The sequence below is a fragment of the Mucilaginibacter sediminis genome (assembly GCF_051903035.1).
GTDB lineage: Bacteria > Bacteroidota > Bacteroidia > Sphingobacteriales > Sphingobacteriaceae > Mucilaginibacter.
Map to the genome: position 1 here is coordinate 6,456,281 of NZ_CP170602.1, position 57,671 is coordinate 6,513,951.

The 57,671-nt window shown below is 43.4% G+C and carries 55 protein-coding genes (1 of these 55 cut by a window edge); 34 read left to right on the top strand and 21 right to left on the bottom strand.

The genetic code is table 11. The features are described from left to right. Nucleotides 1-270 precede the first annotated feature (270 nt). From ACFGVS_RS26770 to ACFGVS_RS26810, 9 genes are all read left to right on the top strand, one after another. Nucleotides 271-717: a Fur family transcriptional regulator gene (locus ACFGVS_RS26770; RefSeq protein ID WP_090653183.1), complete on the top strand. Its 447-nt coding sequence runs from the start codon at nucleotides 271-273 to the stop codon at nucleotides 715-717. Continuing rightward, complete coding sequence (locus ACFGVS_RS26775) at nucleotides 714-1,544, top strand: N-acetylmuramoyl-L-alanine amidase family protein (RefSeq protein WP_439696301.1); 831 nt, start codon at nucleotides 714-716, stop codon at nucleotides 1,542-1,544. The genes ACFGVS_RS26770 and ACFGVS_RS26775 overlap by 4 nt, the downstream gene beginning before the upstream one ends. Nucleotides 1,545-1,606: 62 nt before the next feature. After that, nucleotides 1,607-3,892 (top strand): glycoside hydrolase family 20 protein, encoded by a 2,286-nt coding sequence (locus ACFGVS_RS26780; protein ID WP_439696302.1) that lies wholly within the window; start codon nucleotides 1,607-1,609, stop codon nucleotides 3,890-3,892. Between the two features lie 284 nt (nucleotides 3,893-4,176). Continuing rightward, nucleotides 4,177-5,610 (top strand): serine/threonine protein kinase, encoded by a 1,434-nt coding sequence (locus ACFGVS_RS26785; RefSeq protein ID WP_439696303.1) that lies wholly within the window; start codon nucleotides 4,177-4,179, stop codon nucleotides 5,608-5,610. Between the two features lie 36 nt (nucleotides 5,611-5,646). Continuing rightward, nucleotides 5,647-6,609: a hypothetical protein gene (locus tag ACFGVS_RS26790; RefSeq protein WP_439696304.1), complete on the top strand. Its 963-nt coding sequence runs from the start codon at nucleotides 5,647-5,649 to the stop codon at nucleotides 6,607-6,609. 84 nt (nucleotides 6,610-6,693) lie between these two features. Continuing rightward, a complete protein-coding gene (locus ACFGVS_RS26795; protein ID WP_439696305.1) occupies nucleotides 6,694-8,127 on the top strand; it encodes a PP2C family protein-serine/threonine phosphatase in 1,434 nt (477 codons plus the stop codon). Beyond that, complete coding sequence (locus ACFGVS_RS26800) at nucleotides 8,127-12,203, top strand: FtsW/RodA/SpoVE family cell cycle protein (RefSeq protein ID WP_439696306.1); 4,077 nt, start codon at nucleotides 8,127-8,129, stop codon at nucleotides 12,201-12,203. Before ACFGVS_RS26795 ends, ACFGVS_RS26800 begins: the two co-directional genes overlap by 1 nt. Nucleotides 12,204-12,283: 80 nt before the next feature. Further along, entirely contained in the window at nucleotides 12,284-13,081 is a 798-nt protein-coding gene (locus tag ACFGVS_RS26805) for an FHA domain-containing protein (protein ID WP_439696307.1), read from the top strand. 25 nt (nucleotides 13,082-13,106) lie between these two features. After that, nucleotides 13,107-13,667 carry a hypothetical protein gene (locus tag ACFGVS_RS26810; protein ID WP_439696308.1) on the top strand — a complete coding sequence of 187 codons (561 nt, stop codon included), beginning with the start codon at nucleotides 13,107-13,109 and terminating at the stop codon, nucleotides 13,665-13,667. A gap of 173 nt (nucleotides 13,668-13,840) precedes the next feature. Here the strand turns inward: ACFGVS_RS26810 and ACFGVS_RS26815 are convergent, their stop codons facing one another. The 6 genes from ACFGVS_RS26815 to ACFGVS_RS26840 form a co-directional block, all read right to left on the bottom strand. Further along, the gene (locus tag ACFGVS_RS26815) at nucleotides 13,841-14,725 is read right to left on the bottom strand and encodes an alpha/beta hydrolase (protein ID WP_439696309.1); all 885 of its coding nucleotides are present in this window, start codon (nucleotides 14,723-14,725) and stop codon (nucleotides 13,841-13,843) included. Nucleotides 14,726-14,843: 118 nt separating this feature from the next. Next, the gene (locus ACFGVS_RS26820) at nucleotides 14,844-15,224 is read right to left on the bottom strand and encodes a hypothetical protein (RefSeq protein ID WP_439696310.1); all 381 of its coding nucleotides are present in this window, start codon (nucleotides 15,222-15,224) and stop codon (nucleotides 14,844-14,846) included. Between the two features lie 80 nt (nucleotides 15,225-15,304). Further along, entirely contained in the window at nucleotides 15,305-16,192 is an 888-nt protein-coding gene (locus tag ACFGVS_RS26825; RefSeq protein WP_439696311.1) for an alpha/beta hydrolase, read from the bottom strand. Nucleotides 16,193-16,218: 26 nt separating this feature from the next. Further along, on the bottom strand, nucleotides 16,219-17,181 hold the full coding sequence (locus ACFGVS_RS26830) for an MBL fold metallo-hydrolase (protein WP_439696312.1): 963 nt from the start codon (nucleotides 17,179-17,181) through the stop codon (nucleotides 16,219-16,221). Between the two features lie 158 nt (nucleotides 17,182-17,339). Beyond that, complete coding sequence (locus tag ACFGVS_RS26835) at nucleotides 17,340-18,434, bottom strand: AI-2E family transporter (RefSeq protein ID WP_274209462.1); 1,095 nt, start codon at nucleotides 18,432-18,434, stop codon at nucleotides 17,340-17,342. Nucleotides 18,435-18,617: 183 nt separating this feature from the next. Next, complete coding sequence (locus ACFGVS_RS26840; protein WP_147052818.1) at nucleotides 18,618-18,995, bottom strand: VOC family protein; 378 nt, start codon at nucleotides 18,993-18,995, stop codon at nucleotides 18,618-18,620. Nucleotides 18,996-19,132: 137 nt separating this feature from the next. Here ACFGVS_RS26840 and ACFGVS_RS26845 point away from each other — a divergent pair, with 137 nt between their 5' ends. The 8 genes from ACFGVS_RS26845 to ACFGVS_RS26880 all read left to right on the top strand — a co-directional run bounded on the left by ACFGVS_RS26845 (nucleotide 19,133) and on the right by ACFGVS_RS26880 (nucleotide 27,583). Beyond that, entirely contained in the window at nucleotides 19,133-19,477 is a 345-nt protein-coding gene (locus tag ACFGVS_RS26845) for a carboxymuconolactone decarboxylase family protein (RefSeq protein WP_439696313.1), read from the top strand. Nucleotides 19,478-19,582: 105 nt separating this feature from the next. Further along, nucleotides 19,583-19,945: a four helix bundle protein gene (locus tag ACFGVS_RS26850; protein WP_090653202.1), complete on the top strand. Its 363-nt coding sequence runs from the start codon at nucleotides 19,583-19,585 to the stop codon at nucleotides 19,943-19,945. Between the two features lie 38 nt (nucleotides 19,946-19,983). Further along, complete coding sequence (locus ACFGVS_RS26855; protein WP_439696314.1) at nucleotides 19,984-20,571, top strand: DNA-3-methyladenine glycosylase I; 588 nt, start codon at nucleotides 19,984-19,986, stop codon at nucleotides 20,569-20,571. 178 nt (nucleotides 20,572-20,749) lie between these two features. Further along, nucleotides 20,750-23,557, top strand: a complete 2,808-nt coding sequence (polA, locus tag ACFGVS_RS26860) for a DNA polymerase I (RefSeq protein ID WP_439696315.1) — start codon at nucleotides 20,750-20,752, stop codon at nucleotides 23,555-23,557. 212 nt (nucleotides 23,558-23,769) lie between these two features. Further along, nucleotides 23,770-24,321 (top strand): Uma2 family endonuclease, encoded by a 552-nt coding sequence (locus ACFGVS_RS26865; RefSeq protein WP_439696316.1) that lies wholly within the window; start codon nucleotides 23,770-23,772, stop codon nucleotides 24,319-24,321. Nucleotides 24,322-24,636: 315 nt separating this feature from the next. After that, a complete protein-coding gene (locus ACFGVS_RS26870; protein ID WP_439696317.1) occupies nucleotides 24,637-26,061 on the top strand; it encodes a glycogen synthase in 1,425 nt (474 codons plus the stop codon). After that, complete coding sequence (locus tag ACFGVS_RS26875) at nucleotides 26,058-27,320, top strand: glucose-1-phosphate adenylyltransferase (protein WP_090653207.1); 1,263 nt, start codon at nucleotides 26,058-26,060, stop codon at nucleotides 27,318-27,320. The genes ACFGVS_RS26870 and ACFGVS_RS26875 overlap by 4 nt, the downstream gene beginning before the upstream one ends. A 71-nt stretch (nucleotides 27,321-27,391) precedes the next feature. Further along, complete coding sequence (locus tag ACFGVS_RS26880; RefSeq protein ID WP_090653208.1) at nucleotides 27,392-27,583, top strand: hypothetical protein; 192 nt, start codon at nucleotides 27,392-27,394, stop codon at nucleotides 27,581-27,583. A 190-nt stretch (nucleotides 27,584-27,773) separates the two neighbouring features. On the opposite strand, the gene ACFGVS_RS26885 is transcribed toward ACFGVS_RS26880, so the two are convergent. The 3 genes from ACFGVS_RS26885 to ACFGVS_RS26895 form a co-directional block, all read right to left on the bottom strand. Continuing rightward, complete coding sequence (locus ACFGVS_RS26885; protein ID WP_439696318.1) at nucleotides 27,774-28,454, bottom strand: metal-dependent hydrolase; 681 nt, start codon at nucleotides 28,452-28,454, stop codon at nucleotides 27,774-27,776. A gap of 65 nt (nucleotides 28,455-28,519) precedes the next feature. Continuing rightward, on the bottom strand, nucleotides 28,520-28,834 hold the full coding sequence (locus tag ACFGVS_RS26890) for a YbaB/EbfC family nucleoid-associated protein (RefSeq protein ID WP_439696319.1): 315 nt from the start codon (nucleotides 28,832-28,834) through the stop codon (nucleotides 28,520-28,522). 223 nt (nucleotides 28,835-29,057) lie between these two features. Continuing rightward, a complete protein-coding gene (locus tag ACFGVS_RS26895; RefSeq protein WP_439696320.1) occupies nucleotides 29,058-30,275 on the bottom strand; it encodes a serine hydrolase domain-containing protein in 1,218 nt (405 codons plus the stop codon). Nucleotides 30,276-30,386: 111 nt separating this feature from the next. Between ACFGVS_RS26895 and ACFGVS_RS26900 the strand changes: the two genes are divergently transcribed. Continuing rightward, complete coding sequence (locus ACFGVS_RS26900; protein WP_439696321.1) at nucleotides 30,387-31,388, top strand: tetratricopeptide repeat protein; 1,002 nt, start codon at nucleotides 30,387-30,389, stop codon at nucleotides 31,386-31,388. Between the two features lie 37 nt (nucleotides 31,389-31,425). Here the strand turns inward: ACFGVS_RS26900 and ACFGVS_RS26905 are convergent, their stop codons facing one another. Then, the gene (locus ACFGVS_RS26905; RefSeq protein WP_439696322.1) at nucleotides 31,426-31,818 is read right to left on the bottom strand and encodes a type II toxin-antitoxin system VapC family toxin; all 393 of its coding nucleotides are present in this window, start codon (nucleotides 31,816-31,818) and stop codon (nucleotides 31,426-31,428) included. Beyond that, entirely contained in the window at nucleotides 31,805-32,035 is a 231-nt protein-coding gene (locus ACFGVS_RS26910) for a hypothetical protein (protein ID WP_439696323.1), read from the bottom strand. Before ACFGVS_RS26910 ends, ACFGVS_RS26905 begins: the two co-directional genes overlap by 14 nt. Nucleotides 32,036-32,182: 147 nt before the next feature. Here ACFGVS_RS26910 and ACFGVS_RS26915 point away from each other — a divergent pair, with 147 nt between their 5' ends. Next, the gene (locus ACFGVS_RS26915; protein WP_439696324.1) at nucleotides 32,183-33,220 is read left to right on the top strand and encodes a tetratricopeptide repeat protein; all 1,038 of its coding nucleotides are present in this window, start codon (nucleotides 32,183-32,185) and stop codon (nucleotides 33,218-33,220) included. 36 nt (nucleotides 33,221-33,256) lie between these two features. After that, nucleotides 33,257-33,667, top strand: coding sequence for a hypothetical protein (locus tag ACFGVS_RS26920; protein WP_439696325.1), 411 nt, complete (start codon nucleotides 33,257-33,259; stop codon nucleotides 33,665-33,667). 44 nt (nucleotides 33,668-33,711) lie between these two features. On the opposite strand, the gene ACFGVS_RS26925 is transcribed toward ACFGVS_RS26920, so the two are convergent. Next, a complete protein-coding gene (locus tag ACFGVS_RS26925) occupies nucleotides 33,712-34,929 on the bottom strand; it encodes a CehA/McbA family metallohydrolase (RefSeq protein ID WP_439696326.1) in 1,218 nt (405 codons plus the stop codon). 491 nt (nucleotides 34,930-35,420) lie between these two features. Here ACFGVS_RS26925 and ACFGVS_RS26930 point away from each other — a divergent pair, with 491 nt between their 5' ends. Beyond that, nucleotides 35,421-35,801 carry a YciI family protein gene (locus tag ACFGVS_RS26930; protein ID WP_439696327.1) on the top strand — a complete coding sequence of 127 codons (381 nt, stop codon included), beginning with the start codon at nucleotides 35,421-35,423 and terminating at the stop codon, nucleotides 35,799-35,801. Nucleotides 35,802-36,154: 353 nt separating this feature from the next. Here the strand turns inward: ACFGVS_RS26930 and ACFGVS_RS26935 are convergent, their stop codons facing one another. Beyond that, nucleotides 36,155-36,856, bottom strand: coding sequence for a DUF4304 domain-containing protein (locus tag ACFGVS_RS26935; RefSeq protein ID WP_439696328.1), 702 nt, complete (start codon nucleotides 36,854-36,856; stop codon nucleotides 36,155-36,157). 299 nt (nucleotides 36,857-37,155) lie between these two features. Between ACFGVS_RS26935 and fumC the strand changes: the two genes are divergently transcribed. From fumC to ACFGVS_RS26955, 4 genes are all read left to right on the top strand, one after another. Further along, the gene (gene fumC / locus ACFGVS_RS26940) at nucleotides 37,156-38,550 is read left to right on the top strand and encodes a class II fumarate hydratase (RefSeq protein ID WP_274209448.1); all 1,395 of its coding nucleotides are present in this window, start codon (nucleotides 37,156-37,158) and stop codon (nucleotides 38,548-38,550) included. 271 nt (nucleotides 38,551-38,821) lie between these two features. Then, nucleotides 38,822-39,250: a fumarate hydratase gene (locus ACFGVS_RS26945; RefSeq protein WP_439696329.1), complete on the top strand. Its 429-nt coding sequence runs from the start codon at nucleotides 38,822-38,824 to the stop codon at nucleotides 39,248-39,250. Continuing rightward, the gene (locus ACFGVS_RS26950) at nucleotides 39,250-40,044 is read left to right on the top strand and encodes a S1/P1 nuclease (protein ID WP_439696330.1); all 795 of its coding nucleotides are present in this window, start codon (nucleotides 39,250-39,252) and stop codon (nucleotides 40,042-40,044) included. Before ACFGVS_RS26945 ends, ACFGVS_RS26950 begins: the two co-directional genes overlap by 1 nt. A gap of 139 nt (nucleotides 40,045-40,183) precedes the next feature. Further along, a complete protein-coding gene (locus ACFGVS_RS26955; RefSeq protein WP_439696331.1) occupies nucleotides 40,184-40,621 on the top strand; it encodes a low molecular weight protein-tyrosine-phosphatase in 438 nt (145 codons plus the stop codon). A gap of 205 nt (nucleotides 40,622-40,826) precedes the next feature. Here the strand turns inward: ACFGVS_RS26955 and ACFGVS_RS26960 are convergent, their stop codons facing one another. Further along, nucleotides 40,827-41,354, bottom strand: coding sequence for a GNAT family N-acetyltransferase (locus tag ACFGVS_RS26960; protein WP_439696332.1), 528 nt, complete (start codon nucleotides 41,352-41,354; stop codon nucleotides 40,827-40,829). 328 nt (nucleotides 41,355-41,682) lie between these two features. Between ACFGVS_RS26960 and hisS the strand changes: the two genes are divergently transcribed. Next, a complete protein-coding gene (gene hisS, locus ACFGVS_RS26965; protein ID WP_439696333.1) occupies nucleotides 41,683-43,056 on the top strand; it encodes a histidine--tRNA ligase in 1,374 nt (457 codons plus the stop codon). Between the two features lie 268 nt (nucleotides 43,057-43,324). Here hisS and ACFGVS_RS26970 read toward each other — a convergent pair whose 3' ends face one another. Further along, entirely contained in the window at nucleotides 43,325-43,930 is a 606-nt protein-coding gene (locus ACFGVS_RS26970; RefSeq protein WP_439696334.1) for a hypothetical protein, read from the bottom strand. A gap of 218 nt (nucleotides 43,931-44,148) precedes the next feature. Beyond that, complete coding sequence (lon, locus tag ACFGVS_RS26975; RefSeq protein ID WP_439696335.1) at nucleotides 44,149-46,623, bottom strand: endopeptidase La; 2,475 nt, start codon at nucleotides 46,621-46,623, stop codon at nucleotides 44,149-44,151. 365 nt (nucleotides 46,624-46,988) lie between these two features. On the opposite strand from lon, the gene ACFGVS_RS26980 reads away from it, so the two are divergent. From ACFGVS_RS26980 to ACFGVS_RS26990, 3 genes are all read left to right on the top strand, one after another. Further along, complete coding sequence (locus tag ACFGVS_RS26980) at nucleotides 46,989-47,630, top strand: tetratricopeptide repeat protein (RefSeq protein ID WP_177183933.1); 642 nt, start codon at nucleotides 46,989-46,991, stop codon at nucleotides 47,628-47,630. Nucleotides 47,631-47,699: 69 nt separating this feature from the next. Beyond that, on the top strand, nucleotides 47,700-48,077 hold the full coding sequence (locus tag ACFGVS_RS26985; RefSeq protein WP_090652782.1) for a hypothetical protein: 378 nt from the start codon (nucleotides 47,700-47,702) through the stop codon (nucleotides 48,075-48,077). A 3-nt stretch (nucleotides 48,078-48,080) separates the two neighbouring features. Next, nucleotides 48,081-48,380, top strand: a complete 300-nt coding sequence (locus ACFGVS_RS26990; protein ID WP_177183934.1) for a type II toxin-antitoxin system HicA family toxin — start codon at nucleotides 48,081-48,083, stop codon at nucleotides 48,378-48,380. Nucleotides 48,381-48,438: 58 nt separating this feature from the next. On the opposite strand, the gene ACFGVS_RS26995 is transcribed toward ACFGVS_RS26990, so the two are convergent. Next, nucleotides 48,439-48,999, bottom strand: a complete 561-nt coding sequence (locus ACFGVS_RS26995) for a hypothetical protein (protein WP_439696336.1) — start codon at nucleotides 48,997-48,999, stop codon at nucleotides 48,439-48,441. Beyond that, the gene (gpmI, locus tag ACFGVS_RS27000; protein WP_274209438.1) at nucleotides 48,986-50,509 is read right to left on the bottom strand and encodes a 2,3-bisphosphoglycerate-independent phosphoglycerate mutase; all 1,524 of its coding nucleotides are present in this window, start codon (nucleotides 50,507-50,509) and stop codon (nucleotides 48,986-48,988) included. Before gpmI ends, ACFGVS_RS26995 begins: the two co-directional genes overlap by 14 nt. Before the next feature lie 187 nt (nucleotides 50,510-50,696). On the opposite strand from gpmI, the gene ACFGVS_RS27005 reads away from it, so the two are divergent. The 5 genes from ACFGVS_RS27005 to ACFGVS_RS27025 all read left to right on the top strand — a co-directional run bounded on the left by ACFGVS_RS27005 (nucleotide 50,697) and on the right by ACFGVS_RS27025 (nucleotide 54,635). Beyond that, complete coding sequence (locus ACFGVS_RS27005) at nucleotides 50,697-51,095, top strand: DUF4783 domain-containing protein (RefSeq protein ID WP_439696337.1); 399 nt, start codon at nucleotides 50,697-50,699, stop codon at nucleotides 51,093-51,095. Between the two features lie 259 nt (nucleotides 51,096-51,354). Then, on the top strand, nucleotides 51,355-52,200 hold the full coding sequence (nadC, locus tag ACFGVS_RS27010; protein WP_274209436.1) for a carboxylating nicotinate-nucleotide diphosphorylase: 846 nt from the start codon (nucleotides 51,355-51,357) through the stop codon (nucleotides 52,198-52,200). 129 nt (nucleotides 52,201-52,329) lie between these two features. After that, complete coding sequence (plsY, locus tag ACFGVS_RS27015; protein ID WP_274209435.1) at nucleotides 52,330-52,977, top strand: glycerol-3-phosphate 1-O-acyltransferase PlsY; 648 nt, start codon at nucleotides 52,330-52,332, stop codon at nucleotides 52,975-52,977. A 5-nt stretch (nucleotides 52,978-52,982) separates the two neighbouring features. Continuing rightward, nucleotides 52,983-53,786 carry a M48 family metallopeptidase gene (locus ACFGVS_RS27020; protein WP_090652787.1) on the top strand — a complete coding sequence of 268 codons (804 nt, stop codon included), beginning with the start codon at nucleotides 52,983-52,985 and terminating at the stop codon, nucleotides 53,784-53,786. A 123-nt stretch (nucleotides 53,787-53,909) separates the two neighbouring features. After that, the gene (locus tag ACFGVS_RS27025) at nucleotides 53,910-54,635 is read left to right on the top strand and encodes a YqjF family protein (RefSeq protein WP_439696338.1); all 726 of its coding nucleotides are present in this window, start codon (nucleotides 53,910-53,912) and stop codon (nucleotides 54,633-54,635) included. 13 nt (nucleotides 54,636-54,648) lie between these two features. Here the strand turns inward: ACFGVS_RS27025 and ACFGVS_RS27030 are convergent, their stop codons facing one another. The 3 genes from ACFGVS_RS27030 to ACFGVS_RS27040 all read right to left on the bottom strand — a co-directional run. Then, nucleotides 54,649-55,911 carry an anthranilate synthase component I family protein gene (locus ACFGVS_RS27030; RefSeq protein WP_439696339.1) on the bottom strand — a complete coding sequence of 421 codons (1,263 nt, stop codon included), beginning with the start codon at nucleotides 55,909-55,911 and terminating at the stop codon, nucleotides 54,649-54,651. Between the two features lie 98 nt (nucleotides 55,912-56,009). Beyond that, the gene (locus tag ACFGVS_RS27035; RefSeq protein ID WP_090652789.1) at nucleotides 56,010-57,287 is read right to left on the bottom strand and encodes an adenylosuccinate synthase; all 1,278 of its coding nucleotides are present in this window, start codon (nucleotides 57,285-57,287) and stop codon (nucleotides 56,010-56,012) included. Next, nucleotides 57,287-57,671 carry the 3' portion of a nucleotidyl transferase AbiEii/AbiGii toxin family protein gene (locus ACFGVS_RS27040; protein WP_274209434.1) on the bottom strand. Its footprint extends 248 nt past the window's final position, so the window shows 385 of its 633 coding nt (coding positions 249-633); the start codon falls outside the window, past its right edge — the gene reads right to left on this strand; its stop codon occupies nucleotides 57,287-57,289. The genes ACFGVS_RS27035 and ACFGVS_RS27040 overlap by 1 nt, the downstream gene beginning before the upstream one ends.

Sequence of the window (57,671 nt, forward strand, 5' to 3'; positions counted from 1 at the left end):
TATAAAAAGCGGTTTTGTTATGCGGCCTTCTTCTCCAAAAAAACTTTCCTAAGCCATTAGCGAACGGGCTCATCATTTAGTATAAGGCAGGCGTCGGCCAGCGCGGCGTGGACGGGGTAAGTCCTCGCCGCTGTTCAAACCGCTGCCTACCTGAACCCGAAAACTTTTGTATCCCGGAAAGTCTCCACACCTGCGCAACAGCATCACTATAATTTCTCCGGTAATGCAACGTTGTATATATTTGCACGTATACACCCCTGTAAAACTTAAATGGAACCAGCCCGCAACAACTTTCACTTCGAGGACCTGCTGAACAGGCACCATTTAAAAAAAACGGCCCCCCGGCTTCGGGTGCTGTCTATGATGTCGGCCCGCAACGCTGCCACCTCGCAGCCCGATCTGGAGAGTGTTATGAACGATATTGATCGCGTTACCCTATACCGCATCCTGAATGCCTTTGAAGAAAAAGGTATTATTCATAAAGTATTTGATTTAAACGGCACAGCCAACTACGCCCTCTGTTCATCCAGCTGCGATGAAGGTCATCACCACGACGAGCACCTGCACTTCAACTGTACCCAATGCAAAAACGTATACTGCCTTGACGATTTGCACCTGCCGGCCATAACCCTGCCCGCTGGTTTTGAGCCACAGGGCTTTACCTTATATGCAACCGGCCTGTGCCCCAAATGCAGTAAAAAGGCGGTAAAAAAATGAGGGTTTGCATAAAACTTTTTTCGGCATCAATCATCAGCTTAGGGCTTTGCCTGTGCTGTTGTTTTAGTTCATGGGCCCAGCAAACGGATTCCATCCCGGCGACCTCGGGCTTCCGTTTTAAAACGGTAATTATTGATGCCGGGCACGGCGGTAAAGACCCCGGCGCCCGCGGATCGTACTCGGTTGAAAAAAATGTTACCCTGGCCATTGCCAAAAAACTGAAACTTTACATTGATACCGGCATGAAGGGCATTACCGCCCTGATGACCCGTACCGACGATACGTTTATCCCCCTTAATCAACGGTCAAACATAGCCAACCAGGCGCATGGCAACCTGTTTGTTTCCATCCACTGTAACTCATCTCCAGAGGGAAATGCGGCTTCGGCCCATAAGCGTAAAGGAGTGTTGTTGCTGGTTTACGGTTTCCACAGGCTTAAAGAGCAGGAGGAGGCCGTGCGTGAAAACGCATCTATCTTCCAGGAAAAAGACTATAAACAAAACTACGAAAGCTATGACGAAACCGACCCGTCAAATGCCATCATTCTGAATGCCTATATTCAAAAATATCGCAAGCAAAGCATCCTCTTTGGCGATCTGCTGAATGCCGAATTTACCGATTTTGATGGCCGCCCAAGCGAAGGGGTAAAAGAGCAGGGTGTATTGGTATTGGCCCATAGCGCCATGCCTGCCGTACTTATCGAAACAGGTTTTATCAACAACCCTGAGGAAGAGGATTACCTCAATTCGCCCGGCGGGCAGGATGCTATCGTGAAATCTATTGTTACCGCTATTACCAACTATCGCAAAGCTATTGGCAGCTTGTAATTTTCATAATTAGTGTGCAAATAGCTATAATCAGCTATATTAGGCTCTGCAAATCCGCATCCATGATAAAGCTGATACATCTGTACAAATTCCTGTTAACTACTTTAAGCCTGATATTAATTGCCGGTTATTCATCGGCACAAATTAAGCAGCAGGGGGTGATACCGCAACCGTATCAGTTTGAAAGGAATGGCGGATCGTTTACCTTTTCGGCAGCCACAGGTATAACTATCGGGCCTGGAATCAAAACAGGCAACCTTATATTTTTTAACAGGTATTTTAAATCGCTTGCCGGCTATCAGCTTAAGGTGAAAAACAAAGGTAATATTAACCTAAAAATCGACTCTTCTAAAGTAGCTGATCCTGAGGGTTATGAGTTGGTGGTGACATCAAAGCAAATTAACATCTGCGGTCATGACAAGGCTGGCGTATTTTATGGATTGCAGTCACTTATTCAGCTGTTACGCTCGTCTGACGGAAAAATAACCGTTGAGAGCTGTACCATTCAAGATCATCCCCGCTTTGCATATCGGGGTATGCTGCTGGATGTAAGCCGCCACTTTTTTGCTGCGGAGGACATCAAAAAGTGGATTGATATGCTGGCCCTGTACAAGATCAACACCTTTCACTGGCACCTTACCGACGACCAGGGCTGGCGCATAGAAATAAAAAAGTACCCGCTTTTACAAAGCATTTCGGCCTACAGGGATGAAACCATCATAGGCCACAAGCGTGATAGCCCTCACCTTTTTGATGGCAAACGGTATGGCGGCTATTACACCCAGGAAGATGTTAAAGCCATTGTAAAATATGCAACAGACAGGCACATCACCATTATCCCGGAAATTGAAATGCCGGGGCACGCGCTGGCGGCATTGGCAGCTTACCCGCAACTGGGTTGCACCGGTGGTCCCTATAAAACGGCTACTTATTGGGGCATTTTTGATGAGGTATATTGCGCCGGTAACGATGAAACCTTTACCTTTCTGCAAAACGTGCTTGACGAAGTATTGCCACTTTTTCCTTCAAAATATATTCATATAGGTGGCGACGAATGTCCCAAAACCAAATGGAAAACATGCCCTAAATGCCAGAAACGTATTAAGGATGAGCATTTGAAGGATGAACATGAACTGCAAAGCTATTTCGTGGGCCGGATGGAAAAATACCTGAACAGCAAGGGCAGGCAGATTATTGGTTGGGACGAGATCCTGGAAGGCGGCTTAACTCCCGGCGCAACCGTAATGAGCTGGACAGGCGAGGAAGGTGGCATAGCTGCTGCCAAACAACACCACAATGCCATCATGACGCCCGAAAAATATGTTTACCTGGACTATTATCAGTCGTTATACCCAGGCGAACCGATAACAGCCGGCGGCTATACCCCGCTAAGCAAAGTGTATAACTACGAACCTTTAACAAACCAACTATCTGGCGATGAAGCCCGGTACATCAAAGGTGTGCAAGCCAATGCCTGGAGCGAATACATGCCCAGCTCGGCCCGGGCCGAGCGCCAGCTGTTCCCAAGGATGCTGGCTTTGGCCGAGGTAGCCTGGTCGGCTAAAGAAAACAAGGATTACGATGGCTTTTTGAAGCGGTTAAGGTACGAGCAGCCGATGCTTAAAAAGCTAAACATTAATGCAGCGATTACATTTGATGAGATAACGGATAACGTAAGTGAAACCGCAGGCCACCAGGTGTCGCTTAGCTTAAGCACCACTTTGCCCGGCGGAAAAATATTTTATACCACCGATGGATCGGCACCGGGTTTAGGTAGCAAAGTTTATAACAAGGCCTTAACTATAACCCAATCGGGTACCATAAAAGCCGCGGTATTTGGTAATGGCAAAATAGCCGGGCGGGTGTACGAAAAAAGTTTTGCCATTCACAAAGGCATTGGTAAAACCGTAACCCTTGCAAACCAGCCACAGGGAGCCTATAACCCCGGCAATACCTTTGGATTGGTGAATGGACTTTTTGGCAGCAAATTATACAACGATGGCCAATGGTATGGCTTCAATGGAAATGACCTGGACGCCGTGGTCGACCTGGGTTCGGTTCAAAAAATATCGCGAGTGGGTATCAACATTTTAAAATACCACTGGCAAAAAATGTGGGAACCAACACTGCTTACGTTCGAACTATCGACAGATGGAGAAAACTATACCGAAGTTTACCGCCAAACTGAATTTGACGCCAACGGCATTAACACCGTAAAGGCCGATATTAATCCTACGCAGGCACGTTTTGTAAGGGTGAGGGGCACCAACAAAGGCATTATCCCGCCCGGCGAATATATTGCCGGAGCTAAGGCCTGGTTATTGGTAGATGAAATAGTTATAAAATGATGTGCAGATTTCAGATGTGCAAATGAAAAAGGAGATGCGGAGATATGCAAATTTCAAATGTGCAGATGAGGGGCAGTATTTTAGATAAGTAGATTTTATTTTCAAATTTTCAAATCCTCAAATTTTCAAATTGATTTAAATCATCTGAAATCTGCACATCTGAAATCTGCACATCCACATAAATTTTCATATTTTTATAACCAAACGCCAACATGTGCGTTATGTTGAGATAACAAAGCTTAACCAATTGTTATTTATGTTTACAGCACTGCAAGTATAACTCAATGAGCAAAGTATTTACAATTACCGAAGGTTTGGAGAATATGGGGGCTTTGCGAACGGGCGGACAAGGCTCTGTTTATAAAGGCAGGCGCTATGGCCCTATCATTACAGCGGTAAAATTATTACCCACCCCAATCCATACGGAGAGTACCGACGATAAAAATTTCAGAAATTTTCAGAACGAGGTTGAAAAACTAAAAAAGGTAAACGAAGAGCCTAACCCCAATGTGGTCAAAATCCTCAATTCGGGTATTACCGAAAGTGGTTCGTTTCCTTTTATCGAGATGGAATATATTGATGGCCCCGACCTGGAGGATTTGCTGAAGCCACCACACGAGGCTATTTTTACCATCAAGGAGATCATCAAACTGGCCGATCAGCTGGCCAACGCGCTCTCGCATTGCCACAAGGTATCGGTTAAGCATGGCGATATTAAAAGCAATAACGTAAAGTTCAATATCCATACGGGTAATTATGTGTTGCTTGATTTTGGACTTTCGGCTATGTCAGACGATCAGCGTCGTACCAGCATCAGGCATGCCGGGGCTATTGAATTTATGGCGCCCGAACAAAATGAAGGGCTGATGTATTTTCAGACCGATGTGTACAGCTACGGTATTATCCTCTATGAATTAATTGCCGGCCAGGTACCTTTCCCGCTTAACGATAACGGCGAAACCGCCCGCAACGCGGTAATGCTGTCGCATATGGAAAAGGAAGTTCCTGATGTAATGGAACTACGCAAAAAGAATTTACCTGCCAGTTGGACCGACGAAAAGAAAAAGCACGAAATGCAGGTGCCCGCATGGCTGCTTAAAATAGTAGCCAAGTGCCTGGAAAAGGAGCCCGAAAACCGTTACCCAAATGGCGTTGAGTTGCAGGAGGTATTGGTATATAGCAGTATATCGGCTGTAAACAGCACCGATGTTGATGATTCCTGGAATGCATCTGTATTATTAAAAGAGAATGAGCGCCTGCAAGGGCTATTACTTTACTACCAGGAGGCCGAAAGCGCAAGGGGCGTGCATGTGGTAAATACCGCTACCGAAACGCCTTTGGTGGTTGGCAAGCACGCGGTGCGCATCTCTAAACCGATATTTATCAGTTTAATTGTGTTGCTGGTAGCGCTTACAGGTTTTTCGTCGGTAATGGCTATTAAGCACCGTAAGGGAATTTATAACACCTTTTTTAAATCTACGCCGCCACCGCGCGATACCCTGAGCCAGGGAACTAATAAGATTAAGCCAGACAGTGTTGTAAAAAGGGAACAACCTGTAGAAACACGACCGGATAATAACGATGCATCCAGCATTCCACCAGAAGTTGATTCATTGGCAGACTCGATACTGCGTGGCGTAAAGCACAAGTCTAAATCCGACCCGCAGTTTTATCGCGATAGCATAAAAAACGCTGATACATCAAAATTGAGTTTTTAGTTAATGATAATTAACATCTAAAAAAAGATTTACCTAATGGAATCCAAATCTACATTTTGGCAAAAAATAGGTCTGCAGGACTGGTTTCTGCCGAATGGGAAGGCCGCCGCGGTGGCTGCTGTAGCAAATAAAACGCTAACTCCCGATGATGTGTACATGTACATCACCGAAAAATTTAAAGAGTCCATCGCCCAGCTTTCATTTGCCGATAGGGTTGTTTTTTATCACGAATACATCATCAGCTTTAACGAAGAAGACTACCAGGAGTTTATCAACAACCGTTCGGGTTTGTTTGGCATTATTGTACATGAATCGGTAAAAAAGTTTTATGAACTGTTGCGCGAACACCAGGAAGTGGGCAAAAAGGTTGAACCATCAAGCTCAAAATGGGTGTTCAGGCTGGTATCACATCCCGATTATAAAAAGGGCGACAAGGGTTTTATAGGTAAATTACTGCCCGGGAGCAATAAAAAAGAAGAGAACCTGCGGGTAACCTTTATACCCCGCCATACCGGTGTGGCCCAAACTTTAGATATTAGCAATGATATTTTAAAGGGCTTTACCTATTACAGCGAAGGTTATTACGAACTACCTTACGCGAATGACTTGCATTACAACGAAAAGGATGTGGTAAAACCCGGCCAAACGGTGTTGGCCCGGCTGGATACCATTATGCCCGATAAGCAGTTTGTAGGCCGCAAAGTGGAATTCCTGATGAAGAATGAAGATATTGTAGTATCGGGTAACGAAGAAACCCGCGAAGATGCTGCCGTATTTAAAATTCCGAGCGACTGGGTAAATACCCCGCACCTGCGCATCCGCATGAATAAAGCCGATGGTAAGCTCTACCTGTCATCATTTGGCGAACTGACCATGATTAACGAGCAGGAAATTACCCGCAGCGATGTCAACTCGCCGCAATGGGTGGAATTGCCTTTTAACTCAAAAATATTGCTGAATGGTATCATCGGCATCAACATATTTAAACCCGAAGCATAATGTCACAAATATTATCAATAGGCTTACTGGCAATATGTGTTTTGTTATTGCTGGCCCATTTTATCGACATAAAAAGATCAAGCCATGGCAAATAATTATTTCGGACTAACCGATACCGGCAGGCAGAGGGACAATAACGAGGATACCTTTATTGCCCAAAAAGCCAATGATGGCAATTTTATTTTGGCCTGTGTAATTGATGGGGTAGGCGGTTATGTAGGCGGCGAGGTTGCTGCCGAAATTGCGCGCGAGACCATTATTAAAGATCTATCGTACATCGCCGGCAATGTGAGCGCCTTGCTGGTGAACACTTTTATTAACGCTAACAAGCAAATTTACGAAAAAAAAATAGCCGATAAGGAGTTGCAGAACATGGCCTGCGTACTTACGCTTGCGGTGGTCGACCTGGAAAATAACCAGTTTTATTATGCCCATGTGGGCGATACCCGTTTGTATTTGCTGCGCGATAATTCGCTCATTAAAATTTCAAAAGATCACTCGTTTGTAGGTTTCCTGGAAGATTCGGGCCGGTTAAGCGAAGAAGCCGCTATGGATCACCCTAAGCGCAACGAAATTAATAAAGCCCTTGGTTTTGACCCTAACATTGCTAAAGATGCTGACTTTGTAGAAACCGGCCACTCGCCGTTTTTACCCGGCGATATGTTATTGGTTTGCAGCGATGGCCTTACCGACCTGGTAGATAAAAACCTGATAAAAAGTATTCTGACCGGCGCAGGCGAATTGGAAGATAAGGCAGCTAAACTGATACAGGCGGCCAATAATAAGGGCGGCAAAGATAATGTGACCGTGGTGCTGGTACATAACAACAAGGCGCCGCGTGTTCAAAATGTAACCCGGCCGGTTGCTTCGGCTAAGGTTGCCGAAGAGATTATTGATCCTAAACATCGCCCTAAATTACCCGATGGGCCCGAAACGGTACCTGTTAAGCAAAAAAGCAATCGCACCGCGGTTGCTTTACTTGCCATATTGTTACTGGTAGTTTTGTGCGGATTTGTGTGGCAATACTGGATAAACCAGCAGCTAAAGCACGACGAAACAAAACCGGTTGCCGCCAGGTCTATTGCAAGGCCAAAGAGCGCAGGCGAGATTAAGCTGCAGGATACGCTGAATAAGTTAAAGGGGAACACCCTTATACTTTCGGCCGCCGACTTTAAGGAGCCGATAGTTTTAAGCGATTCCATTTATATTGGCAGGGATAGCCTGTACATAAAGGCAAAAGGCAAAATTGTTTTTAAACCCGATTCGGGTTATAAGGGCGCGGCTTTCATGTTATCGCCAAAAAGCAAATATGTGGTGCTGGATAGTGTTGCATTTGACGGCTTTAAAACCGGAGTTATTACACATAACGATGCCCTGGTATTAAAATATGTACAGTTTAGCAACTGCGTAACACCTGTGCAAACTACCTACCTGTTTCCTGATAAAAAGTATGTATCGGGCAGGTTGTTTGGGGGCATGTTCAAAATAGATTCGTTACCCAAAGCCATCAAGCACTAATGGATAAGGGCACACCCAAAGCTCCCGGCAGGCGGTTAGAACGATTGTTTTTGTTACTGACAGGCATTTTGCTGACCTTGCTTTTTGGTCGGCTATATGTGGTTTTGCAGCAAAAATTTACAGATATTGATAAACGCCTGCAAGACGGTACCATTGTAAATCTGAATGCCCCAAACAGGGCCAGAAACGTAGCCGCGCTACTAAAAAAAGGCTACTACTTTGATGACCCCAGGGATGTGGACTACATTCAGTCTGTTATTGCCGCCAAGGCAAGCTCGGCTGGCGCTTTTGATAATGCGGGCGAACTGAATAAACGCAAATATTACGTTAATGCCGATGAGGCTATAGAACAAGGCGGCGAATCATTCAGGCAGCGGGTACTGGATTCGCGCGAATTGCTGGGCTATACGGGCGAAGACTCCATCCGGTTTAGCCAGGAAAAAAATCACCCGCCCGAAATTCCCGCCGAAAATGATCTTGGCCTGGGCGATTATAGCATCAGTGGCAAGATAACCCACAAAGAACAACCGGTTGCAGGCGTTTTAGTAAGGCTGAATATGATATTGCCAAGAGACAGCATTTATTCTGACGAGGAAACGGCTGCCAAAAACACTACTACCGAAAATTTGCCGGCGGCAAAAAAGGTGTTTGTTGCCAATGCCGATAAAAAGCGGCAATTACAGTCGCTTACGGCATTTGCCCGAACCGATGTTGGCGGCCGGTATGAGTTTAAAAACCTTCCTACTAATAAGGCTTTTGAGCTATTACCCCTGCAGCCAGGTTTTGAGTTTGGCCGGTCGCAGGGGGTGGTCGAACTGGATGGCGATAAAAAGATAAACTTTGTGCAGGCGCCGCACAGTATTAAGCTGCTGTCAACCCGCGATTTCAATATTCTTAAAAAAGAGGGAGCATTTATTGTACGCACCATCGACGATTTTAACACCTGGTATTGGATTATTGCGGCCAGCTTTTTTGCAGGGTTTATTATTATTCATATCCTGTTAAGTTACCGTTATCCGCAGGCCGATCAAATCATATTACCCCTGGTAATGGTACTTACCGGGATCTCGTTTCTTACTTTATTAAGCCTGCAGGATCCGTTAAGGGATAGGTTTTTAGCAAAAGATACCCTCATTTACCTGGGCATTGGCGTAGGTATTATCTGCATTATACTGTTTATCAACCTGCGCAAACTTACTGCCGACTCGGGTTTATACCGTTTGCTGGTATTCAAAAATGTACGCAGCGCTGCAAATGGATGGCCGTGGGTTATTGTGGCTATGGGCATTTTGTTTAGCACCATTTTATTTGGTACAGGGCCCGAGGGTAGCGGGGTTAAGGTAAACCTGCTGGGCTTTCAGCCAAGCGAGATTGTAAAATACCTGGTGATTATTTTCCTGGCTGGATTTTTTGCCGCTAATGAAAAATTCATCAGCCAGTATGCCAGCTGGAGCAAGCGCTTGTCGTTCTTTTCATCGGCACTGATAGCCACTTTGATAACACTGTTGCTGTTTTTAGTTTTGGGTGATCTGGGACCTGCCATGGTAATTTGCTTTACTTTTATCATCCTGTTCTCTTTCTCCCGTGGCGATTTTTTATCAATGGCCGGTTTTGTTGTACTTTTTGTGCTTATCACCTGGTTTTTTGATAATGTTTGGTTAAGTGCTGGTATTACTTTCGGCATATTAGGTTTGTTTGGTTTCTGGAAGCCAAAATACTTAAGTGAATCGGCAGTGATGGCATTAATTGTGATCAGTGCTTTTTTAACCATCGACAAAATTCCGGGATTAGATAAAATTATCCCCGGCCCTGTCGAGCGGTTGGTTGAACGCAAAGCAATCTGGCAGGATCCGTGGAATAACGAAGTATACGGTGGCGACCAGGTAGCCAACGGCCTTTGGGCAATGGCCGGTGGCGGTTTAACAGGCGAAGGCGTTGGCCAGGGCTTTGCTAAAACCATTCCCGAAGCGCATACCGATATGATTTTGCCATCAATAGGCGAGGAGTTTGGCTGGGCTGGCATGGCAGCCGTATTTATATTGTTCCTGCTGTTTTTACACCGGTCGATAATTATTGGGCGGCAAACGGGTACGCCCCTGTTGTTTTACTTAAGCGCCGGTATTGGCGTATGTACCTTTGTGCAATTTTTGCTGATAGCCGGTGGCTCCATTGGTGCTTTGCCATTGTCGGGCGTATCATTGCCGTTTGAAAGTTATGGTGGCTCGTCGTTGGTAATCAATTTATTGGCAACCGGGTTTTTGCTGTCGGTATCATTGGTAAAAGGCAGCCAGGTACAAATGGATTACATTACCAAACAACAAGATAAAAACCTGGTGCCCGCTTTGGCGGCAGCATTAGCAGGTGTAGTGTTGTTAACCGTAAATGTATCGCGCTACAGCGCCGATAATAAAAAATGGGTGGTAAAACCCGCGTTGGTAGCTGATAAAAGCGGGCTGCGGATGTTTAGCTATAACCCAAGGATTGCCATTTTGATGAACAGGCTGCAAGCCGGATCATTACTGGACAGGAACGGATTGATCCTGGCTACCAGTAAGCCAGAACTTATTGCGAAGCAACAGAAAAAACTGGCTGTAGCAGGCGTAAAAGATTATAACCTCGATTCGGCAGTGCACAAGCGGCTGGAACGGTTTTACCCCTTTGAAGAACAAATGTTTTTTTGGACGGGCGATGTAAATACCGGTGTATTTAATGGCAGCACCAACGGTTACTTTGCCGAGTATGAACACGCGGCCGAGTTGCGTGGTTTTAAAATGCCCATCAGCAGTTACAATGTAAAAGCCTCGCGCTACCAGGAAGACAGGTTTTTGCCCCGTGGCGTAAAGGAAATGACGGTAGCTAAGAAGGATTATAGTGAATTGGCGCCACTGCTGTTAGCCGATATTAACGGCCCCGAAGTGGCCGCGTTTAAAAACCGTAATCGGGATGTAAAACTGACTATGGATGCCGATTTGCAAACAAAAATTCAGCAATCTATAGCTACCGATACCTCTTTGTATGATAACCGGGTATCCGTTGTAGTGATGGAGGCCAATACCGGCGATGTACTGGTATCGGCACAGTATCCGCTGCCGCCGGTGCACAACTGGGATCAACTAACCATGTCGCAAGCAGATCAGAATAAATTATCAAACTGGATGACTACTACCGATCTGGGCTTTACCTATGCCTCGCAGCCGGGTTCAACAGCTAAAGTATTAACAGCCATGTCGGCATTTAACAAACTGGGCATTGATGCATCTAAAGTAACCTACCATGTAAGCATGGAAGAGCGGATCCGTACCAAAGGTATTGAGCCTGACGAAACCGGTATCATTACCATGGAACGGGCTATTGCCAAATCAAACAACGTATATTTTATTAAATTGGCCAACCAGCAGCACCTGGAAGAGTATATGGTAAACCTGTATATGAAAACCGGCATGTTTTTGCATGGGGTAGGAGGCTACTATTATAACAAACCTGCCGAAAACGATGCCCAGGAAGAAAAGTGGCGCAATTTGTGGCGTAAAACCGAGTTTAATACCAGGCCCCGGTACGATCCTAACAATATCCATAAAACCAGGGCCAAAGGTATTTCGGGTATGGCCTGGGGGCAGGGCGAGCTGATTGCTACCCCCGCATCTGTTGCCCGGCTGGTATCAGGCGTAGCCAATAATGGCGTGTTATTAGCCAATCGGTTTGTATTGAATGTTGGCAAAACAAAAATGCCTGTAAAGGCCGGTATTACCCTGGCCGATAAACCAGATTATGCCGCCTTGCTGAAGCAATATATGATAACGCAAAGCGCGCCAAAGGTGCCTATATTGGGTATAGCAGTTGCCGGTAAAAGCGGTACGCCCGAGCGTATTGTTAAAAATAAAAGCGTAAACGATGGCTGGTATGTATTTTTTGCACCTGAGGCAAACGGAAAAGGCAATATGGTTGTTTGTATCCGTGTCGAATCGACCAAAGGATCGTCAGATGCGGTACATTTAGCGGGTAAACACGTGATCCCTTTCCTTTTGGAGAAAGGCTATATGAAAAGTATTACCGATGAGGTGGTGAGTGGTGAATAGGGAGTAGTCAGTAAGGAGTGGGATTGCAGATTTAGGTTTCTTTTTTGGAGTTTAGAATTTCTTATTTAGAGTTTAACAACATGGCATTTAGTTTTTTTAGTAAAAGCGGCGGAGAAAAGGGGCAGGTTGATGTAAAGGGCCTGCGCGAAGCCATACTACGTTTTATAAAAGAGGCCCTGCAAAAGGTTGAAGGCGGCGAAGGCAGGCACATCAAAGAGCTACTGCTTTACCTGGCACCAGACCCCGACGACAAACATCTTTACGAAGGTGCGGTTTATGTGCACGAAAAGGAAGTATTCAGGAACGAGATTCAACGGATTGCTGATGACTACGCGATAGAGCTGCCCGATGACTGGACCATTGATGTGATTTTTGCAGATAAACTTCCCGCCGATGTGCCAAAGGTTCCCGAGATTGACGCCGCTTTCCAGATGCATACCCGCAGGCAGGTGGCGCATAATGCATCGTCGGCCATTGCTTATATCAGGATACTAAGCGGAGAGGCTGAACAGGAAGAGTATTTGATTAAGGCTACCGATGGCAAGATTAATATTGGCCGGGATAAAAAAGTGGTAACGGAGAACGGATCATACAGGCTGAACAAGATTATATTCCCTGCTGACAGTAACGACCCCAGCAACAAATTTATCAGCAGGCAGCACGCCCATATTGAATGGAATAAAGACGCGGAATGTTTTATGATTTTTGCCGATGAAGGTGGTGTCCCGCCGCGTAATAAAACCAAGATCAGCATAGCAGCTGATGATAAGCTGATTAAGCTTAACTCGACCCAGATTGGCCACCCCATGAATGAAGGCGACCAGGTAATATTGGGCGAATCGGTAGTGTTTTTGTTTAGTGTTAAGGCAGAAGGATAATTATTAATAGCAAGTTAATTTATCTATGATGACCCGAAAGGTATTAGTACTGCTTTTATTATTGTTTTCGGGAGCCGTAACCCAGGCTCAAACAGCCGAACAGGTTTATGATAGTTACCTTGATTTTAATGTGGCAAAGCTGAATGATGATGCTGCCCAGTCAATTGCTCTTGCCCAAAAGATTTTGCCCGATACAGCCAAACTGACGCCCAAAGTACGCGTTGCATTTTATAACTCGCTGGCAAAACTTTACGAAGACGATAACCAAAGTATCAATGCCATTAAATATTACAAAATAGTTGTGGCTGCCCAGCCAGATTATTACGTGGCGCACCGTGCTTTAGGCTACCTGTATATCAAAGATATTTCGGGAAAGCCCGTGGTGATGAACCTGAATTATATTGAAAAAGCACGGTTGGCTTTACCCCACCTTGAAAAAGCCCAGGCTTGCGATCCGGATGAAAACACCCTGAAAATTATTAAGGTACTCTATACCAATTTAAATAACGAAGCCGCCCTTGGCACCCTGCCCGCCCGCCTGGAAAAATTGAGAAAGAACTGTATTGATTTGTTGAGTGACCAGTAGATTTAGATGTGCAGATTTCAGATTACAGATGTGCAGATGATTAATCAATTTGAAAATCTGAGGATTTGAGAATTTCAAAATGAGATTCCGAATATCTGAAATTTATCCTTTTCATCTGCACATCTGAAATTTGCACATCTGCACATCCGCTCCTTCATCTGCACATCCGCTGCCTATTTCTGTCTAAAACTATCCCCGATAAAGTTTAATGCATCAATGATACCGGTGCGCCAGTAGGTCCAGTTGTGGGCACCATCGCGGATGCGGAACTCGTGGGGGACTTTCTTGTCCATCAGGGCAACGTGTAACAGGGAATTGCCCTTGCTTAGGGCATCATCATCACCACAGTCAATCCAGTAACGTACATCGTTAAGATCGTCGGTTGTTTTGGTTTGGATAAGGCCCAAAATCGAGTTTGCTTTCCATGTATCATTCAGTCGCTCGGTGCCTTTAAGGTTGGGGCCGAAAACTTTAGCGTACGCCTCGGCCCAGCGGGCATCGGTAATGCCCATAAAGTCTTCCTCGTTGCGTACGGCTGCACTTAAAGCTGCCGCAGCCGAGAACATTTCGGGATGTTTAATGCTGTAAATTAAAGTTCCGAATCCGCCCATAGATAAACCGGCTACGGCGCGGTATTTTTTAGTGCCTTTTATGCGATAATCTTTTTCGATGGTAGGGATAAATTCCTTGAAAAAGAAATCTTCATAATTACGTTTACCATCGTACGAGTTAATGTAAAATGTAGTTTTTGCATCGGGCATTACAATAATCATCGGCGGAATTTTACCTTCGGCGATGGCTTTATCAGCATAACGGTTAATCTCGCCAAATTGCAGCCAGCCGGTTTGGTCGTCGCCGTAGCCATGCAACAGGTACACTACCGGGTAAGTACGGTTTGACGTTTCATAATCGGCAGGCAGGTAAATGGCGTAGTTTACGTTGTAATCCAAAATGTCGCTCTTTACATTTTGTTCCTCTATCACCTTGCCGGCCGGAATATGCTGTGCAAATGCCATGGAAGTAAAGAGGAGTAAGCAGATCAGAATAAGTTTTTTCATAGTATCTTAATCAATTTGAAAATTTGAGGATTTGAAAATTTGAAAATAAAATCTATAGATCTGAAATGTTTCCATTTTCATCTGCACATCTGAAATTTGCATATCTGCACATTTAAAATCAATCCGCATCCCACACCCATGGCTCTTCGCCTACAAAAGCAATGGTTAAGCCTACCCCGTCAATTTTAAATTTCCAGGTTATGTTTTCGCGTTTATCGTTTTTAATATCACTGCAGGTGAAAAAATAATACACCGTGAATATGCATTTGAATGATCCCGTTAAGTCACGGGTACTAAACTTAGCATCGACTATATCAAATTCCCGCACTTCTGGCGATCCTCCGTTTTCATAAAAATAAGAAGCGAGGCCCTGCCGCATGTTGGCGTTGTTTTGATCGTCGCCCAAAAAAACGCTCAAAAATTCTGCTATCGGTAGCGTGCCATCCGCAAGTTTTTCCAGACGGTCTGTCGAAACCGTCAACTTAAAATCCTTTGCCATTTATCAACAGTGAAACATTATCTCATCTATCTTTTCAATCCATCTGCACATCTTAAATCTGCACATCTGCCGCACATCTATCACTTCTGCCTGAAACCATCGCCTATAAAGCTGAGGGCATTGGTGATGCCGGTGCGCCAGTACGTCCAGTTGTGGGCACCATCGCGCATCCTAAATTCATGGGGCACTTTCTTTTCTGTCAGGGCTATGTGCAGCATACTGTTGCCTATGGTTAAAAAGTCATCATCGCCGCAATCAATCCAGTAGCGCACTTTGCTCAAATCGTCTGCCGTTTTATTTTGTACCAGGTTCAACACCGAATTTGCTTGCCAGTCTTTAGTCAGCCTGTCTTTACCCTTCAATCCACGGCCAAATAACTGGCCAAAAACATGTTCATAATTATCATCTGGCTGGTTAACCATTTGCTCATCCGGGAATACCGCAGCACTTAATGCCGCTGCTGCCGAAAACAGCTGCGGGTATTTAATAGCGTAAATCAGCGTACCGTAGCCACCCATGGAAAGGCCGGCAACTCCGCGGTATTGTCTTTCGGTTTTTATGCGATAGGCCTGCTCAACGTGGGGTATAAATTCTTTTATAAAAAAATCCTCGTATTTTTCCTTCCCATCATATGAGTTAATATACCAGCTGGTACCGCCATCCGGCATTACAATAATCATTGGCGGAATAGTACCATCTAAAATGGCCTGGTCGGCATAACGGTTTACTTCGCCAAATTGTAACCAGCCGGTGTTGTCGTCGGAGTATCCGTGTAAAAGGTATACCACAGGGTAGGTACGGTTAGCCGTTTCATAATCGGCAGGCAGGTAAATGGTGTATTTAACGTTGCGCTTTAAAATTTTGCTTTTAATGGTTTGCTCTTCAATTACTTTGCCTTGTTGGGCAAATGTGCTGCCGGCGTTTACCAGGAAGCAAAGGAGCAGGCACGTTTTCAAAGTATTTTTCATATATCCTAAATTGGGGTTGGTAGCTGTTAAAAAGTAAGCGGTTTGCCTTGCTGCGGGTAAACCAGGTTTAGTTGTAATTTATTTTCAACTTTTAATTCGTTTTTTATTTTCACAATGCTGTTTGCCGGCGGTTTTAAATGTGTAACAACAATGTTTAACCCTTTGACGGCATCCGGGCCGGTTAATGAGGCCAGTTTGTCCATTTCGACCATTAACCAATGTGGGGTAAGGTGGCCAAATAACGTTTTATCAGGTTGTTCGCTTGGGAACGAAACCTCAATCATGATGGCTTTTAATTGTTTGCTTTTAACCAGAGGGGCAACAGCTTCCCAAAGCTTTTGCAGGTTGGTGCTTTTTTCAACAGCATCGGGGCCGGTATCGCCTAAATATAATATATAGGCCTCATTGCTGTGCACCAAAAAGGCGGTGCTGGTGAGGTTTGAATGGCTTAGTGGGAATGCCTGCACTTTTAGCGCGGTGTTTTCTATAGCCACCTCGTTTCCAGGTTCAAGTGGTTTATAATGAAACTTTTTTAAAGCGGGACTTTCCCCTTCGTCGGCAAAGTTGGCCCAACTTGCCCAGGTAAAGTAATGGGTTTTGAGTGTTTGGAGTGTGCTTTGCAGGCCATAAATGTTTTTAGTGCTATCCTCTGGCGAGTTAATGATTAGGCCGGCAAGGTGGTCGAGATGGGCATGCGAAATAAAATATCCTTTAATGTATTGCCTTAATACTTTCTCCTGCGAAACATGGAAAGCCTTGTTTTCGACGGCTTTTTTTATGCCGTAGTGCAGCGTGCCGGCATCTAAGCATATGTAATCATTACTGCCGGTTGCTGTCAGCATGTAAGCCGATAGGTTGCTTTCATCAATGCCGCCGAGCACACCCAAAGGCACCAGCCTGAATGAGCGCGCCGGTTTAAGTTGTGCCTTTACCCCAAAAGGCACCAAAGCACATAGAATAGCACTTAAAGCAAGGAATTTACGGATCATTAAAGGTAGATTTTCAATTGCAGTACAGCACAATTGTTATGGTGCTAAATTAATGATATACCCATCAATTAAACAAAAATAAAAGCTGTTTTAAATGATAGCTGAAGTAACAACTCCCACAAAACTCAATGTCACATGATTTAATGCCTGAACTGATATTATTCAACTTTCAGCTTTTCGGCAGCTTTTTTATTTGACTCATAGTCGCCTCCTAATAGGTAACCCCAGGGTTTAAGACTCTCAATACGATCAAATATGATTTTGAAAATAGCAATAACAGGTATGGAAAGGAACATGCCCGAAAGCCCCCAGATCATCTCGCCAAGAATAATGCCGATGAACGAGATCAGGGCGTTAAGCCTCACCTTTGAACCCACAATAGTTGGCAGCAAAAAGTTGGCATCTACTGCGTGTATTACAATTACACTAACAGCCACTGTTACAGTTTTGCCAATATTGCCGGTAGCAAAAGTGATGATGGTGCTTAATAGCAACGCTGTGAAAATACCGATATAGGGAATGATGTTAAATAAACCTACAATGATACCCAGTAACGCCGCGTATTTTATGCCGATTAATAAAAAAACGGTAATGGCAACACTGGCTACAATAAACATTTCAAGCAATAGCCCGAGTATATACTGCCTCATGATAGATTGAACGTTTTCTACAATGTCCATCACTACCGCCGAGTTCTCGTCCCGGAATACCCAGATGATAAACCGAAGAAGAAGCCGCCTGTAAAGCAAAATAAAAAACGTGAAGATCATGATAAACACATAAAATATCATGAGCGACGAGATTGCGCCAAAAGCAGTGCTTACCACGTCGGTTCCAGATTCCATTATTTTTTTGGATGCATCATCTACATATTTTAGCTGTTTGGCCGCGTTGATATGGAATGCCGATTGCACCCAATCCTGCAAATCGTGAATGGATTGCGATACCTGGCTTTTAAGCATTGGCCAATCATTGGTGAGGTTTGATATTTGGGAGCCTACCAGGTATAGTATACCGCCAACCAGGGCCACCAATAAAAGGATAGATGCCAGTGACGACATGCTGCGCGGCAGGCGCAGTTTTTTTTCGAGAAAGTTAGAAACCGGCAGCAACAGGATGGCAAATATAAACCCGAAGATTAATGGGTCGAGGATATCTTTGCCGATGATGATCAGGTAACCAAGGGCCAGAAAACCCAGCAGGGTAAGCGCAAGTCGTTCATAAAAAGGGGCTATAATTTTTTTTGCCGGCATAGGGTAGATGATTATCTGGTGTGTTCAGATACCTTAACACAAAACGGTACCCGAGGTTTGAAGATACAAAATTATTACGCAAAAGTCATTTTTCTTCCGCAACAGCTTGTTGTAAATTTATATGTACTGGTAAAAGGTGAAACTTACTTTGAGGATTTGAACCTATTGGCCGGCTTAGTCGTTTTACTCGTCTTCGGCAAACGTAAGCACGTAATTGTTATTATCCTTAATCGAAAACTCGGTAGCGCCGTAAAAAGTTGTTTCTAAGCCTTTCAAAACAGGCACCAGATCTTTTACAGATTCGAAAAAAGCCCGGATGTTTTTGAGTTTAATATAGAGCAGCATCGACGCTCCATCCTGCCGGCTAATATCGGGAAGTTCTTCGCCCAGGCTGGCCATGGTTTGAAACATCATGGTTACGTTCCCTTTGGCCATCATAGCCCAAATGAGGTCGTTACCGGTTTCGGGTACGGTTACTACCAGTTCGAAACCCAGCAGGTGATAAAATTTTATAGTTTCGTTTATATCCTTAACAAAAATATTGGGCGATAAGCTTTCCATGGTTTTTTAATTAAGCTGTAAAAGTTGAGATAAATACTTGGGATAAAATTATAGATTTTTATTGAAAATGCTAAATAATTTAGTAAAATTGTCAAAAATCACTAATTCAGTAAATCACTAATTCAATAATTAAAAAAGTGGGAAAACTTATAAAAGAATTTGACAGCTATCGCACCAAAATGAACGATAGGATAATGGAAACGGCCAATACCAATATTAAACGTTTTTTTGCGCTGGATACCACCAGTTATGCTGAAGGAGCCCTCGATGTAAAAACCAAAGAAATGCTTGGCCTGGTTGCCAGTATGGTATTGCGTTGCGACGATTGCATTAAATATCATCTTGGCAAATGCCACGAAGCCGGCGTTAACAGCGACGAAATGAACGAGATATTTATGATAGCCAATTTGGTAGGCGGATCTATAGTAATTCCGCATTACCGACGTGCTGTAGAGTATTGGGATGAACTAAACGAAGCTTAGCTTTAAGTCGTAAGTCTTTAGTTCGAAGTCTTAAGCCAAAAGTTGGTTTTATGAAAACGTCCATTGCATTTAAAACTATGCACACTTTCTACTTAATTTAAAAATTTGAGCTCATTTAGAGATTTGATTGCTTACAAAAAAGCATTCGCCCTGTCAATGGAAATTTTCTGGCTAACGAAAACGTTTCCCAAAGAAGAAACCTATAGTCTTATTGACCAAATACGAAGGTCATCGAGGTCGGTTTTTGCTTCAATTGCAGAATCCTATAAAAAGCGGAAATACCCCAATCACTTTATAAGCAAGCTTACCGATGCGGAAATGGAAAACGCAGAAACGCAAGCTTGGCTGGATGCTTCTTTAGCATGCAATTATATTACACAAGAGAAATTTTACGAGCTTAACAAGCAAAGCGAAGAAATTTCATTTCTGTTGATCTACATGATAAATAACTCAGATAAATTCAAATAGCCAATAATTACGACCTATTTTACTTAAAGACAAAAAAAATGACTTCAGACTTAGAACTCAATACTTCAGACTTAATCCGCTGCTCCTGGGCCGGAACCGACCCACTATATAACAAATACCACGACGAAGAGTGGGGCAAAGAAGTACACGATGACCATACCCTTTTTGAATTCCTGATCCTTGAATCTGCCCAGGCTGGTTTAAGCTGGATAACTATTTTACGCCGTAGGGAGGGCTACCGCAAAGCTTTTGCCGGTTTTGACGTACACAAAGTAGCTGCCTTTACCGATGAGGATGTAGAACGCCTGATGCAGGATACCGGTATTATTCGCAACCGGCTAAAAATATTGGCAGCCATTAACAACGCTAAACTGTTCATTGGTATACAAAAGGAATTTGGTTCGTTTGATAAATACCTGTATAGCTTTATGCCCGGCGGTAAGCCAATTATCAACCATCATCATAAAATCCCCGCCAGTACGCCCGAATCGGATGCTATTAGTAAGGATATGAAAAAGCGGGGTTTCAAGTTTTTTGGCACCACCATTTGTTATGCCCACATGCAGGCAACGGGTATGGTGAATGATCATATACCGGAGTGTAGTTTCAAGTATACACACGAATAGTTACGAATTTAATCGAATTGCACGAATTTTTTTAGACACGAATTATCGCTGATTTAATCGGATTACACGAATTTTAATTGGCGATAATTATCATGGATTTAATTCTATTTTTGCATAGAGCCATTGCAGGTAATTCGTGAAATTCGATTAAATCCGTGCAATTAGTGTTAATATAATTATGAAAAAACTATTTCTTTTGGATGGCATGGCCCTTATTTACCGGGCGCATTTTGCTTTGAGTAAAAGTCCGCGGTTTACCTCGGGCGGGATGAATACATCAGCGGTAATGGGCTTTACCAATACCCTGCTGGATGTTTTGAAAAAAGAAAAACCAACCCACATGGCCGTGGTTTTTGATACCGAAGCGCCAACCGAACGCCATACAGATTATGAACATTACAAGGCCCACCGCGAGGCTATGCCCGAAGATTTATCAAAGGCATTACCCTATGTAGTGAAACTGATACTGGGTTTCAACATCCCGGTGATCACATCAGATGGTTACGAGGCCGATGATATTATAGGCACCCTGGCCAAAAAGGCTGAGCAAAAGGGCTACCAGGTTTATTGTATGACACCCGATAAGGATTTTGCGCAGCTGGTATCTGATAACATCCGCATTTACAAACCCGCCCGCATGGGGAACGAGATGGAAATTTTGGGCGTGAAGGAAGTGCTGGAGAAATGGGAAATAGAAAAGGTTGAACAGGTTATAGATATTTTAGGCCTTTGGGGCGATGCGGTGGATAATATTCCCGGCATCCCCGGCATTGGCGAGAAAACGGCCAAATCGCTCATTAAACAATACGGCTCGATGGAAAACATCATTGCCCATAGTCACGAGCTTAAAGGCAAGCAGCGCGAAAATGTTGAGCAGTTTGCCGAGCAGGGTTTACTGTCAAAAAAACTGGCTACTATATTATTAAATGTACCTGTTGAACTGGACGAGGAAGGACTGGAAGTTGGCGCGCCAAGTAAAGAGCTGTTAGAGCCCCTTTTTGCCGAACTGGAATTCCGCACGCTGGGCAGGCGTGTGTTTGGCGATGATTTTACCATCACTGAGTTTAAATCTGCCGGTACCCAAACCGACCTGTTTGGCGAGCCTGCTGCTACGGCCCGCACAACCATGACGGTGGATGTAGAAGATATCCGCGAAGACTTTGTAACAGCATCTAAAAATATAGATAACGTACCACACGAATATCACTTGGCCGATACGGCTGAAAAACGCGCTGAGCTGATAGCCATCCTTGAAAAACAGGAAAGCTTTTGCTTTGATACGGAAACCACCGGTACTGATGCTAATTATTGCGAATTGGTTGGCCTGTCGTTTTCGATAAAGCCAGGCGAGGCCTGGTATGTGCCGGTCCCTGAAGACCAGGAAGCCGTTAAAGCTATAGTTAACGAGTTTAAACCGGTACTGGAAAATGAAAGTATCGGCAAAACAGGGCAAAATATCAAGTTTGATATCCTGATGCTGAAATGGTACGATGTGCAGGTTAAGGGTAAGCTGTTTGATACCATGATGGCGCATTATATTATCGACCCGGATACCCGCCACGGCATGGATATCCTGTCAGAAAATTACCTGGGCTATAAGCCGGTTTCCATCACCTCGCTTATTGGCCCCAAGGGTAAAAACCAGGGCAGCATGCGCGATGTGGAGATAGAAAAAATAAAGGAATACGCCGCGGAGGATGCCGATATCACCCTTCAGTTAAAATCTGTATTTGAACCGAAATTGAAAGAGGTGGAAAGCGAAAAGCTGATTCACGAGATAGAGCATCCATTGATTTACGTTTTGGCCGACATTGAATTTGAAGGCGTGAAAATAGACCATTTTACGCTGGGCGAATTCAGTAAAGAGCTGGAGACCGATATTAGTAAACTGGAAAAAACTGTATACGAAAAAGCAGGGGTAAGGTTCAACATCGCATCGCCAAAGCAGTTGGGCGAGGTGCTGTTTGAAAAACTGATGCTTGACCCTAAAGCCAAGAAAACCAAAACAGGCCAATACCAAACCGGCGAAGATGTATTACTGTCGTTAGCCGCTAAAAGTGATATCGTAAGAGATATATTAGATTTTAGGCAGCTGCAAAAACTAAAATCAACTTATGTTGACGCTTTGCCAACTATGGTAAATCCTAAAACGGGCAGGGTGCATACCTCATACAACCAGGCGGTTGCCGCTACCGGCAGATTAAGCAGCGTTAACCCCAACCTGCAAAATATCCCTATCCGTACTGAGCGGGGCAGGGAGGTGCGTAAAGCATTTATTCCCAGAAATGCAGGCCACAGCATTGTATCTGCCGATTATTCGCAGATAGAATTGCGTATTATAGCCGAGATCAGCAAAGATCCCAACATGATGCAGGCCTTTGTTGATAACCTGGATATCCACACCGCCACGGCCGCAAACGTTTATGGCGTAGCTTTGGATGAAGTAACCGGCGAACAGCGCCGTAATGCCAAAGCGGTTAACTTTGGTATTATCTACGGGCAATCGGCCTTTGGTTTATCACAAAGCTTAGGCATCCCGCGTAAAGAAGCTGCGGATATTATTGAGCAGTACTTTGCCCAGTTTCCGGGTATTAAACAATACATGAGCGATACTATGAACTTTGCCCGCGAAAACGGCTATGTATGTACGTTAATGGGACGCCGCCGCTACCTGCGCGATATCAATTCGGCCAATGCTACGGTACGTGGTTTTGCGGAGCGAAATGCCATCAATGCGCCTATACAAGGTTCGGCCGCGGATATGATTAAGATTGCCATGATTAACATCCACCGCGAATTTAAAGCCCAAAAGCTGGATGCCCGCATGACCATGCAGGTACATGATGAGTTGGTGTTTGATGTGCCTCATGACGAAATTGAAATTGTGAAACCCATCATTATGCATAATATGAAAACCGCCATTAAAACAACGGTGCCTATTATGGTAGAGATTGGTACTGGGTTGAATTGGCTGGAGGCACATTGATAATGGTCAATAGTTGATTGAGTTAGATTGGGTTGATTAAGTTAGAAATTCGATCGGGCATAATTATCAATATGCCACTTAAAATAAAAACGTGCTGCTGTCGTAAACAGACAGTGGCACGTTTTTTTCTAAAATCAATTGAAAAATAGGAGTTAATCTTTTTACAACACAATTAATTATATTTGTGTTATCACTTTAAGATTACCGGGATCATGGACGAAAAACATAAATATCAAAACTTTATAACGGAGATCCCATCTACCGCTGTTGATATTTATCGTATGTTGCCCGAAGGTACCCGCTGTGAAGTTATTTTCAATGAATTAAGTATGTCGCCGCCGCCATCCCGTGAACATCAAAAATTATTAATAAAGTTAACTTCCCTCTTATTCGAATATTTAACCAGTAACCCAATAGCCGAATTATTTACTGCTCCTTTTGATGTTTACTTCGAAAAACAAAAATCCGTAGTACAACCAGATCTGTTTGTTGTTTTAAATGACCAAATGGATATTGTTGAAAAAAATGGTGTTCATGGTGTGCCACGATTAATTATTGAGATTGTTTCGACAAACAGGGCGTACGATACCCAAAAAAAACGTTCGCTTTATGAATCGGCAGGCGTTAAGGAATACTTTATTATCGATCCTGAAAACAATAAAGTTATTTTGCTTACTCTCGGTGTTACTGGTTTATATGAGCAAACATACGAGGAAACCGGTGTTTTAAAATCGGCGATTCTATCCTGCCGGATATCTTTCTGATGGTGTAATGATGGTGTTTCAACGATGCTTTCTGCGGCTTTTGCAAATTTTACGTATAATCCATCGGTATACGTCCCATAAATCCGGCGTCCTGCCAATAAAAATCCGTTTCAAGTAAATAATTCCACCTTAGTGTACTCAATACTCAACGTTGTTTAAGTTCAATTTAGCTGTTTTTGCTATCATTTTTACAACTATTCCGTCTAAACGTTAATAACATTTTTACAATCTTCTCAGTAAATTTAAAAAACTATATTAATGATTATAGGTTTCTCTTTTGGTAATCTTTCCTTAAATTGAGCCAATAAAACCTGAATGAAAATATTCCATTTGAGTGCCGAATGTTACCCCGTTGCCAAAGTTGGCGGCCTTGCAGATGTTGTTGGCGCATTGCCTAAATATCAAAATCTGGCAGGCTTGCAGGCAGCAGTCGTAATGCCCTACTATGATCGCAAGTTTACGCAAGAAAACGAATTTGATGTTGTTTTTACTGCTGTAACTTTACTAAACACCCGCCGCCTTTACTTTGAAATTTTAAAAGAAAAAACCGATAAGCTGGGTTTTGAATTATTTTTAGTCCGCATACCCGGATTGCTTGACAGGGAAAATGTATACAGCTATCCCGACGAACGGGAGCAGTTTATTGCTTTCCAGCTGGCTTTTTTAGATTGGATCAGCTATTCGCAGCAAACACCGGACATTATCCACTGTCATGATCATCACTCGGGCCTGGTACCTTTCCTGCTTTACCATTCCAAATTGTACAAACGGCTGGCCAATGTGCCTACAGTGTTTACCATACACAACGGCCAGTATCATGGCGCTTTTGGTTGGGAGCATTTTCAATACCTGCCCGAGATTGATCCGGCTTCAACAGGCCTGCTTGATTGGGCTGGCGGTATAAACCCGCTGGCCGCAGCTGTAAAATGTAGCTGGCTGTATACCACGGTATCGCCAACGTATTTGCGCGAACTTACCATTAACTCAAACGGGTTGGAATACCTTTTTTATATCGAAAGAGCAAAAGGACATGGTATCATCAACGGTATTGATACCGAAGTTTGGAATCCTTTGAAAGATCCCATGATTCCGAGCCATTTTAATACTAAAACCCTGGCGAAGGGAAAGCAATTAAATAAGGAAGCACTTTGCACCCGTTTTGGGTTGGATGCCTCGAAGCCCCTGTTTACCTTCATCGGCCGGCTGGTGATTGAAAAGGGCGCCGACCTGCTGCCCGAAGCAATTGACCGCACACTGGCGCAATATGGCGATGAGGTTAACTTTTTTATCCTTGGCTCGGGTGACAAAGATATGGAACTGGCCTTGCTTGAACTTAAGGCAAAATACCCGGGCAGATGCAATGTGTTTATTGGGTATGACGAAGGCCTGGCGCACGTGGTTTATGCCGGCGCCGATTTCCTGATGATGCCATCGCGGGTGGAACCTTGCGGGCTTAACCAGCTGTATTCCTTACGTTATGGCACCATGCCGCTGGTACGCAGCACAGGCGGCTTAATCGATTCGGTAATTGATTTTGGCGACGAAGGCGGCTACGGCATCCGGTTTAACCAGGTTTCGGTAGATGATATTTGCCACGCCATAAGCCGTGCTGCCGCGCTTTACCAAAACCAGCCGCAACTACAAATACTCCGCAAACGCATGATGGCCCTCGATTTTTCGTGGGACAGATCGGCCAAAGAATATATAAACCTTTATGAAAGTTTAAACCCTCTGATATGACATCTAAAGTAATTTCAATTGTGCTTGGCGGTGGCCAGGGCAGTCGTTTATCGCCCCTAACGGCAACACGTTCAAAACCGGCTGTGCCAATTGCCGGTAAGTACCGTTTAGTTGATATTCCCATTTCCAATTGCCTGCACTCGGGTATTACACGTATTTATGTGTTAACGCAGTTTAACTCGGCTTCGCTAAACAAACACATTAAAAACACGTATCACTTTAGCAGCTTTAGCGATGCTTTTGTTGATATTTTGGCTGCTGAGCAAACCCCATCAAGCGTATCATGGTTTCAAGGTACGGCCGATGCGGTAAGGCAAAGTTTACACCACCTGGCTGTACATGAGTTTGAGTATGTACTGATTCTATCGGGCGACCAATTGTACCAGATGGATTTTGATGACATGATAACCAAGCACATCGATGCCGGTGCCGAAATTTCCATTGCTACTATCCCCGTTGACGCGGCTGATGTTCCTGGATTTGGTATTTTGAAAGCAGATGACGATAGCATGGTTACGGCGTTTATCGAAAAACCAAAATCGAACTTTGAGAGCTGGGCCTCTGATGTAAGCGATGAAATGAAAGCTGAAGGCAGGGTTTACCTGGCATCGATGGGGATTTACATTTTTAACCGTAAACTGTTGTATGAATTATTGGAAGGTAACGACCGTACCGATTTTGGTAAAGAGATTATCCCGCAATCTATAGTTAATCATAAGGTTTTGAGCTACCAGTACGAGGGCTACTGGACAGATATTGGTACCATCCCATCATTTTTTGATGCTAACCTGGGCCTTACCGACGAGATACCTAAGTTTAACCTTTTTGGCGAAAATCATATTTATACTCGTGCGCGTATGCTGCCGCCATCAAAAGTGTCTGGCACTACATTAAATAAATCTATTATCGCCGACGGTTGTATCATCAGCGCTAAAACAATTACCCGCTCTATTATTGGTATCCGTACCCGGATAGGAGTTGATACTGAAATTGAAAATTGCTATGTAATGGGCAGCGATAACTACCAAACGCTTGAGCAAATTGCCGAACTGAAGTTGAGCAGTTCGCCGATTATGGGTATAGGCGACAGGGTAAAGATAAAAAATGCCATCATCGATAAAAATACCTATATAGGCGACGATGTGAGCATCAACTGTGGCGAATTGCTGCCCGATGGCGATTACGGTACTCATACCGTGCAGGATGGTATTGTAGTTGTTAAAAAACGCGCGATTATTCCTAACGGTACAATTATTTAATTAAACGAAATAAAAAACAATCCATAGTTAATTTGTTATTGATGGTATAAAAACTATAAAACATAACAACTATGAAAAAAGCACTTTGTATGATTGCTTTAGCAGCAGTCTCTTTCGGAAGCGTTTTTGCATTTGCCGGTAACGCAACAGTGAAAACTACGCATGGTATTATGCAAACAGATACTACAAAGAAGAAAATGAAGAAGAAAAAAATGAAGAAGGATTCGACAATGAAAAAAGACACGATGAAGATGAGAAAGTAACCTTCAACAGCAACAAAAGAAGCCTCCTGAGTATTTCGGGAGGCTTTTTCATTTATTAATTCCGTCATTGCGAGGTACGAAGCAATCCCCGAAATGCTAAGTCCCACATAGTTCGGGATTGCTTCGTACCTCGCAATGACGTTAGTATCGGATATGCGCAATAACACAGCTGTAAGCAAAGTTCGTTCGCTTACAAATCCATTGTTTCGCCAATAACAGGCAGCTTCAAATTCAATCCTGCTTTAATAAATTTTTCCCTTACCTCGCCCTTATCAATTTTAATCACATCAAAAGAATCGTAATGAATACCAATGATGTTTTTGCAGTTAATAAAACCTGCGGCCTTAATGGCGTCATCGGCGCCCATGGTGTAGTTATCGCCGATAGGCAGGTAAGCCCAGTCAAGGTTTTCATCTTCCAGCAGTTTCATATCGTAGGTAAGGGCGGTATCGCCGGCAAAATAGATTTTTTTACCTTCGATAGTTAACAGGAAACCCGCGGGGTTGCCACCAGCGGCGCCGTCAGGCATGGTGCTGGAGTGCACCGCGTTCACCATTTTAACCCGGCCAAAATCAAAGTTAAAACCACCACCTATGTTCATCCCGTGTACATTGTCAATGCCTTTGCTGTTTAGCCAGTTGGCAATTTCGGCGATGCAGATAACTTTGGCACCGCTGTTTTTTTGCACCTCTATCAGGTCGGCAACATGATCGCCGTGCCCGTGTGATACCAGGATATAATCTGGTTTCAGGCTTTGTAAATCAACATCCTTAGCTAACGGATTGTACGTCACAAAAGGATCAAACAAAAGCCTGGTGCCGCTGCCCAATTCAATTTCAACAGTCGATTGACCGTAATATGTAGTTTTCATCGTAGATTAATGTTTAAATTATTTTATTCTAAACTATCGTTCCTCCTTCAGGGGCTAGGGGGCACCTATTTTCCAAACAAGTTCCCCAAACCTGGCATACCGCCAAACATATCTTTGGTCATGGCAGCCATTTCGGCCTGGCTTACGTTATCGGCTTGTTCCATGGCTTTATTAAAAGCTACAACTAATAACTCTTCCAGTTCTTCCTTGTCAGCATCAGCCAAAAAATCGGGGTCGATATTGATTGATTTTACCACTTTATTGGCATTTGCCGTTACCACAATTTTGCCACCCTCGGCACTGCCTGTTACCGTAATAGCATCCAGGCGTTTTTTCGATTCGCCAGCCTTTTGCTGGGCTTCCATTATTTTATCAAACATAACTTTTATAGATGTGCAGATATGCAAATGTGCAGATTACAGATGTGCAAATATGCAGATGGATAATTATTTAATATTGCTGATTCTTAAATTTTACAAATTCAAAACCAAAAGGTTTAATCCGAAGTTGCTTTACTCACCACTCACCACTCACCACTCACCACTCACCACTCACCACTCACCACTCACCACTCACCACTCACCACTCACCACTCACCACTGACTAATCATCGCTCGTATCGCCATTACCGTTGTATGCGCTTTTACGTACAATAGGCATGCCGGCGGCCTTAAACAGGTCGTCAAGTTTTAACAGGCTGCCGTTGGCTAAGTTTGATAACAAAACAATAGTGATATCGTTTTTCATATCGCGCAGGTAAATGTGCCTGAAACCATGCCACCAGCCGGTATGGTAAATAACCTGCTGCCCGGGAGCAGTAAAGGTACGCCAGCCGTAGCCGTAGCTAAAATGGCCATGCAGCATAGGGTTACGTGGCACGTAGGCCGAATCGAGCGTAGCTTGCTTTAGCAATATGCCGGCACGAAGCGCCCTGTCAAACAGGAAAAGATCTTTAACAGTGCTATAGATACCTTTATCGCCTACGGGCCCATCTAAAAAGTTTTGCGCAACCGAATACTTCCACTGACCACGGTCGTGCCCGACCACGTGTACGGGTATTTTATCATAAACTGCCTTAGAGTAAACCGCGGTATGCATCATACTGGCCGGTACAAACACATTATCCTTCATAAATTGCGCGTATGATTGGCCACTCACTTTTTCGATGATTGAACCCAGCACCATAAAGTTGGAGTTGTTGTACAAAAAACGCTTATTGGGTACGTTAAAAGGATGCGGTTTGTAATCGGCAATCATCTTCATAGCATCCATATTGCTAAGGCCCTTCCGTTGGTTTAAGTGCTGGCTGCGGTATATGTCGTCAATAAAATACACATAATTCATCATCCCCGAGCGGTGGGTAAGTAACAAACGAATGGTAACACCATCGTACGGAAAATCCGGGAAGAACTTTTTTACATCATCATCCAGTTTAAGCTTGCCGCGTTCCATCAGCATCAATATGGCTGTTGATGTCATGGTTTTGGTAACCGAGGCCAGCTCAAATTGTGAGCCTATTTTTAGGCTATCGCGGTGCAGGTAGTCGGCCCAGCCAATGGCATTTTCATAAATAATTTTACCTTTTTTGGCTACCAGTACATTGCCGTTAAACGCACGGGTACGGTGCAGCTCCTGCATTACCGCGTCTATTTTTTTATCGGCGTTTTTGGGGTTGTAAGCCAGCAAGGTAACGGTGTCCAGTGGTTTGGCGGTGGCGGGACCGGCGGCGCTTTGCGCTTTATCTTTATTTTTTGACGAACAGGCTGTTAAAATCAGCAGTAAGGACGCGAACGAAAGGGTACTCTTGTACAATAACTTCATAGATCAGAATCTCACACTTAAAACGAATGCGAAAATTAGAAATTATACAGCAGGTTAACATTAAAGTTTTTATTTTTTTTCGTTTACTTCATACTCTTTGTATGTTTAAGTATGAATATTGTTAAAAAAGTCTGGCTGCTGATACCCGTGTTACTATTTTCGGTTGCTGTTCGGGCGCAGGATACCGATGTTGCCGGGTTGATTAAACAAGGCATCCAGCTTAATAATCAGCATGATTATGCCGGGGCTATCGAAAAATACAAACTGGCTTTAGCCACCGAGCCGGATAACGCCCAGGCCAATTATCAGATAGCATTCAGCCTGAATGCATCGGGTAAGGGCACCGACGGAATTCCGTATTTGATTAAAGTAACCAAAGCCAACTCCAATTTTACCGGCCCGGCGTTTGAGTTGTTAGGTGGCATTTATGACAGCAGCCACCAACCCCAACAGGCTATCGACGCTTATAAAGAGGGCCTGAAAATAAAGCCCGACTATCAGCCTTTGTATTTTAACCTTGGTATAGCCTACTTCCGCGCCAAACAATTTGCCGAAGCTGAGCAGGCCGCCATTGAAGCCATTAAACTGGACCCTAAACATGCCAATAGCCAGCGCCTGTACGGCCTGGTAACTTTTCATCAAAATAAAAGGGCAGCGGCTTTGATGGGCTTTTGCAGCTATTTGCTGTTGGAACCCGAGGGCCCGCGCAGCGATGAGGCCTACGCCAACATGCAGAGCATTTTAAAAGGCGGCATACTTAAAACAGAGGAGGCCAAAGCCGAAGCATCAACCATATTTTTGAACCGGGCGTTGAATGCGGCTATAGCGAAAGCAAAACCAGGTTTAACCCCTGCCGAGGTATTGGAAAATCAGCTAAAGTCGATTTTTGAAGCAGTTGGGCAATTGGCCGAGAAGCAGGCAGGCAATGATTTCTTCAGGCATTATTATGCCGATTTTTTTTACAGCCTTAGTAAAACCGCCAATATGCCCGCGTTTGCAAGGCTGATGGGTTTAAGCGCAGATAAGGAAGCTAACAAGCAGTGGCTGCAGCAAAATGAGGATAAGCGTAAAGCGCTGGATGCATGGGTAGCTGGGGCGGAAAGAAAGTTTTAAAATTTGATAGGGGCTGGAGAGCTATTTTCGTAATCTGCTACCATTTTTCAATCGTCATATCTTCAACTTCCTGAAAATGCCCATCACGGGTAATTAGAGTGAAATTATGCTGTTTTGCGGTTGCAGCAATCCATATATCATTTGATGGAATCGGTTTTCCCTTTTTGAAAAGCGCTGCTGTAATTTCTCCGTAAAGCCGAGAAGTAGTAGCATCTACATCAATTACGGTGCATAATTTAAGGAAAGCCTCAAGTTGCTTTAAATGTTTTGGTTTATTTACAACTCTGTTGATCCCTATGTATAACTCTCCCAAAACAATGGAAGAAATATAAAAAGGGGGGATTTCATTTATCTTGTCAGCAACTGCTTTGTTACCCGAGAAAACTTCAATTACAATATTGGTGTCCAAAAAATAACTATTTCCAGTCATTTTCGTCTATTGTTTCACATGCTTCAGCAATGGCATTTTTCATGTCTGCGGTTTCCTTATCCGAAAGGATGCCTACAAAATCGTAAATGCTTGGTTTTGATGTGCCTTTTTGTACCCGATTTTTTTTTAACACATTTTCGAGCGTAATCCAAATTGATTCACTTTTTACCTTGAGTAACTCCTCAATTAAATGTAATTTCTTAGCTTCTGAATACATGACTTAAATGCTGACGTATTACAAAAATAACAAAAAAAAATCGCGATAAAAATTCGTGTGTCCAAGGCCTGGGATATACGTGGCAATTATCGGAAAGAAAGTTTTAAAATTCCTTCTTTTAATTAAAACTGCTGCCTAAATTTAGGCATGAAAACCTATCACAAATTCCTGCTGTTTATTTTGTTTATAGCTTACGCGCCGGTCGCTTTCGGGCAGACTAAGGACGACGCCAAAGCTTTGGTTAAAGAGGGTATTGCCCTGCACGATGCTGGCAAATATGATGAAGCCATTGCCAAGTATAAAGAGGCTTTAAAAATCGACCCTGAATATCCCACCGCTTACCACGAAATTAGTTATAGCCTTTTTAGTTCGGGCAGGGGGAAGGAGGCTATAGTTTATCTTGAAAAACTACTCACGTTAGATTCAAAATCCGGTGGCGCCTATGATATGCTTGGCAGTATTTATGACGATGATAAGCAACCTGATAAGGCTATCGAATATTATAAAAAAGGTATAGCCGCTAATCCGGAATATCAGCGGCTGCATTATAACCTGGCAATAACTTACCTGCGCCAAAAGAAATACGCGGAATCGGAAAGTTGTGCGATTGAAGCCATCAAACTTGATCCTAAACATGCCAGCAGCCAGCGTACTTACGCGTTGGCTACACTGGGGCAAAATAAAAGGCTTTGCTCACTATTGGCATTTTGTAGTTTCCTGTTACTTGAGCCTCAAACCAAGCGTTCAACGGAAGCTTATGAATATATTGACAAAATATTTAAGGCCGGCGCCGATCAAAAAGAGATTTTGATGACAACTGATAAAGATACTAAAGAAATATCTCCAATGTCGTTTGCCGAATCATCTATAATAATGGCCGCATCTGCAAGTAAAGCATTGGAAAAAATTGGCGCAGGCAATGCACAGGAACGACTAACCAACGAACTAAAAATGGTGTTTACTGCAACATCAAAAGAATCCGCAAAAGTTAATAATAAAGACTTCTTTTGGAAATACTATGCCGACTACTTTGGCAAACTCGCCGAAACCGATAATATGGAGACTTTTACCAGGCTCATTAGCCTAACTGCTTATAAAGACGAAAACCTGCAATGGTTTAAAGATAACAATGCCAAACTATCGGCATTGGATGCCTGGGTAACGGCTACAAAAAGGGAGTTTTAATTGATGACGGAATGAAAGAACGTGCGATATTTAACCATGACAAAAAAACAATACCTTGAACTTATACCGTTAAGCATATTTTTACTGGCGGGGCTGTCAGCTCTTTTTAAAGTGCCTTATTCAGGACTAATTGCAGTTGTTTTCGGCGGAGTAACAGCTACCTTATACTGTCCTTTATCATTATGGCTGTACGCCAGCGCTGGTGTCTCATTAATAAACCGGATTCTAATAGATGTAGCATATAGTCTTGCGATAGTTGCGTTATTATTTTGTTTTTTACACTGGGCAAACTGGCAGTTTGAATGTATTATGAGTTATGGAGCATTGCTGGTTGCAGTTGTCATTTGTGCTGCCAACTATTCAAAACCGGCTTACAAGCCCTTTTTGTGGCGGTGTGTTTTTTTTGCGGTGCTGATCACGCTTGTTTATACTTATCGAAAATTTTAAAAGCCCCCTTTATGTTAAAGAGGGCTTGGTAAGTAACGATCCCATCAAAAGTTAGGATCAAAATTAAAGAATATCGGGTTCGATAAGCCAACCATATTACCGCTTAAAGCCATTGATCCCGGAACCTGCGGGTAAGGTGTAGGTGTGCCTTGTACTTCTACACGGTAATAACTCCGCTCAATAGTTGCCGGCGAATCTGTAAACTCAATCGCCGGCGTTTTACCCGTGGTTTTAAAGCTGCCAAAGGGATTGCCGTTTTTTATGATGTTGATGGTGTACTCCCCGTCGGCAGGCACTTTGCCGGTTAGCTGCACACGGAATTTTACCGACTTGCCCGTGGCTTTGGCATTGTCGCCCATCATCATATCCATTTTGCCATCCTGGTTTATATCGGCATAAAATTCAACGCGTGGCGCGTACGGATTCTGGCTGATGCACACCCGCCCGCTGGTAAGGGCGTCAATAACTGCCTGCGTGGTGCGTGCCGTGGCAAATACCCAGGTGGTTGGGGTACCTACATAGTTGGCCTGGGCCTGGTAGCTGTTTTTGGTTTCTTTATCCGGCGAATCGGGAACGCCATGGTGGGCGTCGCTGCCGCCGCGGCCGGTAAGCTTGCGGCCGGATGATAGCATATCGTCCCAGATCATGATGGCGTTGGCGTTTTTTGACCAGATGGCCGAGTTCCAGACTTCGATAGAATTAACCATATCGTACGAGTATCCAAAATGATCTTTCCCGCTCGGGTGGTTGGCCGATAGGTGGATGCCCAATTGCTTTTTTACGGCGCCTACCACCACATCGCGCTGATCGCGCACGTCATATAGTTTTTGGTGATCATAAGGCACGGCCGAGAATGCATTACCATGGCCGCGGGTGGTTGTCCACTCGGCGCTGTAAAGCAGCAGTATCGAGTCTGATTTAAACTCCGGGTCGGCCCAGGTGTGGTGCGCTACGTCGCCGTTTACATGGTTGTCATGATCGGTAATAGCCACAAAATCAATTCCTGCCGATTTAGAAAAAGCGATGATTTTGCTAATGGGATTATTAGACGATTCGGTACTGTGACGCGAGTGCACGTGCAGTTCGCCTTTAAGCCAAACGCCCTTGCTCTGGCTGGCGATTGCCGGTAGCTGGCCAACTTCGGTTGCTGCCCATGGATTAATATGGGGCGCCTGGGCTAATGCCGCAGTGCAGGCGAAAGTGCCGATGATAAGCAGCAAAATATTTACCAGCGTCGTTTTTTTGTAGTTGTTAAAAGTCATATCAAATTAATTAACGGGTAGTACGTTTGGTCCGCAACATACCCCATTCATATTAATTGAATGTTAGCGTCCGCAAAATGAATAAGATTGTGACAATGCTATTTGTTGAGGTGTCTTCCCGGCTGGGAGATCGGGGTTATGAAGTTAAGGAATTGACAGGCTGCTCCATCGGAGCAAAACATTTGTAGCGTTTGTAAATCAACATTTTTGCGTGCCCTAGGTACGCTACATAAGTGCCGTACCTACGGCACGGAGCGTTATTTTCTATTTTTTCTACAAATGTTATACCCCTACGGGGTTGAAAACACCTACTTAAGTGGCACCGGTAGAGAGAGCGGGGGAGCAAAAAAAATGGTTAAACAGCGACAGCCATTTTGCCGGATCTTTAGTACCTTAACTAACAGAAGTAATGACGCCTGAAAAGGGGCCGGAATCGTTAATCCGGCCATAAAATGGGCGTTTTTATAAGCTGATTAATAAACCTAAAAATCATGAGCCAGGAATTTATGTTGTACATCCGCAATGCAGGTGATGCAAAAGCGGCCTTATCGGCAGATGAGCATCTTGCATTTATAAAAAAATGCGAAACATATATCGGGCTGCTAAGAGCAGCAGGTAAATTAATAGCAGCCCAGCCCATTGTGCGGGAAGGTTATGTTATTTCAAAAACCGAAAACGCGTGGACACAAACAGCCATTGATCCTGCTAACGAAGTGCAGGTTGGCTATTACCATATTACAGCAAAAGATTTGGCCGAGGCGGTTGAAATTGCAAAAAGCAACCCCGAGTTTGAGTACGTGCCTTCGGCCACAATTGAGGTACGGCCTATAAAATTGAAAGAAGAGCAAACTAATTTTGTATATCCAAAATAGGGGGGCAGCGAAAATATATTAATCATACCTTGATGGGATTTTGAAAGTCACTGGAAACATGAAGAAAGCCTGAATGGGCACATTAACTTTCGATTTCGTCTTTACTATAAACCTTGCTTGCTGTATACGAACGAGGGCAATTAAAATATTTTGCTGTGAGTGATGAGTCCGGATAGCTATCGGCAGTTCCCTCGACCTCGTTGTTTAATGGGATGTTCTGAGATTTTTTTTAAAATAAAAAAACTCCGGTTTTTACTGAGTTTTCCTGCGGGATGAACGGGAATCTATTAGTACACTTAGAAGGAATTTTAGAAGCTGTAAAAGAGATTACTCAAAGTGATGACAGATAATTGTTAAATATCGATTTTATATTTTTTCGCTATCCTTATCAATTTGTTAACATGAAAATCGTTCACGGATGGCTCGGACCATCTAATATCTTCTCTTCCGTCGGGATGTACGGTAGTGTGTTTGGTCGATTTTGGAATTATTGCCTCACTATAGAGCCTCTTTAATATAGTTCTCCCTCTAACATAATCACCAAATTCTAATTCCAAAAGTGAAACATCATCAATGTTTGCTATTAAATGAAATGGACGATATTTATAATCAATTCGTATGAAGTCAAGTAATGCATCCAAGGTTTGTAGTTTTGTAAACAATGGAAGGACATGATTTTTTAAATCATTCTCTATTTGCTTAGATACCTTCTCATATTCTTTGATGTGGTCTAACTCATACCAGTAATCGCTGTTATATATCAACATTCCCGTTCTTCCCCAAATGAAGCAATTATCAGAAGTCACAAATTGAGGTTCATCAACTCTATCTTTTGAAATCTTAAATATTAAACTATTATAGAACCCCAGATTTATGGTAAATCTTATGCTTTCAGAGTGATTATACTGACTTTTTTGGACGTTTAGAGATTGAGTTAAATTTGGAAAAACGCAATTAAAATTTAAGTTCTTTTTTTTAAACCCAGTTTGCTTTAACTGGGGAGTGATAATATTTTTAACAAGTGTTTTAAATTCTACAGTTAAATCTCTTTCCATTTATCAGTTTTAGCAATCTCTCAAAATAATTGTAAATAAAAGTAATAAAAAAAGCCTATAAATATTTATCTATAGGCTTTGGGTGTTCTAAAAATCGAATCGCAGGAAGGACGGGATTCGAACACATCAGTCATTTTAAACAACCTTATCAAGCTCACTTTTCTGTCGGCCCTGAGAAACCCTGAAGTGAAGGAAACCGACCATTTAAAATCTTCCCTCCCCCATCACAAAAAGATTACCATTTCCCCATCTCCTGCATCAGATAAAAACATAACTTTGCCCCTGCAAATTTTAACATCATGAGTTTTAGGACCGAACACGATACCATGGGCGAGGTACAGGTACCTGCCGATAAATACTGGGGAGCACAAACAGAACGTTCACGCAATAACTTTAAAATTGGTCCGGAGGCATCTATGCCCAAAGAGATCATCGACGCGTTTGCCTACCTGAAAAAAGCTGCCGCTTATACCAATACCGACTTAGGCGTACTATCTGCCGAAAAGCGCGACTTGATAGCACAGGTTTGCGACGAGATATTGGCCGGATCGCTGGCCACGGAGTTTCCGCTGGTGATTTGGCAAACAGGTTCGGGCACGCAATCAAACATGAACGTGAATGAAGTTGTGGCCAACCGCGCCCACGTATTGCAGGGCAACAAACTGGGCGAAGGCAAAACTTTCATCCATCCCAATGATGATGTAAACAAATCGCAATCATCAAACGATACTTACCCAACCGCCATGCACATTGCGGCGTATAAAATACTGATGGATGTTACCATCCCCGGTGTCGAAAAACTGCGCGATACCCTGCAATTAAAAGTAGAAGCCTTTAAATCGGTAGTAAAAATTGGCCGTACCCACCTGATGGATGCTACGCCGCTTACATTGGGCCAGGAATTTTCCGGTTATGTATCGCAGCTAAACCACGGCTTAAAAGCCCTGCGTAATACGCTTGATCACCTATCTGAACTTGCCCTTGGCGGTACAGCCGTAGGTACCGGCATCAACACCCCAAAAGGTTATGATGTTAAAGTAGCCGAATATATTGCCCAGTTTACCGGCCTGCCATTTATCACTGCCGAAAACAAATTTGAGGCCCTGGCCGCGCACGATGCTATTGTAGAGAGCCATGGCGCATTAAAACAAATAGCCGTATCGTTAATGAAAATAGCCAACGATATCAGGATGCTGGCTTCTGGTCCGCGTTCGGGTATTGGCGAGATCCATATCCCCGATAACGAGCCGGGTTCATCTATAATGCCGGGCAAGGTTAACCCAACCCAAAACGAAGCTGTTACCATGGTAGCAGCGCAGGTAATGGGCAACGATGTAACCATTTCTATTGGTGGCTCAAATGGCCATTACGAACTGAACGTGTTTAAACCGGTTATGGCGGCCAACTTCCTGCAGTCGGCAAGGTTAATTGGCGATGCCTGCGTATCGTTCAATGATCATTGCGCTGTAGGTATCGAACCTAATTACGATGGTATCAAAAAACACCTCGAAAACTCGCTGATGCTGGTAACAGCGCTTAATCCGCACATTGGTTATGAAAATGCCGCCAAAATTGCCAAAACCGCGCTGAAGGAAAACAAATCCCTGCGCGAAGCCGCTATTGGCCTGGGCCTGTTAACCAACGAACAGTTTGACCAATGGGTTATACCCGAAAATATGATAGGCAGCTTATAAAGAGGAGCCTCACCCCAAACCCCTCTCCTGAAGGAGAGGGGCTTTTGATTTACTGCTTTTGAATAGCAAGTTTATGCTAAAACCCCTGAACGATTTTCTTTCAGCCCCGACACAAAAAAAGGCTTTTCGCTTTCAGCCTTCGGCTTTCAGCAAAAAAGCCTTTCACCTTTCGCCTTTCACCTTTTACCTCAGCAAAGCCTTTTTCCTAAACAGAGCCTTTTACCTTTTACCTTTCGCCTTTTACCTCTGCGGCTGCAGCATGAACCCTAACATGCAAAAGCCAGGATTAACTTATTTGCAGGGCGAGTGGAAGCAGGATTCGGTTCCGGCCGAGAAGCGGTTAGTTACCTATTCGTTGTACGACATTAAATTTAGCTGCGATTCGTTTGTGATGAAGATAAGTACCGTAAGCAAGGTAAACTACGGCGCCGATACCTGCATGAATAAAGGCCATTGGGACGAGTATATTCGCGGCACCTATTCGCAAAAGCAGGATACCCTACACCTTAAAGGTGAGTTTTGCAATGCCAACCTGAGCTATAAAGACGAGAAAACCTGTTTCCGCTGGGGCGATTACGAGGAGTTTTTTAAGGTGAAAAAAACCAAAGATTCGCTCATTCAATTTACAAGTACATCAAACGTAATCCCTATAAAGGCACGTTTGGTTAAACGAACAAGCTGCATCCCAAAACCATTATAATGAAAACATCAATCTTTAAAAAAATTGCTTTTTTTGTGGCCATTTGCTACATCCCGGTGCAAAGCATGGCCTGGGGTACCAATGGCCACCGCATTTGCGGGCAAATAGCCGATAGTTATTTAACGCCCAAGGCTCGCAAAGCCATACAGGCCATTTTAGGCGACGAGTCGATAGCGATTACCAGCAACTGGGCCGATTTTATTAAATCCGATCCGGCTTACGGCTACCTGTATAACTGGCATTTTATCGACCTGGATAAGGCTTATTCCTACCCCGAATTGCAAACCTATTTAAAAGCCGACACAGCTACGGATGCCTATACCAAAATGAATTTTTTGATAGCCGGCCTTAAAAATAAAAGCACCACCAAAGCGAATAAACTGCTTTACCTGCGCATGCTGATCCATATTGTTGAAGATGTGCACCAGCCTTTCCACACTGGCCACACCAGCGATAAAGGCGGCAACGATTTTAAAGTACAATGGTTTGGCAAGGACAGCAACCTGCACTCGGTTTGGGATAGCCAGCTGATAGATAACCAGCAATTGAGCTATACCGAATATGCCGCCTGGATAAACCATAGCACCACTACTCAGCGCGCAGCCCTGCAAAAGGCCCCCATAAGCCAATGGCTGTTTGAAAGCAACCAACTGGCCGAAAAGTTTTATGCCGACATTAAACCAGGCGATAACTTGACTTATAAATACAATTTTAACCACATAGCCACCCTGAACCAACAACTCCTTAAAGCCGGCATCCGTTTGGCAGGGGTGTTGAATCAGTTGTTTGGATAGGTGGTTGATTGGGTTGATTGAGTTGGACTAAGTTGATTGGGTTGAATTAGGGCACCTAATCCATCAGTACCTAATCTAAACTGAAATTAAATCACTCAACTTAATCAACCCAATCAACCACTCACTTAATCAACTTAAGATGAAAATACTAATGGTATGCCTCGGTAACATCTGCCGTTCGCCGCTGGCCGAGGGGGTAATGCAACACCTGAGCGATGAGCAGGGGCTGGGCTGGCAGGTAGATTCGGCAGGTACCGGCAACTGGCACGTAGGCGAGGGGCCCGACAGGCGCTCGGTACGCGCGGCCCGAAACCACGGCATTGATATCAGCGGGCAAATTTGCCGCCTGTTCAGGAAAAGCGATTTCGATGAGTTTGACCATATTTTTGTTATGGATAAGTACAATCTCAGCGATATCCTGAACATGGCCCGTAACGATGAACATGCGCAAAAAGTGAAGCTCCTGTTAGGCGATAAAATTGTACCCGACCCATACCACGACGACACCCAGTTTGAACCGGTATTTGAGCTGATAGAAGTTGGGTGTAAGGACATTATAAGGGAGTTGACGGCCTGAATTCATGTCATTGCGAGCGCCTTATAGCGAGTTGTGTAAGTTGCTGAATATGAAAACACATATCCGTCATTGCGAGGCACGAAGCAATCCCGAACTGTTTGGGACTTAGCATATCGGGGATTGCTTCGTGCCTCGCAATGACGGTAGCGTAGGACATCGGTTTAACTATATTACCCGCTAAAGCTCCAACAAAAACGTTTTGTCTTTAATTCCTGACTCTAATCTCTTGATTCTCTTTCCTCACTCTAAAAAACGGCAAATCTTCTCCATACCAAAAAGCCTCGCCAAAACGCCCAAAACCGGCTTTTAACAAAACCTTTTGCGAAGCAGCGTTATGCGGATGGGTAACGGCATAAATTTCTGTTAGCCCGACTGTATTGAAACCGTAGTTAATTAAAGCCTTTGAAAGTTCGGTGGCAATGCCTTGCCCCCAGTATTTGAAATGCAGGCGGTAGCCCAGTTCAATTTTATCGCTGTCCGATTCGCTTGGTTTTAGCATGCATACGCCAATGAAATCATTATCGGCTACGTTGAAAATTCCCCAACGGCCCAGGCCGGTTTTGTTTTTGTAATCCTTCAGGGTATCCTTAAACACCTGCTTGCTTTCGGCCGGGGTGCGTTTCTTTACATATTGGGTAAGGCGTTCGTCCTCATCCATAACAAGGGACAGGGCTTCGTCGGCAGCAGTAAATTCACGGATGAGCAGGCGGGGCGTTTGGGTGATAATGTTCATGGGTTTCAAAAATATGGTAAATGGGCGTTGATTGGCATTGTGGATGGTAAAAAGAGTGTCATATAAAGCCGTGCCGGTTACCGGGAATCGGCATGATAAAATGGGCGACAGGCAATAGGGTTTAAAACGGTGTTGGCAAGTGGCATTTTTCGATGGTGTACCACCCCGTACCAGGGTGTTTCACCCCGTTTCAGGGTGTACCAGGCCGTACCTGCATGTTTCAGGGTGTTTCACCCCGTACCGGTACACACACTTTGGGACTTGTAATGCTTTGTTTGATTAACACCACGCGGTTGGGAGGGGTTAAGCTTTTTTGTACATTTGCCGCATGGCATCCATCAAACCATCCGTACCAAAAGGCACCCGCGATTTTTCACCTGTTGAAATGGTGAAGCGTAACTATATTTTCGATGCTATTAAAAGCGTTTTCCGTAAATACGGCTATCAGCAGATAGAAACACCGACGATGGAGAATTCATCGACACTGTTGGGTAAATATGGTGAAGAAGGGGATAAGCTGATATTTAAAGTGCTGAATAGCGGCGATTACCTGGCCAAGGTAAATCCCGAAAAACTGGCGGCGCTTAACTCAAATGCGGTTGCTTCGGATATCTCAGAAAAAGCCCTGCGCTACGACCTTACCGTTCCTTTTGCCCGCTACGTAGTAATGCACCAGAACGAGATCACTTTCCCGTTCAAACGCTTCCAGGTTCAACCCGTTTGGCGTGCCGACAGACCGCAACGTGGCCGCTACCGCGAATTTTACCAGTGCGATGCCGATGTGGTAGGCTCGGATTCTTTGCTGAACGAGGCGGAATTTATACTGATCTACGACGAAGCCTTAAGCAAATTAGGACTGAAAGATTTTACCATCAAAATTAATAACCGCAAAATACTCACAGGCATAGCCCAGATCATAGATAAGGCCGATAACATTATCGACCTAACTGTCGCCATTGACAAGCTGGACAAGATTGGCCTTGATGGCGTTACCAAAGAACTGATTGAACGCGGCTTTACCGAAGCCGACATCGAAAAAATAAAACCGGTTATTTTACTGGAAGGCTCAAATACCCAAAAACTACAGAGCCTGCGCGAAGCACTGGCCCAATCACAGATAGGCCTTAAAGGCTGCGATGAGATAGAAACCGTTTTTAAATACATTGAAAGCTGCCCGCTGCAAACCGCAACACTCGAACTGGATATAACCCTTGCCCGGGGCTTAAATTATTACACAGGCGCCATATTTGAGGTGAAAACAAATGAAGCAGCAATGGGCAGCATCGGCGGCGGCGGCCGGTACGATGACCTTACGGGCATGTTTGGCCTGAAAGACCTCACCGGTGTAGGTATCTCCTTTGGTGCCGACAGAATTTATGACGTGCTGGAAGAACTAAACCTTTTCCCAACCACGACCAACCAAAGTACCCAGGTGCTCATCTGTAACTTTGACAAGGAGGGCGAAACTTACGCGTTACCATTGTTGCAGCAATTACGCCGTAATAATGTCAATACGGAGTTGTACCCCGCCGGTGCCAAAATCAAAAAACAGCTGGATTACGCCAATAATAAAAACATCCCCTACACTGTAGTTATCGGTGGCGATGAAATGCAAAGCGGCTTACTAACTTTTAAAGATATGGCCAGCGGCGTACAGGAGAAATTAACCGCGGAAGAGATTGTGGGTAGGATGGCAAGGTAAAGTATCCCTGGTTTTTATGGCTTTGGGGAAAATGGTGTCCTTATAGCATTGTCAATGTCGGATGGTAAGTTTTACTAATTCTTGAGGAAGAAATGAAGTTCAAAATAAAGACTGTCATCCTTCGTTCCTATCAATGACCAAAGAAAAATCGCAGACTTACGAAGTTTCAAAAACTTCGTAAGTCTTTCGCCGCGGTGTCAATCCTCCTTCAGCGTCTCGCCAAATTTGATTGCCCGAAATAATGTTTTAGAGAAAATTTCCAGGAAAATTACTTGAACGTATAACCTACGCTGACGCCGCCGGCTGCAATAATGCCCTCATCACAAATTATGGGCACAAAGCCTATCCTTAAATTGATGCCGCGCTCCTGTGGCTGATAACGATAGCCTATTGTTGCTGTACCAATAAAGCCTGTAATCCTGTCGAAAATAAATGTTTTGCCATTACTGTTTCCATGCGAATTTAAAAAGGTAGTGCCTGCGCCAAGTTCAATCAGGCTGTTGCCTTTTCCTAACAGGTAATTTATTTGTAAGGGAACAGAAAATACATCATTGCCGTCGGTTGCAAAATAACCAGCGCCGGCTCTAAAGCCCAGTCCGGTACGCTTGTGGCCAAAGCGCATATCATAATTTAGTGTTAAAGCGAGGCCTGGCCCGCCAACTTCAAAAAAAGCAGTTTGGGCGCGTTCGCCTTCCGGCTCAGAGCTGGTTGAATCAACCTTGGTAGTATCTATAACCACCGTTTTAGTACCGGTCGGATGCGATTTTTTAACGGTATCCGTCATGTTAGGCTCAACAATTTGTGCCGATGAGCTAAGGCCGGACAATAGGAACAGCGTAAGAATAATTCCGTTGAGCGTAAAAAATTTCTTCATTATTTAGGTAAGTTGAACTAATATGGCAATTCATGTTGTATTACGCTAAAGGGAAATAAAAGGTTTCAAAAACGGCGGCTCGTGGATGTAAGCGATGGAATTGGTTTGATTACCAGTTGAATAAAAACAATGGGAATCAAAATATCAGCGTTTAATAGGGTAAAATATACGGCATCTCCATATAAACAAAAAAGGCACCTGATGAGGCGCCTTTTTGTTTAGTTTAAAACAGGTTTTGTTTCTTCCTTAACCGTAAGGTCAAGCGGTTCGCTCACCTTTTCATCCAGTAATGCAAGCTTAATCACATCGCGCATATCGGTTACGTAATGGAAATTCAAATCTTTTATATAATCCTCTTTAATTTCCAGGATATCTTTCTGGTTTGATTTACATAGGATGATCTCTTTGATATTGGCGCGCTTCGCCGCAAGTATTTTTTCCCTGATCCCCCCAACGGCCAAAACGCGGCCGCGTAAGGTTATCTCGCCTGTCATGGCCAGGTTGGGTTTTACTTTGCGTTGCGTAAATGCCGAAACCAGGGCTGTGAGCATGGTGATACCTGCCGATGGGCCATCCTTTGGCGTAGCGCCTGCCGGTACGTGCACATGCACGTCCCAAAGGTCAAAAAGTTTAGGGTTGATATCAAAATAACCGGCATGGGCTCTTAAATAAGCCAGTGCAATGGTTACCGATTCTTTCATCACATCGCCCAGGCTGCCGGTAAGCGTTAAACGGCCTTTGCCGGGGCTTAAGCTTGCTTCGATGAACAGGATATCGCCGCCAACCGATGTCCAGGCCAGGCCTGTTACAACGCCAGCTACATCATTGCCTTCGTAAAGATCTTTGTCGAATATAGGCGCACCCAATATTTTTTCGATATCTTTTTTATTTACCGCCGGATTGTAAGGCTCTTCCAAAGCGATGTTTTTGGCAATGCCACGCACTACCGAACCTATCTTTTTCTCCAATGCACGTACGCCAGATTCACGGGTATAATCAACAATGATTTTTTCCAGGATCTCGCTTTTAAGGGCAATGTCTTTTAATTTTAAGCCATGCGCCTCGCGTTGTTTGGGTACAAGGTGTTGTTTGGCAATTTCTATTTTTTCTTCGATGGTATAGCCGTTCACCTCAATAATCTCCATCCTGTCTAATAGCGCAGGCTGGATACTGCTCAGGGAGTTGGCAGTTGCAATAAACATTACGTTGGATAGGTCGAAGTCCATCTCAACGTAGTGATCATAAAAAGTACTGTTTTGTTCGGGGTCAAGCACTTCCAGTAAAGCCGAAGACGGGTCTCCGCGGAAATCGTTTCCTACTTTATCAATCTCGTCTAAAATAAAAACAGGATTTGCCGCGCCTGCTTTTTTAACCGATTGGATGATGCGGCCCGGCATTGCGCCAATATAAGTTTTACGGTGGCCACGAATCTCTGCTTCGTCGCGGATACCGCCCAAAGCCATGCGCACATATTTGCGGCCCAAAGCCTTGGCGATAGATTTACCCAGCGAGGTTTTACCAACTCCCGGGGGGCCAACCAGGCAAAGGATAGGGGCTTTCATGTCGCGCTTTAACTTAAGCACGGCCAGGTATTCAATAATGCGTTGTTTAACCTTATCCAGTCCAAAATGGTCTTTATCCAAAACCTTTTGGGCCCGTTTCAGGTCGAAGTTATCTTTAGTAAACTCGTTCCATGGCAAATCAAGCAATAACTCCAGGTAATTTATCTGTACCGAGTAATCTGCCGCTGCAGGGTTGGTGCGGGCAAGCTTCTCCAGCTCTTTGGTAAAATGATCTTTAACCTCTTTAGCCCATTTCTTTTTAACAGCACGCTGGCGTAAACTCTCTATCTCTAAATCAGGAGAATTACCGCCCAACTCTTCCTGTATGGTTTTAAGCTGTTGATTTAAAAAATAATCGCGTTGCTGTTTATCTAAATCAACACGCACCTTGCTTTGGATCTGGTTTTTTAGCTCCAGCATCTGCAAATCAAGTGTAAGGTGTTCCAGTACCAGGTTAATCCTTTCGCGCAAACTGGCAACTTCCAACAGGCGTTGCTTGGCCGCCATATCGGCATTCATGTTTGATGATATAAAGTTGATCAAAAATGAAGTGCTCTCAATATTGCGGATAGCTATGCCGGCTTCGCTGGGGATATTTGGCGATAGCTGGATAATATTCATGGCCATGTCTTTTATAGACGATACCATGGCTTTAAATTCTTTATCCTCTTTTATTTTGGTTTCGTGAAAAGGCTCAACGGTTGCTTTAATATAGGGTTCTGACTGAACCTCATCTTTTAAAACAAAACGTTTTTTACCCTGCAAAATAACTGTGGTGTTACCGTCGGGCATTTGCAGCATTTTGATGATGAGCGCAATGGTACCAACTTTATTCAATTGGTTAAAATTGGGGTCTTCAATACCCACATCCTGTTGCGCAACTACCCCAATCATCCGGTTGCCTTTATTGGCATCACGAATAAGTTTGATTGATTTGTCGCGGCCAACGGTTATCGGGATAACAACGCCGGGAAACAGTACAGTATTACGCAGCGGCAGAATGGCCAGTAAATCAGGCAATTGCTCGTTGTTCATTTCCTCTTCGTCTTCGGTAGACATTAAAGGAAAAAACTCCGAGTCTTCATTTATAACAGGTAAAGCATTTTTAAAATCGAATGGATCGAAACTCATTAATATATTTTTTGTGTAGAAAATAACGTCATGTTGTCAGCCCATAAACTTATTGGGCTTGTAATATACAGGTAAACGATGATTAAAACCTGTGTGGTATTATGGTTCAAGAGCTGTGCCAAGTTGGGTTAATAATGAATAGCGTTTGATTTGGTGCTGTAATGTTTTGATTATATGGTAATTGTAAATTTAACACCTATTTTTCAAATTAACTGGATTTTGTTGTTAAAGATGAAAAAAAGTCATAGTATCGCTTTCCCGATTGAGCTGGCTGATGGAATTATTTTTAATAAATTTAATTTTGGCATAATAATTCGAAGGAATGATAGTTAATGATATACAATTTGTTCACCATTAATCCGTTGATGAGGCTTTCAGTTATTTTACCATTCCTGCTACTGTCAACCATTGAAACTACATTGGCGCAAAGCGCTTATGTAAAAATGGGGCAGCAAGCTGTTATGGACGGCGATTTCAGATCGGCAGTGGCCCACCTCGAAAAAGCCTGCATCACCGATTCTACCAATGCCAATGCTTTGTGGATGTTGGGCTATTCTTACTATCACAGCGATAACTACAAAAAATCAATAGCTGCTTATACCCGCGTAATTGCTATAAAACCGGCTGATGCTACTGCTTACTATTACAGGGCGCGCGCAAAAAGCTACTTAGGTAGAGATAACCAAACTAAAGATGCCGATAAAGAACTATATTTATTAGGCGCCATTGTTGACCTTACCAAAGCCATATCTATCAACGACGACCCAGGCGATAGTAAATATTACCAAAACAGGGGGATAGCCTACCGTGATTACGGCGTATTCAAACTCCAAACAAATTCCCGTTTTTATGACAGGAGCCGTGGTGTAAATTCATTAAAAGCTTCTATTGCCGATCTTGAAAAGATATTGAATGCCAACCCTGGCCGTAACGATATCGCAGCGCTTATCGATCAATCAAAAGAAAAGCTGAACCAGGCAAGTTCAACAGCTGCTACAAAACATTAAACCATATTGTCTTTTTTACGCCACAATTATAGGTATGTTATCGATTTATATTAAATTTGATTTGAATTTATGGCGAAAAAATTTCTTACAGCGAATTATAACGACGGGGATCATAATGTTAAAGTAGGGCTCACTTTGATATTGTGGGAAGAGGATAATGTTTTTTATCAATATTCTCCAGAGTTGGATTTGACGGGATACGGTAAAACTAAAAATGAAGCAGAGGAATCTTTTCAGTACGTTTTACAAGATTTTATAAAATATACACTACACAAAGGAACTATATTTGAAGAGTTGGAAAGGCTTGGTTGGACAACTAATAAAAAGAAAAAGCGACTACACGCACCCGGAGAAGAACAACTTTTAGAAGATAATGAAACCTATAAAGAGTTGATAAATATGCCCGGCATTCTTAGGTCTACTACTGACTTTGCCCTTTCTTTATAGAAAATGAGTACTCGTCATTTGCGTAATATTTCAATATCTCAATTTGAATCTTTTTTAGAATTAGCACTTTGTCAGTTTAAGAAGAATGAAAAAGGGCATTGCCAGTATACCCGAGCGGATTTGAACAGACCTATCGTTTTTCAAAATCACATAGATCCTATTCCCGAATTTATTGTCAAGAATCTTTTAAGATTGTTTCCCTACAGTAAGGATGACTATTTTGATATTTTAGAAGGCACTAAAATAGTGAACAGAAAAAGTCTCAAAGTATTTGAGTTGATAAATAAGAAGGTTTCCGATTAATTACCATTTACCTTGTGTAATGAGAGATTTCACAATCGTTTGCAAACTAAAATCGATTTCAACGTTTCAATACTCCTCTTATCCTATATAAATTCTTCCCCATCAATCTCACCTGCTGCGATTTCTCTATCTGGTAAACCGAATCTGGAAAGTAGCTTAATTTTTCGTGGGTTTCGTAAAGCAGGTTTTTAGTATGGTTAAATATTACAATCCATTTTACGTTATCCCCCACTTTTTTTATCATAACCTCGGTTGTACGCAAATCGGGTGTTTTGGCCCGGTAAATAATAAGCGAATCGGTGTTTAAAACACTGTAACTGTTTTTCCAGGCCGGGCGGTTAATGTCTGAAAGAATGAAGAGATTAAATTCCTGCCCCCAGTTGGCAATTTGTACGGTTTTGTTTTCTGTTACGCCGTTGTGGGTAACGGTTTTATCAACCTGTGGATTTAGTTTGGTTAGCCTGGCAGTATCACCTTTAAAATACCCGGCTATATCAAAATACTTAAGCGTACCGTTTGATTGCGTTTTATCGGGCCTGCAGGCTTGCAAACCCAATAAAAGCAAAATGCCACCCAACAGGGTGGCATTATAAGTTAGTTTCAGTTTATACCAATACATTACCGGTCATTTCCGCGGGGATATCAACCCCAAGTATTTTTAAAATGGTAGGTGCTATATCGCCCAGTTTACCATCGTTTACGTGGGTTACATCTTTGTCTATTATGATACATGGCACCAGGTTGGTGGTGTGGGCGGTGTTTGGTGTGCCATCATCATTAATCATATAGTCGGCGTTACCGTGATCGGCAATGATGATAAAGCTATATCCATTGGCTAAACCAGCCTCGACAACCGCTTTTGTGCAGGCATCTGCAGTCTCGGCTGCTTTAACAACGGCGCTAAAAACACCGGTGTGCCCAACCATATCGGTATTGGCAAAGTTCAGGCAAACAAAATCAGGCCAGCCGCTTTCCAGTTCAGGAATGATAGCATCGCGAATGCCTGCCGCGCTCATCTCTGGCTGCAAATCATAAGTTGCCACTTTGGGCGATGGCACCAGCAAGCGTTTTTCGTTATCAAATTCGCGCTCGCGTCCGCCAGAGAAGAAGAAAGTTACGTGTGGGTATTTTTCGGTCTCGGCAATGCGGATCTGCGTTTTGCCTGCATTCTGCAAAATTTCGCCTAATGTTTTGGTCAGGTCTTCTTTATTAAAAACTACCTGTACGTTTTTAAATGTTTCATCATATGGCGTCATAGTGATGTAACGGATATTCAACGGGTGCAGGTTATACTCCGGGAACGACTTTTGGGTTAACGCCAGGCTAATCTCGCGGCCTCTGTCTGTACGGAAGTTAAAGCAGATAACAACATCGCCATCTTTTATAACAGCCAAAGGCTTACCGTCGGCATCAACCCTAACTATTGGTTTTATAAATTCGTCGGTAACACCCTCTTCGTATGATTTTTTGATCAGGTCGGTGATGTGTTGCGTGGCTTCACCTTCACCTTTAACCATAAGGTCGTAAGCCAGTTTAACGCGTTCCCAGCGGTTATCGCGGTCCATCGCATAATATCTGCCTATGGCAGTGGCAATTTGTGCAGACGTACCCGCTATATGTTCTTCCAGTTCAGTTATAAAACCTAAGCCCGATTTAGGGTCGGTATCGCGTCCGTCTAAAAAAGCATGAATAAATACATTGTTTACATCCAGCTGTTTTGCTGCATCGCAAAGGCCCTTTACATGCCTGATGTGTGAGTGTACACCACCATCAGATACTAAACCGATGAAGTGAACATCCTTATTGTTTTGTTTGGCGTATTCAAAAGCATCTTTTAAAACCGGAATGGTGGGTAATTCGTTATCATCAACCGCTTTATGAATGCGGCCTAATTCCTGGTAAACTACCCGGCCTGCGCCAAGGTTCATGTGTCCAACTTCGGAGTTGCCCATTTGCCCGGCGGGCAAACCTACCGCCATACCCGAAGCTTCAAGTTTGGAGTTTGGATAAGTTTGCAGCATCATGTCAACAAAAGGAGTGTTGGCGGCAAGTATAGCGTTCGATTGATCGTTACGGCCGTAACCCCAGCCATCGAGGATAATTAATGCGAGTTTTTTTTTATTTTCCACATTGCAAATATAAATGCAACAATGTACTTATGGCTATAAATTTTGAATTTAGATTTATACTTAAACCGTGCTGATTGTTAAGATAATAATTGAAGGCAAAAACAGTTATATCTTGAACATTGAGCAGAAAAAATCATCTCTTTTTTGTCAAATGTAACTTTAAACCATTTTTTCACGTATTTATGATATGAAGTTACTTTACCTGTCGTCGTTTTTAATTTTGTTGCTGATGCCCGGCAGGGTAGCGGCCGACGCCATGGATAATGTGGCTAATTTGATAAAGCAGGGTAACAGTAAAGAAATTGGTAAGCTGTTTGCCCCAATCGTAGAGATGTCGGTGATGGCCGAAGAACAATCATATCCGCAAAACCAGGCCACATCGGTGCTCAGCGATTTTTTTACTAAGCATAAGCCACAAACAATAAAGTTGCTACACAAAGTGAACTCCAGCGCCAGCATTCAGCTTGGCGTATATATTTTAACCACCGCCGATAAACAGGAATACCGCATTGCCTTTACCCTAAAAGATGTTGGCGGCACCATGCGCATCATCGAATTGGGAATTGAGGACGAGAAGGTGAAGTAAATGTGCAAATTTCAGATATGCAGATGATTTTTTGTATGATTAGATTGTTTTCTGAACGGCGATTACGCAGATTAATGGATTAATCAGATGTCATCCAGCGTAAAAAATCCGGGAATCTAATAAATCCGCTTAATTAGGGTTCAGACATATTCATCTGCACATCTGGAATTTGAAATCTGCACATCTAAAATTTGCACATTATCTTTTCATCTGCACATCTGAAAAATCACTACTTTTGGGGCTTAAAAAAGTAATTATCTTGGATAAAGAACTTGTTGACCAGTTTATAATTAATGCTTTAAAAGAGGATGTTGGCGATGGTGATCATACTTCCTTATCAACCATTCCTGCCGATACTACAGGCAAAGCACAACTTTTGGTAAAAGATGAAGGCATCTTAGCCGGTGTCGAATTAGCTATTGAGATATTTAAAATAGTAGACCCTAACCTTAAAGTAACCCTTTTTTTGCAGGATGGCGCTGTTGTTAAGTATAAGGATGTAGCGTTTGAGGTAGAAGGCAGTGCCCGCAGCATCCTGCTTGCCGAGCGTTTGGTACTGAATTGTATGCAACGAATGTCGGGAATTGCTACAAAAACCAACGAGATAGTTGATTTGCTGAAAGGCACCAATACAAAAGTTTTAGATACCCGTAAAACAACACCAGGCTTGCGCTATCTTGAAAAATGGGCCGTAAAAATAGGTGGCGGTGTAAATCATCGGTTTGGTTTGTATGATATGATATTGATTAAAGACAATCATGTTGACTACGCCGGTGGTATACGGCAAGCTATTGAAAGTGCAAATCAGTATCTTTCAGATCATCATAAAAAACTTGCCATCGAAATTGAGGTGCGTAACCTGGAAGAGTTGGAAGAGGTATTGCAAACCGGCAACATAAACCGTATCTTGTTAGACAACTTTAACTTCGCCGAACTGCGGCAGGCGGTTAATATTATTAATGGCCGGTTTATAACCGAGGCATCGGGTGGTATAACAATTGATACTATACGCGAATATGCTGATTGCGGAGTTGATTATATCTCTGTTGGTGCGCTCACGCATTCGGTAAAAAGCCTCGACCTTAGTTTAAAGGCTGTTAAGTAAATTAATTGTTTATCGTTGTTGTAAACATTTGAGTTAAAGCCGGGCTGTCAAAATCTGGCTATTAAAGCACTGCGTTTAAATTATGATTAGAGTTTTAGTACGGTATCAATTTTGTAATATTGCAGGTAAATGATCAACGTATACTCAGTTTCGGCGCTCATCCTTGCTTATCTCTGCGGGTCTATCCCAACGGCTGTTTGGATCGGCCTGGCGTTTTATGATATTGATGTAAGGGAGTATGGCAGCGGTAACGCAGGGGCAACCAACACCTTTAGGGTATTGGGCAAACAGGCCGGTATTCCTGTAATGCTGCTTGATATCTTAAAAGGATGGACAGCTACCAACCTTGCTTTCTTTATCGGTGTTTCTACCACCGGGCCTTACAATTCTGCAAGCTATATGAATTACGCACTGGCTTTAGGTGTGGCTGCGGTTATGGGTCACTTGTTTCCGATATTTGCCGGTTTTAGGGGTGGCAAAGGCGTTGCTACTTTATTTGGAATGATTTTGGCTATACATTTGCACGCCGCTTTATTGTGCGTGTTGGTGTTTGTGGTGGTGTTGTTGCTTACAAAGTATGTGTCGCTTAGCTCAATTGCCGCGGCTTTTACATATCCTATAGGCGTTTCGTTTGTGTTCCCTACCTCTATAAGGTCGGTTGTTATATACGGGATGTGTATTTGCTTGCTAATTTTGGTAACCCATCAAAAAAATATCGAACGCTTATTAAAGGGCACCGAATCGAAAGTTAATTTTTTAAAGAAAAAAGCTGCCTAATCATTATGAAAAAATTCCTGTCTGCATTTTTAGCAATAACTATGGTTATTGCACTGTTCTCCTGTTCAACAGTGCCACTTACCGGTCGCAAACAATTAAGCCTGGTGGGTGACGCCGAAGTAAATCAATCTGCTGCTGCCAGCTACAGCCAACTATTATCAGATCCTAAAACAAAAGTAATTAACAGCGGAACCGATGCCCAACGTGTAAAACGGATAGGCAATAACCTGGCTGTAGCTATTGAAACCTATTTGAAAAATAACGGCTATGGCGATCAATACACCTTTAAATGGGAGTTTAACCTGATCCAGAGCCCTGAAGTAAATGCATGGTGTATGCCTGGCGGTAAAGTAGCTGTATATAGTGGTTTACTGCCGGTAGCCAATACCGATGCTTACCTGGCTGTAGTAATGGGCCACGAAATTGGACACGCTATTGCCAGGCACTCTGCCGAACGGATTTCGCAGGAAATGTTGGTGCAGGGCGGTGGTGCTTTAGTAGGCGCAGCCACAGCTGATAAGTCACAAGCTACACAATCGGCCATAGGTACTTTATATGGGGTTGGTACTCAATTAAAATTATTAAGCTATTCGCGTGCGCAGGAGTCAGAGGCAGATCGTTTGGGATTAACATTTATGGCCATGGCCGGATATGATCCGCATAGTGCCATTGCATTTTGGCAACGGATGGCCGCTCAGAATAAAGGAGGGTCGCCACCCGAGTTTTTGAGTACTCACCCTGCTGACGCCACCCGCATAGCCAATATTCAAAACCTTATACCCGAGGCTATGAAGTATTATAAAAAATAGTGAATGGTGAGAGGTGAGTGGTGAATGGTGAGTAGTTAGTTGAAATACATTCAATAGCTGTTAATTCACTACTCACCGCTCACAACTGACCACTCACCAATTCACCACTCACCCCTCACCAAAATGCCCAAACCGCAATTCTTAAAAGCGCAATGGAAAAACCTGGTAATGATAAATTACGAGGTGGATCCCACTATTCTTGATCCCTATTTACCACCCGGCACCGAACTTGACTTATGGCAGGGCAAAGCATTGGTGAGTATGGTAGGCTTTATGTTTTTAGATACAAAGGTGCTGGGCATCAAATGGCCATGGCATGTAGATTTTGAGGAGGTGAATCTTCGTTTTTATGTAAAGTACTTTAACGGAACAGAATGGAAGCGCGGGGCCGTTTTTGTAAGTGAAATAGTACCTAAGCCGTTAATCGCAGTCATCGCCAATAATTTATATAAGGAGCATTATACTGCTATGCCCATGCGTCACAGCATAGCGGAAGCTGGAGATTATACTCAATTTTTATATGAGTGGAAGTTTAAAGGCAAATGGAATAAGCTTGGGGCAACAGCCAGCAATCAACTGCTGGATATAACACCAGGCAGTAGCGAAGAATTTATTTTTGAACATTATTGGGGATACAATAAGCTTTCGGCTACAAGCACCATGGAATACCAGGTTGAACATGTGTCGTGGCAAACAGGTAACGTTAAAGATTATGTTTTTGATGCTGATGTAGCAGGGTTATATGGCGAGGCATTTAAACCTTATTTAGAGAAAGAGCCGGTTTCGGCTTTTTTTGCCGTTGGATCGGATATTAGGGTGAGGATGGGAGACAAGATTGTGGTAAAATAGTAAAGTACGGATGCTATTCTCCCAAAACCTCCAGCACCGCCTTGGCTTTCAATAAACATTCCTCATACTCCTTCTCTGCGTCGGCATGGTAGGTAATAGCACTCCCTGCATGGAATGATAAGTATCCGTTATCAGTGTTGTAAAGCAGCGATCTGATTACTACGTTAAAATCAAAATCATCATCCGGAGCAAAGTAGCCTACCGCGCCGGAGTAAACGCCGCGCTTACTTCGTTCGTATTGTTCCATCAATTGCATGGCGCTTATTTTAGGCGCACCGGTCATGCTGCCCATGGGGAAAGTGTTTTTAATGGCTTGTATGGCAGATAAGTCGTCACGTAACTCACATACTACGGTTGAGATCATCTGGTGTACCTGGCGGAAGCTGTGAATGCCGAAAAGCTCTTCAGTTTTAACCGTTCCCTGTTTGGCCGATTTGGTAAGATCGTTGCGTACAAGGTCAACAATCATTACATTTTCCTGTAGTTCTTTAGGATGGTTTCGTAGTTCATGTTTAACCAGTTCATCAGCCTCCAAATTGTCATGCCTTTTGGCCGTGCCCTTGATGGGCTGCGATATGAGTTTACTGCCTCGTTTGGCTAAAAAGCGTTCGGGCGAGGCGCCCAATATGTAATTGTTTTTCCACTTAAAAAAAGTGGAAAACGGATTGGGGGAAACATTATTAAGCTGCGTAAATACGCTCAAAGGATCAATATGTACATCTTCAGCATAAAACTCCTGGCAAAAATTGGTTACATAAATATCGCCCCGTGTAATATGTTTCTGGATGGCGGTTACTGCATCAATATATTCCTGTTTTGTAAACCTGCTTTTTAAATTTATTGACGGTTCATCACCATTCGTAATTGGCTCCTGCTCATCAATACAGCTAAAAACATGTTCAGGTTCGTCGCTAATAATCTCCGCTTTATTGCCTTTGATAATAATCAGGTGTACCGGCGCAAAAAAGTATAGGTCTGGAAAGTTGAGGCCATCTAAGTTTTGTGAGGATAATTTTTCCACCTCGTTTTTCAGATCGTAGCCCAAAAAACCACAAAGCCAACCGGGATTATCTGCACGAAAGTTTTGTAAGTCACCAAACGCAGAACCTGCGCTTGCTTTTATTTGTGCCTTGCTGCCAATGGCTATCAGTGTGTCAAATTTGGTGTATGGGTCATCAAAACCATTCGAGTCAAGGTAGCATACCGAATTATATGATGATGCCCACTGCAGAGCTTTAAGCTTGAAATTTTGCAGATTATCTACCTGTACTATCACCCTGCAAAAATAACCAAGTAAATGAAAAAAGACCGGGTAACCGGTCTTTTTATACGATGATGCTGAGGTTTGTTAATATACAAACGTTGTGATCAATATTAATGCAATACCAATGTCTGCTTTCTGTCAGGTCCTACAGATAAATATTTTACTGGTACGCCCAGCTCTGCTTCCAGGTAATCGATGTATGATTGCAGTTTGGCAGGTATTTCAGATAATTCGGTGATACCTGTTAAATCTTCGTTCCAGCCATCAATTTCCTTCAAAACCGGCACCGGGCTTACCGAGCAGATATCATAAGGCATGTAATCGATAGTTTCGCCTAAATAATTATAGTGGGTACAAGCGTAAATTTTATCAAAACCGCTTAATACATCAGCTTTAGTCATTACCAGTTGGGTAACGCCATTAAGCATTATAGCGTATTTTAAAGCCGGCAGATCAATCCATCCGGTACGGCGGGGCCTGCCTGTGGTTGCGCCAAATTCGTGGCCTATACGGCGTAATTCTTCGCCTGTTTCGTCTTCCAGTTCGGTAGGGAAGGGGCCGCCGCCAACACGGGTACAATAAGCTTTAAAAATACCTATCACATCGCCAATTTGCTGTGGGGCTATTCCTAAACCGGTGCATGCACCGGCCGCTGTAGTATTTGACGAAGTAACAAACGGGTAACTTCCAAAATCAATATCCAGCATGGCCCCCTGAGCGCCTTCTGCTAAAACTTTTTTGCCTTTTTTAATATAGTCGTTCACCAGGTGCTCCGAATCAACTAATGGGAATTGTTTGAGAAAATCAATAGCTTCAAAAAACAATTGCTCACGTTCAGAAAAATCAGCTACCTCACCATACATAGCGGTAAGCATTGCCGTATGTTTGTCAACCAGTTTCTGGTAACGCTCTTTAAAATCGGGTAGGGTAATATCGCCTATACGCAACCCATTCCTGCCGGTTTTATCCATATAAGTAGGACCGATACCTTTTAAAGTCGATCCGATTTTACCTTCGCCCATTTTCTTTTCAGATGCGGCATCAAGCAATTGATGGGTAGGTAGTATCAGGTGTGCTTTTTTTGCAATCAGCAGGTTCTTTTTAGCTAACAGGTCGTGCCCTGCATCTTTCAGCTTATCTATTTCTTTTTTAAGGGTGATAGGGTCAATCACTACGCCATTACCAATAAGGTTCATGGTGTTTTCAAAAAATATACCTGAAGGAATAGTATTCAACACGAATTTTTTACCATCGAACTCCAAAGTATGCCCGGCATTAGGGCCGCCCTGGAAACGTGCAATCAGGTCATAACCTGCGCTAAGCACATCAACAATTTTTCCTTTACCTTCATCGCCCCATTGGAGGCCTAATAATACGTCAACAGCCATTAATTTCTAATATTTCTATAATAATCGTCAAATGCTTTCACGATGGTGGTTTTTACTTTATCCCAGGTCATACCATCTAATGACTCGGGAGATATTGTATTTTCGGCGTCAGCGAAGTAAATCACTGATCTTATGACCGCAAAGGTATCATCATATGTATATCTATCATGATAAAATTGAAAAAGATTTTCGAATGTGTAAAACTCCAAAAGTTTGGCGATGTCCCAGAAATCCTTTTTAACACCTCTGCCTTTCACAGCGTTGAGCTTCAAAGCTATCAAATCTTTGGTATCGGCAAACGGTATATTGTCTATAAATTGGATGGGGTTTAAAAAAGGATCTCTTACTGAAACAAAATCGACCTTTACGTCCTGAATGATACAC

Excerpts from the sequence above, each read along its gene's own strand:
- ACFGVS_RS26905 (WP_439696322.1), bottom strand. The coding sequence starts at position 31,818 with ATGACTGGAAATAGTTATTTTTTGGACACCAATATTGTAATTGAAGTT.
- ACFGVS_RS26985 (WP_090652782.1), top strand. The coding sequence starts at position 47,700 with ATGGCGAAAAAATTTCTTACAGCGAATTATAACGACGGGGATCATAAT.
- ACFGVS_RS26970 (WP_439696334.1), bottom strand. The coding sequence starts at position 43,930 with ATGAAGAAATTTTTTACGCTCAACGGAATTATTCTTACGCTGTTCCTA.
- ACFGVS_RS26815 (WP_439696309.1), bottom strand. The coding sequence starts at position 14,725 with ATGAAAAAACTTATTCTGATCTGCTTACTCCTCTTTACTTCCATGGCA.
- ACFGVS_RS26870 (WP_439696317.1), top strand. The coding sequence starts at position 24,637 with ATGAAAATATTCCATTTGAGTGCCGAATGTTACCCCGTTGCCAAAGTT.
- ACFGVS_RS26835 (WP_274209462.1), bottom strand. The coding sequence starts at position 18,434 with ATGCCGGCAAAAAAAATTATAGCCCCTTTTTATGAACGACTTGCGCTT.
- hisS (WP_439696333.1), top strand. The coding sequence starts at position 41,683 with ATGGCATCCATCAAACCATCCGTACCAAAAGGCACCCGCGATTTTTCA.
- ACFGVS_RS26960 (WP_439696332.1), bottom strand. The coding sequence starts at position 41,354 with ATGAACATTATCACCCAAACGCCCCGCCTGCTCATCCGTGAATTTACT.
- ACFGVS_RS26820 (WP_439696310.1), bottom strand. The coding sequence starts at position 15,224 with ATGGCAAAGGATTTTAAGTTGACGGTTTCGACAGACCGTCTGGAAAAA.
- fumC (WP_274209448.1), top strand. The coding sequence starts at position 37,156 with ATGAGTTTTAGGACCGAACACGATACCATGGGCGAGGTACAGGTACCT.
- lon (WP_439696335.1), bottom strand. The coding sequence starts at position 46,623 with ATGAGTTTCGATCCATTCGATTTTAAAAATGCTTTACCTGTTATAAAT.
- ACFGVS_RS26890 (WP_439696319.1), bottom strand. The coding sequence starts at position 28,834 with ATGTTTGATAAAATAATGGAAGCCCAGCAAAAGGCTGGCGAATCGAAA.
- ACFGVS_RS26840 (WP_147052818.1), bottom strand. The coding sequence starts at position 18,995 with ATGGAAAGCTTATCGCCCAATATTTTTGTTAAGGATATAAACGAAACT.
- ACFGVS_RS26895 (WP_439696320.1), bottom strand. The coding sequence starts at position 30,275 with ATGAAGTTATTGTACAAGAGTACCCTTTCGTTCGCGTCCTTACTGCTG.
- ACFGVS_RS27025 (WP_439696338.1), top strand. The coding sequence starts at position 53,910 with ATGCCCAAACCGCAATTCTTAAAAGCGCAATGGAAAAACCTGGTAATG.
- ACFGVS_RS26935 (WP_439696328.1), bottom strand. The coding sequence starts at position 36,856 with ATGGAAAGAGATTTAACTGTAGAATTTAAAACACTTGTTAAAAATATT.
- ACFGVS_RS26825 (WP_439696311.1), bottom strand. The coding sequence starts at position 16,192 with ATGAAAAATACTTTGAAAACGTGCCTGCTCCTTTGCTTCCTGGTAAAC.
- ACFGVS_RS26945 (WP_439696329.1), top strand. The coding sequence starts at position 38,822 with ATGCAAAAGCCAGGATTAACTTATTTGCAGGGCGAGTGGAAGCAGGAT.
- ACFGVS_RS26790 (WP_439696304.1), top strand. The coding sequence starts at position 5,647 with ATGGAATCCAAATCTACATTTTGGCAAAAAATAGGTCTGCAGGACTGG.
- ACFGVS_RS27020 (WP_090652787.1), top strand. The coding sequence starts at position 52,983 with ATGAAAAAATTCCTGTCTGCATTTTTAGCAATAACTATGGTTATTGCA.
- ACFGVS_RS27035 (WP_090652789.1), bottom strand. The coding sequence starts at position 57,287 with ATGGCTGTTGACGTATTATTAGGCCTCCAATGGGGCGATGAAGGTAAA.
- ACFGVS_RS26810 (WP_439696308.1), top strand. The coding sequence starts at position 13,107 with ATGATGACCCGAAAGGTATTAGTACTGCTTTTATTATTGTTTTCGGGA.
- ACFGVS_RS26995 (WP_439696336.1), bottom strand. The coding sequence starts at position 48,999 with ATGTATTGGTATAAACTGAAACTAACTTATAATGCCACCCTGTTGGGT.
- ACFGVS_RS26770 (WP_090653183.1), top strand. The coding sequence starts at position 271 with ATGGAACCAGCCCGCAACAACTTTCACTTCGAGGACCTGCTGAACAGG.
- ACFGVS_RS26885 (WP_439696318.1), bottom strand. The coding sequence starts at position 28,454 with ATGAAAACTACATATTACGGTCAATCGACTGTTGAAATTGAATTGGGC.
- ACFGVS_RS26900 (WP_439696321.1), top strand. The coding sequence starts at position 30,387 with ATGAATATTGTTAAAAAAGTCTGGCTGCTGATACCCGTGTTACTATTT.
- ACFGVS_RS26980 (WP_177183933.1), top strand. The coding sequence starts at position 46,989 with ATGAGGCTTTCAGTTATTTTACCATTCCTGCTACTGTCAACCATTGAA.
- ACFGVS_RS26910 (WP_439696323.1), bottom strand. The coding sequence starts at position 32,035 with ATGTATTCAGAAGCTAAGAAATTACATTTAATTGAGGAGTTACTCAAG.
- polA (WP_439696315.1), top strand. The coding sequence starts at position 20,750 with ATGAAAAAACTATTTCTTTTGGATGGCATGGCCCTTATTTACCGGGCG.
- ACFGVS_RS26880 (WP_090653208.1), top strand. The coding sequence starts at position 27,392 with ATGAAAAAAGCACTTTGTATGATTGCTTTAGCAGCAGTCTCTTTCGGA.
- ACFGVS_RS26775 (WP_439696301.1), top strand. The coding sequence starts at position 714 with ATGAGGGTTTGCATAAAACTTTTTTCGGCATCAATCATCAGCTTAGGG.
- ACFGVS_RS26855 (WP_439696314.1), top strand. The coding sequence starts at position 19,984 with ATGACTTCAGACTTAGAACTCAATACTTCAGACTTAATCCGCTGCTCC.
- ACFGVS_RS26780 (WP_439696302.1), top strand. The coding sequence starts at position 1,607 with ATGATAAAGCTGATACATCTGTACAAATTCCTGTTAACTACTTTAAGC.
- ACFGVS_RS26875 (WP_090653207.1), top strand. The coding sequence starts at position 26,058 with ATGACATCTAAAGTAATTTCAATTGTGCTTGGCGGTGGCCAGGGCAGT.
- ACFGVS_RS26930 (WP_439696327.1), top strand. The coding sequence starts at position 35,421 with ATGAGCCAGGAATTTATGTTGTACATCCGCAATGCAGGTGATGCAAAA.
- ACFGVS_RS26830 (WP_439696312.1), bottom strand. The coding sequence starts at position 17,181 with ATGATCCGTAAATTCCTTGCTTTAAGTGCTATTCTATGTGCTTTGGTG.
- ACFGVS_RS26950 (WP_439696330.1), top strand. The coding sequence starts at position 39,250 with ATGAAAACATCAATCTTTAAAAAAATTGCTTTTTTTGTGGCCATTTGC.
- ACFGVS_RS26785 (WP_439696303.1), top strand. The coding sequence starts at position 4,177 with ATGAGCAAAGTATTTACAATTACCGAAGGTTTGGAGAATATGGGGGCT.
- ACFGVS_RS26925 (WP_439696326.1), bottom strand. The coding sequence starts at position 34,929 with ATGACTTTTAACAACTACAAAAAAACGACGCTGGTAAATATTTTGCTG.
- ACFGVS_RS26805 (WP_439696307.1), top strand. The coding sequence starts at position 12,284 with ATGGCATTTAGTTTTTTTAGTAAAAGCGGCGGAGAAAAGGGGCAGGTT.
- ACFGVS_RS26915 (WP_439696324.1), top strand. The coding sequence starts at position 32,183 with ATGAAAACCTATCACAAATTCCTGCTGTTTATTTTGTTTATAGCTTAC.
- ACFGVS_RS27005 (WP_439696337.1), top strand. The coding sequence starts at position 50,697 with ATGAAGTTACTTTACCTGTCGTCGTTTTTAATTTTGTTGCTGATGCCC.
- ACFGVS_RS26990 (WP_177183934.1), top strand. The coding sequence starts at position 48,081 with ATGAGTACTCGTCATTTGCGTAATATTTCAATATCTCAATTTGAATCT.
- ACFGVS_RS26800 (WP_439696306.1), top strand. The coding sequence starts at position 8,127 with ATGGATAAGGGCACACCCAAAGCTCCCGGCAGGCGGTTAGAACGATTG.
- ACFGVS_RS26955 (WP_439696331.1), top strand. The coding sequence starts at position 40,184 with ATGAAAATACTAATGGTATGCCTCGGTAACATCTGCCGTTCGCCGCTG.
- ACFGVS_RS26865 (WP_439696316.1), top strand. The coding sequence starts at position 23,770 with ATGGACGAAAAACATAAATATCAAAACTTTATAACGGAGATCCCATCT.
- ACFGVS_RS26795 (WP_439696305.1), top strand. The coding sequence starts at position 6,694 with ATGGCAAATAATTATTTCGGACTAACCGATACCGGCAGGCAGAGGGAC.
- ACFGVS_RS26920 (WP_439696325.1), top strand. The coding sequence starts at position 33,257 with ATGACAAAAAAACAATACCTTGAACTTATACCGTTAAGCATATTTTTA.
- plsY (WP_274209435.1), top strand. The coding sequence starts at position 52,330 with ATGATCAACGTATACTCAGTTTCGGCGCTCATCCTTGCTTATCTCTGC.